Origin of the sequence: Streptomyces sp. NPDC020996 (genome assembly GCF_040641355.1) — a bacterium.
In the GTDB taxonomy this organism is placed as follows: Bacteria; Actinomycetota; Actinomycetes; order Streptomycetales; family Streptomycetaceae; genus Streptomyces.
The window spans coordinates 55234-109583 of sequence record NZ_JBFADM010000019.1 but is presented as its reverse complement, the minus strand read 5'-3'; the positions used below and the strand labels follow the sequence as shown (position 1 = coordinate 109583).

General features: G+C 72.9%; 57 protein-coding genes (1 of these 57 running past the window's edge). 30 read left to right on the top strand and 27 right to left on the bottom strand.

The features are described from left to right. Positions 1-71 precede the first annotated feature (71 nt). On the top strand, positions 72-245 hold the full coding sequence (locus AB0G63_RS16495; protein ID WP_249834998.1) for a hypothetical protein: 174 nt from the start codon (positions 72-74) through the stop codon (positions 243-245). 93 nt (positions 246-338) lie between these two features. On the opposite strand, the gene AB0G63_RS16490 is transcribed toward AB0G63_RS16495, so the two are convergent. From AB0G63_RS16490 to AB0G63_RS16475, 4 genes are all read right to left on the bottom strand, one after another. Further along, positions 339-986: a LysE family translocator gene (locus AB0G63_RS16490; RefSeq protein ID WP_360750396.1), complete on the bottom strand. Its 648-nt coding sequence runs from the start codon at positions 984-986 to the stop codon at positions 339-341. A gap of 78 nt (positions 987-1064) precedes the next feature. After that, positions 1065-2438, bottom strand: coding sequence for an amidase family protein (locus AB0G63_RS16485; protein ID WP_360750394.1), 1374 nt, complete (start codon positions 2436-2438; stop codon positions 1065-1067). Between the two features lie 101 nt (positions 2439-2539). Beyond that, entirely contained in the window at positions 2540-3445 is a 906-nt protein-coding gene (locus AB0G63_RS16480; protein WP_360750392.1) for a helix-turn-helix transcriptional regulator, read from the bottom strand. Positions 3446-3625: 180 nt separating this feature from the next. Further along, positions 3626-3868 (bottom strand): DUF397 domain-containing protein, encoded by a 243-nt coding sequence (locus tag AB0G63_RS16475; RefSeq protein ID WP_360750390.1) that lies wholly within the window; start codon positions 3866-3868, stop codon positions 3626-3628. Positions 3869-4111: 243 nt separating this feature from the next. Here AB0G63_RS16475 and AB0G63_RS16470 point away from each other — a divergent pair, with 243 nt between their 5' ends. Further along, positions 4112-4660 (top strand): ATP-binding protein, encoded by a 549-nt coding sequence (locus AB0G63_RS16470; RefSeq protein WP_360750388.1) that lies wholly within the window; start codon positions 4112-4114, stop codon positions 4658-4660. Between the two features lie 157 nt (positions 4661-4817). Here AB0G63_RS16470 and AB0G63_RS16465 read toward each other — a convergent pair whose 3' ends face one another. Both AB0G63_RS16465 and AB0G63_RS16460 read right to left on the bottom strand, forming a co-directional pair. After that, entirely contained in the window at positions 4818-5621 is an 804-nt protein-coding gene (locus AB0G63_RS16465) for an SAM-dependent methyltransferase (RefSeq protein WP_360750386.1), read from the bottom strand. Positions 5622-5719: 98 nt separating this feature from the next. Further along, positions 5720-7141, bottom strand: coding sequence for a lipase maturation factor family protein (locus AB0G63_RS16460; protein ID WP_360750384.1), 1422 nt, complete (start codon positions 7139-7141; stop codon positions 5720-5722). A 174-nt stretch (positions 7142-7315) separates the two neighbouring features. Here AB0G63_RS16460 and AB0G63_RS16455 point away from each other — a divergent pair, with 174 nt between their 5' ends. Together AB0G63_RS16455 and AB0G63_RS16450 are read left to right on the top strand one after the other, a co-directional pair. Next, positions 7316-9409: a SpoIIE family protein phosphatase gene (locus AB0G63_RS16455; RefSeq protein WP_360750382.1), complete on the top strand. Its 2094-nt coding sequence runs from the start codon at positions 7316-7318 to the stop codon at positions 9407-9409. 333 nt (positions 9410-9742) lie between these two features. Then, positions 9743-10606 carry a DNA-formamidopyrimidine glycosylase family protein gene (locus tag AB0G63_RS16450; RefSeq protein WP_360750380.1) on the top strand — a complete coding sequence of 288 codons (864 nt, stop codon included), beginning with the start codon at positions 9743-9745 and terminating at the stop codon, positions 10604-10606. Positions 10607-10719: 113 nt separating this feature from the next. On the opposite strand, the gene AB0G63_RS16445 is transcribed toward AB0G63_RS16450, so the two are convergent. From AB0G63_RS16445 to AB0G63_RS16435, 3 genes are all read right to left on the bottom strand, one after another. Then, a complete protein-coding gene (locus AB0G63_RS16445; RefSeq protein ID WP_360750378.1) occupies positions 10720-11373 on the bottom strand; it encodes a zf-HC2 domain-containing protein in 654 nt (217 codons plus the stop codon). Between the two features lie 153 nt (positions 11374-11526). Continuing rightward, positions 11527-12042, bottom strand: coding sequence for a hypothetical protein (locus AB0G63_RS16440; RefSeq protein ID WP_360750376.1), 516 nt, complete (start codon positions 12040-12042; stop codon positions 11527-11529). A 157-nt stretch (positions 12043-12199) separates the two neighbouring features. Beyond that, positions 12200-12745, bottom strand: coding sequence for a sigma-70 family RNA polymerase sigma factor (locus tag AB0G63_RS16435; RefSeq protein ID WP_360750418.1), 546 nt, complete (start codon positions 12743-12745; stop codon positions 12200-12202). Positions 12746-13001: 256 nt separating this feature from the next. On the opposite strand from AB0G63_RS16435, the gene AB0G63_RS16430 reads away from it, so the two are divergent. Beyond that, positions 13002-14156, top strand: a complete 1155-nt coding sequence (locus AB0G63_RS16430; RefSeq protein WP_360750374.1) for a CapA family protein — start codon at positions 13002-13004, stop codon at positions 14154-14156. A gap of 126 nt (positions 14157-14282) precedes the next feature. Here the strand turns inward: AB0G63_RS16430 and AB0G63_RS16425 are convergent, their stop codons facing one another. Next, positions 14283-14744 carry a universal stress protein gene (locus AB0G63_RS16425; RefSeq protein WP_360750372.1) on the bottom strand — a complete coding sequence of 154 codons (462 nt, stop codon included), beginning with the start codon at positions 14742-14744 and terminating at the stop codon, positions 14283-14285. A 557-nt stretch (positions 14745-15301) separates the two neighbouring features. Between AB0G63_RS16425 and AB0G63_RS16420 the strand changes: the two genes are divergently transcribed. Then, positions 15302-16159, top strand: a complete 858-nt coding sequence (locus tag AB0G63_RS16420) for a polysaccharide deacetylase family protein (protein WP_360750370.1) — start codon at positions 15302-15304, stop codon at positions 16157-16159. 31 nt (positions 16160-16190) lie between these two features. Here AB0G63_RS16420 and AB0G63_RS16415 read toward each other — a convergent pair whose 3' ends face one another. After that, on the bottom strand, positions 16191-16856 hold the full coding sequence (locus AB0G63_RS16415; RefSeq protein ID WP_360750368.1) for a class F sortase: 666 nt from the start codon (positions 16854-16856) through the stop codon (positions 16191-16193). A 333-nt stretch (positions 16857-17189) separates the two neighbouring features. Between AB0G63_RS16415 and AB0G63_RS16410 the strand changes: the two genes are divergently transcribed. Next, on the top strand, positions 17190-17723 hold the full coding sequence (locus AB0G63_RS16410; RefSeq protein WP_360750416.1) for a hypothetical protein: 534 nt from the start codon (positions 17190-17192) through the stop codon (positions 17721-17723). Between the two features lie 175 nt (positions 17724-17898). Here AB0G63_RS16410 and AB0G63_RS16405 read toward each other — a convergent pair whose 3' ends face one another. Further along, positions 17899-18663: a hypothetical protein gene (locus AB0G63_RS16405; RefSeq protein ID WP_360750366.1), complete on the bottom strand. Its 765-nt coding sequence runs from the start codon at positions 18661-18663 to the stop codon at positions 17899-17901. Between the two features lie 891 nt (positions 18664-19554). Here AB0G63_RS16405 and AB0G63_RS16400 point away from each other — a divergent pair. The 5 genes from AB0G63_RS16400 (at position 19555) to AB0G63_RS16380 (ending at position 24910) form a co-directional block, all read left to right on the top strand. Next, entirely contained in the window at positions 19555-20505 is a 951-nt protein-coding gene (locus AB0G63_RS16400) for an SCO0930 family lipoprotein (protein ID WP_360750364.1), read from the top strand. A gap of 304 nt (positions 20506-20809) precedes the next feature. After that, entirely contained in the window at positions 20810-21622 is an 813-nt protein-coding gene (locus tag AB0G63_RS16395; protein WP_360750362.1) for an SAM-dependent methyltransferase, read from the top strand. Next, the gene (locus AB0G63_RS16390) at positions 21619-23763 is read left to right on the top strand and encodes an EAL domain-containing protein (RefSeq protein ID WP_360750360.1); all 2145 of its coding nucleotides are present in this window, start codon (positions 21619-21621) and stop codon (positions 23761-23763) included. Before AB0G63_RS16395 ends, AB0G63_RS16390 begins: the two co-directional genes overlap by 4 nt. Positions 23764-23814: 51 nt before the next feature. Continuing rightward, positions 23815-24201: a DUF4440 domain-containing protein gene (locus tag AB0G63_RS16385; RefSeq protein WP_360750358.1), complete on the top strand. Its 387-nt coding sequence runs from the start codon at positions 23815-23817 to the stop codon at positions 24199-24201. 310 nt (positions 24202-24511) lie between these two features. Next, on the top strand, positions 24512-24910 hold the full coding sequence (locus AB0G63_RS16380; protein ID WP_360750356.1) for a peptidase inhibitor family I36 protein: 399 nt from the start codon (positions 24512-24514) through the stop codon (positions 24908-24910). Between the two features lie 57 nt (positions 24911-24967). Here AB0G63_RS16380 and AB0G63_RS16375 read toward each other — a convergent pair whose 3' ends face one another. After that, a complete protein-coding gene (locus AB0G63_RS16375; RefSeq protein WP_360750354.1) occupies positions 24968-25855 on the bottom strand; it encodes a LysR substrate-binding domain-containing protein in 888 nt (295 codons plus the stop codon). 120 nt (positions 25856-25975) lie between these two features. On the opposite strand from AB0G63_RS16375, the gene AB0G63_RS16370 reads away from it, so the two are divergent. The 6 genes from AB0G63_RS16370 to AB0G63_RS16345 all read left to right on the top strand — a co-directional run bounded on the left by AB0G63_RS16370 (position 25976) and on the right by AB0G63_RS16345 (position 31801). Next, a complete protein-coding gene (locus AB0G63_RS16370; protein WP_360750352.1) occupies positions 25976-26647 on the top strand; it encodes a succinate dehydrogenase in 672 nt (223 codons plus the stop codon). Between the two features lies 1 nt (position 26648). After that, complete coding sequence (locus AB0G63_RS16365) at positions 26649-28595, top strand: fumarate reductase/succinate dehydrogenase flavoprotein subunit (protein ID WP_360750350.1); 1947 nt, start codon at positions 26649-26651, stop codon at positions 28593-28595. Beyond that, the gene (locus AB0G63_RS16360; RefSeq protein WP_360750348.1) at positions 28592-29341 is read left to right on the top strand and encodes a succinate dehydrogenase/fumarate reductase iron-sulfur subunit; all 750 of its coding nucleotides are present in this window, start codon (positions 28592-28594) and stop codon (positions 29339-29341) included. The genes AB0G63_RS16365 and AB0G63_RS16360 overlap by 4 nt, the downstream gene beginning before the upstream one ends. A gap of 413 nt (positions 29342-29754) precedes the next feature. Further along, entirely contained in the window at positions 29755-30525 is a 771-nt protein-coding gene (locus AB0G63_RS16355) for a GNAT family N-acyltransferase (RefSeq protein WP_360750346.1), read from the top strand. Further along, complete coding sequence (locus tag AB0G63_RS16350) at positions 30525-31445, top strand: lysophospholipid acyltransferase family protein (protein ID WP_360750344.1); 921 nt, start codon at positions 30525-30527, stop codon at positions 31443-31445. The genes AB0G63_RS16355 and AB0G63_RS16350 overlap by 1 nt, the downstream gene beginning before the upstream one ends. A 152-nt stretch (positions 31446-31597) precedes the next feature. Further along, complete coding sequence (locus tag AB0G63_RS16345; RefSeq protein WP_042152846.1) at positions 31598-31801, top strand: cold-shock protein; 204 nt, start codon at positions 31598-31600, stop codon at positions 31799-31801. A gap of 184 nt (positions 31802-31985) precedes the next feature. Here the strand turns inward: AB0G63_RS16345 and AB0G63_RS16340 are convergent, their stop codons facing one another. Then, positions 31986-32471: an inorganic diphosphatase gene (locus tag AB0G63_RS16340; RefSeq protein WP_360750341.1), complete on the bottom strand. Its 486-nt coding sequence runs from the start codon at positions 32469-32471 to the stop codon at positions 31986-31988. Between the two features lie 328 nt (positions 32472-32799). On the opposite strand from AB0G63_RS16340, the gene AB0G63_RS16335 reads away from it, so the two are divergent. Genes AB0G63_RS16335 through AB0G63_RS16320 form a run of 4 tightly spaced genes read left to right on the top strand, consistent with a single transcriptional unit; the run spans position 32800 to position 35756 of the window. After that, on the top strand, positions 32800-33141 hold the full coding sequence (locus tag AB0G63_RS16335; protein WP_351898806.1) for a metalloregulator ArsR/SmtB family transcription factor: 342 nt from the start codon (positions 32800-32802) through the stop codon (positions 33139-33141). Continuing rightward, a complete protein-coding gene (locus AB0G63_RS16330; RefSeq protein ID WP_360750339.1) occupies positions 33138-34868 on the top strand; it encodes a SulP family inorganic anion transporter in 1731 nt (576 codons plus the stop codon). Before AB0G63_RS16335 ends, AB0G63_RS16330 begins: the two co-directional genes overlap by 4 nt. Continuing rightward, a complete protein-coding gene (locus AB0G63_RS16325) occupies positions 34865-35290 on the top strand; it encodes an ATP-binding protein (protein ID WP_360750337.1) in 426 nt (141 codons plus the stop codon). Before AB0G63_RS16330 ends, AB0G63_RS16325 begins: the two co-directional genes overlap by 4 nt. 52 nt (positions 35291-35342) lie before the next feature. Next, entirely contained in the window at positions 35343-35756 is a 414-nt protein-coding gene (locus AB0G63_RS16320) for an STAS domain-containing protein (RefSeq protein WP_360750335.1), read from the top strand. Between the two features lie 293 nt (positions 35757-36049). Here AB0G63_RS16320 and AB0G63_RS16315 read toward each other — a convergent pair whose 3' ends face one another. From AB0G63_RS16315 to AB0G63_RS16300, 4 genes are all read right to left on the bottom strand, one after another. Next, entirely contained in the window at positions 36050-36448 is a 399-nt protein-coding gene (locus AB0G63_RS16315) for a pyridoxamine 5'-phosphate oxidase family protein (RefSeq protein WP_360750333.1), read from the bottom strand. Between the two features lie 35 nt (positions 36449-36483). After that, the gene (locus AB0G63_RS16310) at positions 36484-36981 is read right to left on the bottom strand and encodes a hypothetical protein (RefSeq protein ID WP_360750331.1); all 498 of its coding nucleotides are present in this window, start codon (positions 36979-36981) and stop codon (positions 36484-36486) included. Between the two features lie 118 nt (positions 36982-37099). Beyond that, positions 37100-37456, bottom strand: a complete 357-nt coding sequence (locus tag AB0G63_RS16305) for an ATP-binding protein (RefSeq protein WP_360750329.1) — start codon at positions 37454-37456, stop codon at positions 37100-37102. Between the two features lie 137 nt (positions 37457-37593). Further along, entirely contained in the window at positions 37594-37932 is a 339-nt protein-coding gene (locus AB0G63_RS16300; protein ID WP_360750327.1) for a metalloregulator ArsR/SmtB family transcription factor, read from the bottom strand. Between the two features lie 158 nt (positions 37933-38090). Here AB0G63_RS16300 and AB0G63_RS16295 point away from each other — a divergent pair, with 158 nt between their 5' ends. Beyond that, a complete protein-coding gene (locus AB0G63_RS16295) occupies positions 38091-38564 on the top strand; it encodes a carboxymuconolactone decarboxylase family protein (protein WP_360750325.1) in 474 nt (157 codons plus the stop codon). A gap of 19 nt (positions 38565-38583) precedes the next feature. Here AB0G63_RS16295 and AB0G63_RS16290 read toward each other — a convergent pair whose 3' ends face one another. The 8 genes from AB0G63_RS16290 to AB0G63_RS16255 all read right to left on the bottom strand — a co-directional run bounded on the left by AB0G63_RS16290 (position 38584) and on the right by AB0G63_RS16255 (position 46616). Then, positions 38584-39549, bottom strand: coding sequence for a sugar phosphate isomerase/epimerase (locus tag AB0G63_RS16290; RefSeq protein WP_360750323.1), 966 nt, complete (start codon positions 39547-39549; stop codon positions 38584-38586). Further along, a complete protein-coding gene (locus AB0G63_RS16285) occupies positions 39546-40820 on the bottom strand; it encodes a tetratricopeptide repeat protein (RefSeq protein ID WP_360750321.1) in 1275 nt (424 codons plus the stop codon). Before AB0G63_RS16285 ends, AB0G63_RS16290 begins: the two co-directional genes overlap by 4 nt. Then, positions 40817-41158: a helix-turn-helix transcriptional regulator gene (locus AB0G63_RS16280; protein ID WP_360750319.1), complete on the bottom strand. Its 342-nt coding sequence runs from the start codon at positions 41156-41158 to the stop codon at positions 40817-40819. The genes AB0G63_RS16285 and AB0G63_RS16280 overlap by 4 nt, the downstream gene beginning before the upstream one ends. Before the next feature lie 19 nt (positions 41159-41177). Further along, a complete protein-coding gene (locus tag AB0G63_RS16275) occupies positions 41178-42221 on the bottom strand; it encodes an MsnO8 family LLM class oxidoreductase (RefSeq protein ID WP_360750317.1) in 1044 nt (347 codons plus the stop codon). Between the two features lie 88 nt (positions 42222-42309). Beyond that, positions 42310-43293, bottom strand: coding sequence for a polysaccharide deacetylase family protein (locus tag AB0G63_RS16270; RefSeq protein ID WP_360750315.1), 984 nt, complete (start codon positions 43291-43293; stop codon positions 42310-42312). Positions 43294-43326: 33 nt separating this feature from the next. Beyond that, positions 43327-44304, bottom strand: a complete 978-nt coding sequence (locus AB0G63_RS16265) for a glycoside hydrolase family 11 protein (RefSeq protein ID WP_360750313.1) — start codon at positions 44302-44304, stop codon at positions 43327-43329. 279 nt (positions 44305-44583) lie between these two features. Continuing rightward, positions 44584-46176, bottom strand: coding sequence for a cation acetate symporter (locus AB0G63_RS16260; RefSeq protein WP_360750311.1), 1593 nt, complete (start codon positions 46174-46176; stop codon positions 44584-44586). Next, on the bottom strand, positions 46170-46616 hold the full coding sequence (locus tag AB0G63_RS16255) for a DUF485 domain-containing protein (RefSeq protein ID WP_360750309.1): 447 nt from the start codon (positions 46614-46616) through the stop codon (positions 46170-46172). The genes AB0G63_RS16260 and AB0G63_RS16255 overlap by 7 nt, the downstream gene beginning before the upstream one ends. A 675-nt stretch (positions 46617-47291) precedes the next feature. Here AB0G63_RS16255 and AB0G63_RS16250 point away from each other — a divergent pair. The 3 genes from AB0G63_RS16250 to AB0G63_RS16240 all read left to right on the top strand — a co-directional run bounded on the left by AB0G63_RS16250 (position 47292) and on the right by AB0G63_RS16240 (position 49538). Further along, positions 47292-48215 carry a universal stress protein gene (locus AB0G63_RS16250; protein ID WP_360750307.1) on the top strand — a complete coding sequence of 308 codons (924 nt, stop codon included), beginning with the start codon at positions 47292-47294 and terminating at the stop codon, positions 48213-48215. A 119-nt stretch (positions 48216-48334) separates the two neighbouring features. After that, positions 48335-49036, top strand: coding sequence for a CBS domain-containing protein (locus AB0G63_RS16245; protein WP_360750305.1), 702 nt, complete (start codon positions 48335-48337; stop codon positions 49034-49036). Positions 49037-49247: 211 nt separating this feature from the next. Next, positions 49248-49538: a DUF1876 domain-containing protein gene (locus tag AB0G63_RS16240; RefSeq protein WP_360750303.1), complete on the top strand. Its 291-nt coding sequence runs from the start codon at positions 49248-49250 to the stop codon at positions 49536-49538. A 122-nt stretch (positions 49539-49660) separates the two neighbouring features. Here AB0G63_RS16240 and AB0G63_RS16235 read toward each other — a convergent pair whose 3' ends face one another. After that, complete coding sequence (locus AB0G63_RS16235; RefSeq protein WP_360750301.1) at positions 49661-50524, bottom strand: universal stress protein; 864 nt, start codon at positions 50522-50524, stop codon at positions 49661-49663. Between the two features lie 707 nt (positions 50525-51231). Between AB0G63_RS16235 and AB0G63_RS16230 the strand changes: the two genes are divergently transcribed. The 4 genes from AB0G63_RS16230 to AB0G63_RS16215 form a co-directional block, all read left to right on the top strand. Next, on the top strand, positions 51232-52224 hold the full coding sequence (locus AB0G63_RS16230) for a CapA family protein (RefSeq protein WP_360750299.1): 993 nt from the start codon (positions 51232-51234) through the stop codon (positions 52222-52224). Between the two features lie 179 nt (positions 52225-52403). Further along, positions 52404-52643, top strand: coding sequence for a hypothetical protein (locus tag AB0G63_RS16225; RefSeq protein ID WP_360750297.1), 240 nt, complete (start codon positions 52404-52406; stop codon positions 52641-52643). Beyond that, positions 52640-53944, top strand: coding sequence for a globin domain-containing protein (locus AB0G63_RS16220; protein ID WP_360750295.1), 1305 nt, complete (start codon positions 52640-52642; stop codon positions 53942-53944). The genes AB0G63_RS16225 and AB0G63_RS16220 overlap by 4 nt, the downstream gene beginning before the upstream one ends. A 28-nt stretch (positions 53945-53972) precedes the next feature. Next, positions 53973-54350, top strand: the 5' portion of a protein-coding gene (locus tag AB0G63_RS16215; RefSeq protein WP_360750293.1) for a hypothetical protein. Its footprint extends 114 nt past the window's final position; 378 of the gene's 492 nt are visible here — the first part of the coding sequence; its start codon is at positions 53973-53975; the stop codon falls past the right edge of the window.

Genomic DNA, 54350 nt, shown 5'->3' with positions numbered 1-54350 from the left:
GTGGCGTCCAGCGCCGGACCGCAGACCGGCCGGCCCGCCCCGAGGGTGACCCGACACATAAGGAGTGCGCGGTGACACCGGAGAAGACGAATCGCGATCAACGTCCCAAGGAACGCTCGGAGCGTGCGGGCCGCCGGCCCGGAGAACTCGGCAGCCTCGACGTGTGGGCCCGGTCCGCCCCGATCCGCCTGGCGGGCTACGAGGACGACCTCGCCGAGCCCCACATCCTGCCCAGCGTCGACTGACTCCGGCGGGACCCTCGCGATCGCCGACCGCACGGGCGTGCTGGACCACGCCCCTGCGGCTCGGAGAAGCCACCGCGGACGTCCGGGCAGCAGTCAGTCCTTGCGGCCCGTCACGGCCACGGTCACGCCCAGGCCGATCATGGTGAGGCCGCCCACTCCGCCGACCAGGGACAGGCGGTGCGGGGAACGGGCGAACCAGTCGCGGGCGGTGGCCGCGGCCAGGCCCCAGACGCTGTCCGAGGCGAGCGCGATGGCGTTGAACACCAGCCCGAGCAGCAGCATCTGCAGGGCGACGTGACCCCTGTCACGGTCGACGAACTGCGGGAGCACGGCCGCGAAGAACACGATGGTCTTCGGGTTGGTCACGCCGACCGCGAACCCCTCCCAGAACGTGCGCAGTCCGCCGTGGGCCACCGCCCCGTCCCCGTCACCGGCGAACGCGGCCCGCAGGGACCCGCGGTGCCGCCACGCCTTGACGCCGAGATACACCAGGTAGGCGGCGCCGGCCAGCTTCAGCACCGTGAAGACCAGTACCGAGCGCTCCACGACGGACCCGATGCCGACGGCCACGGCCACCACGAGCAGACAGGCGCCGAGCGTGTTGCCCACGACCGTGGTCAGCGCGGCGCGGCGCCCCTGCGCCAGCGCCCGGCCGATCACGAACAGCACGCTCGGCCCGGGGACCACGATCAACAGCAGCGACAGCGCCGCGAAGGCGAACAGGCGGTCGGTGGACATCATGCGGCCATGCAAGCACGGCGTACTCGCGGCCTGCCACCCCTTTCCGACCGCCTGCCCCGGCCCGCGGGACCGGCCGCCTCAGCCGGCCGCGGCGGGCTCGTCCGCCTCCCGCGCCAGGGGCGCCGTGCGCTGCCACGGGTGCAGCTTCTCCAACTGCTCCGCCAGCGCCAGCAGGTCCGCCTCCGTGCCCGGCAGGCCCACCAGCTGCACGGCGCAGGGGGCGCCCGAGGGGAGCGTGCCGAAGGGGACCGCCATCGCCGGCCAGCCGGTGAGGTTCCACGGAGGGGTCAGCGGCGAGTAGTTGGTGTTGGCCAGCAGGTTGGGCAGCCAGCCCCGTTCGTGCCAGGCGACCGACCTGGGGGAGCGCCGGGCGAGCGCGGGCGTGAGCAGCACGTCGTGCTCGGCGAAGAACGGCTCCAGACGGCGGCGCAGCCGGTCCCGGCCGTCGCCGGTGCGGACGCCCTTCAGGAAGCGGCGGCCGACCGCCGCATGCACCCGGGTGCGCCTGGCCAGCAGCCGCGGATCGAGACCCTGGGCGTCCACCGCCGTGCCGGCCGTCCAGTGGGCGAGCGAGGTCGTGCTCAGCGACAGCGGGTAGGGCGGGTCGGCGCGCCGCACCTGGTGCCCGGCCTTCATCAGAACGCCGGCCGCCTCCCGGGCCGCGTCCGCGTACGGCTTGGTGATCACGACGCCGGTCAGCGGGGAGCGCAGCGAGACGGCGATCCTGCGCGTGCCCGGCGTGGCCGACGGCGTCTCCTCGGCGCCGGCGAGGACCGCGAGCATCAGGCGGAGGTCCTCGACCGTGGTCGCCAGCGGGCCGTTCTCGGACATGCCGAACCAGTCGCCGTCGCTGACGCCCGCCGGTACGACTCCGTGTCCGGGCTTGATGGTGACCAGGCCGCAGTTGGCGGCCGGTATGCGCAGCGAGCCCATGCCGTCGTTGCCGAGGGCCAGCGGCACCATCCCGGCGGCGACCGCGGCGGCGCTGCCGCCGGAGGAGCCGCCGGCCGTGCGGGACAGGTCCCAGGGGTTGCGGGCGGTCCCGTGGACGCCCTCCGTGGTGCCGAAGACGCACAGTTCGGGCACGTTCGTCAGCCCCACCACGATCGCGCCGGCCGCCCGCAGCCGGGCCACCGTGACGTGGTCCTCGGCGGCGGGCGTGTCCGGGGTCGCGGCGGAGCCGACGCGGTTGGACTCGCCGCGCACGGCGAGGTTGTCCTTGACCGCCACCGGCACGCCCGCCAGGGGCAGTCCGGCGAGATCAGCGCGCGCGGCGACCTCGTCCGCCTCGGCGAGCGCGGCATCGGCCCGCACCACGCGGAACGCCCCGACGCGGCCGTCGAGCCGCTCGATCCGGGCCAGGTGCTCGGCCACCACTTCCCTGGGTGTGGCCCGCTTCTCGCGTACGGCGGCGGCGATCTCGGCGGCGGTCCGCCCGGCCCAGCTGGTCACGGGAACTCCTCGGGGTGCGGTGCTTGCGTTACTCGTGAGTACGCACAGCACTCTGCACCGCCGCAGCCTCCGCGTCGAGAGTCATGCCGCAGGTCGAGGGCTCACATCTCCTTCAGGACCCGTTCCAGGAAGGCCACCGACTCGGCGGCCGGGGACGCCACCATGCTCAGCCGGTCCATCACCGCGAGGTAGTGGTCGACCTCCTCCGGCTTGTCCAGGTACAGGGCGCTGGAGAGCTGCTCGAGGTAGACGATGTCGGGCAGGTCGGGCACCGGGAAACGCAGCACGGTGACCGGCCCGCCGGCCGCCGCGTGGCCGCCGACGTGGAAGGGGAGCACCTGCAGGGTGACGTTCGGCAGCGCGGCGGCCTCGATCAGGCGCTCCAGCTGGGCGCGCATCACCTCGGTCCCGCCGAGGGGCCGGCGCAGTGCCGCCTCGTCCACCACGACCCACAGCCGTGGCGCGTCGGGACGGGTGAGCAGCTCCTGCCGGCTCATGCGCAGCGCGACGCGGCGTTCGACGGCGTCCGGGTCGGCGACGCGGGGGCCGAGCCGGACGACGGCCTCGGCGTACTCGGGGGTCTGCAACAGGCCCGGCACGAACTGGACTTCGTAGGTCCGGATGAGGGACGCGGCCTCCTCCAGGCCCAGGTGCTGCTCGAACCAGCTCGGATAGGCGTCGCCGTACGCGCGCCACCAGCCGGGTTCGTTGGCGCGGCGTGCCGAGTCGAGGAACTCCTGCCGCTCGTCCGGGTCGTGGACGCCGTACAGGGTCAACAGGTCCGCGACGTCACGCGTCTTGAAGCCGACTCGCCCCAGCTCCATACGGCACAGCTTGGCGTCCGAGGCGCGTATCGCCGAAGCGGCCGCGTCCCGGCTGATGTCGAGGGATTCGCGCAGGCGGCGCAGGCGGGTGCCCAGCACGACGCGCTGCACGGTCGGGCCGCCCCGCCGAAGGCTCAGGACCTCCTGGCCGGAGGGAACGGGTTCCGGCTGAGCTGCAGTCATGTCCATCCCCTCGGCCGCCGTACCGGCTGGCATATGCATGGTCCGGGACTCGACCAAAAAGGGTAGCACCCTGAGGCCGTACGGCTGCGGGGAGTGAAGGGCCGAAAGCGGGCCGGGAGTTCGGGCCGGGCTTCCACCGGCCGCCTCCGCGGAGGCGGCCGTCCGCGGAGGCGGCCGTCCTCAGTGGCCGGGGAGCAGTCCGTCGAAGTCGCCGTCCTTCACACCGCGGACGAAGGCGGAGATCTCGGCGCCGGTGTAGACGAGCGCGGGACCCTCGGGGTGGCGGGAGTTGCGCATGGCGACGCTGCCGTCCGGGAGTGCGGCGAGCTCGACGCAGTTGCCCTCCGGGTTGCTGTGATGGCTCTTGCGCCAGACCACTTCTCTCAGCAGGGTCGCCGGCATGCCGTTGCTCACGTGGTGCATCCAAAGCCTCTTCGAGATGAAGTCGCAGGCGGTGGACCCAAGATCCGATGCAATTGCATCGTCAATTGCATCCAGGGGTGTCGTGCGGGACGATAGCGCCACGGCGATGGCGCTCGCAAGATCATCTGCAATTGCAGCGGTAATTGCCGATGCACTTGCATTCGAACTGCCGGACGGAGCACGATACTTCGCACGGGAGTAGACGCGTTCCGTAGTTCTCTTGGCACGGTTTCAGGGGTTGCGATGTCCGCTGAGCAAGTCGTACGACCGGCAGACTCGCTGCGGATCGAGGCGACCTGGCAATGGTTGTGCCACGCCGTCGACGACATGGGGCGCCCGGCGCCGGGGAAGCCGCATCCCCTCTCCGTCGCGTCCGGCAACGCCGTCGTGCCCACCCGGTGTTCGGTACTCCTCGTGCCGCCCGTGCCCCGGTCCGTTCACGTGGCACGGGACTTCACGCGGTCCGCGCTCGAACACGACGCGTCGGCGGAACGCCTCGACGACGTCACGGTCACGGTGTCGGAACTGGTCAGCAACGCCCTCCGCTACGGCCGGCCGCCCGGCCATGACACCGCCCCGCAACCGCTGCTGTGGGTCGCCGTGTGGGACCGCCTGTCCTGCGCCGTGTGCGGCGTCACTGACGACAGCGACCGGGTTCCCGTGCTGACCGAGCCGGACGAGTTCGCCGAGTCGGGGCGCGGCCTGCAGGTCATCTCGGCGCTGAGCGACACCTGGGGGTGGAGCCCGCGGACCGGCGGCGGCAAGGTGGTGTGGGCGCTGTTCCGCCTGTGACCCGACGGCGCCTCGGCGCCGCTGCCTCCGGCCGGGGCACCGGCGCCGTACGGCCCCGGTGACAGGTCGTCGCCGGACGGCGCCCGGGCGGGGCAGGGCCGGTGGAGGGGCGGCGCCGTCTCGCGGGCGCCCCTCCGCGCGCGGCTCTGCGCGACTCTCAGATCTTGCGGCCGATGCCGCAGATCGCGTCGACGTCCGAGGGGGCGCGGCCCACGTCGACCGGGTCGGGGTGCCACTGCGAGGTGGGGACCACGCCGGGCTCGACGAGTTCTAGGCCGTCGAAGAAGCCCGCGATGCGCTCCGGGCTGCGCAGGTGGTACGAGCTCGCGGAGTTGGCGTTGTAGACGGCGATCGCCTGGTTGAGCGCCTCACTGGTGTCGGTGCCGTCGGCGAGGGCGAGGTAGCTGCCCGGCGGGAGGGCGTCCAGGAAGCGGGAGACGACCGAACCGGGGTCGTCGGAGTCCGGGATCTGCCCGAGGATGCCGAGCATCGTCAGCGCGACGGGCCGGCTGAAGTCCAGGGTCCGGGACGCCGCCTCGAGGATGCCCTCGGGGTCGCGCACGTCGGCCTCGAGGTAGGCGCAGGCGCCCTCCGGCGTGCTGGTGAGCAGCGCCTGCGCGTGCACCAGGACCAGGGGGTCGTTGTCGACGTAGACGATCCGGCTCTCGGGGGCGATGCGCTGCGCGACCTCGTGGGTGTTGTCGACCGTGGGCAGGCCGGTGCCCACGTCCAGGAACTGGCGTATCCCGGCCTCGCCGGCGAGATGGCGTACGGCCCTTGCCAGGAAGCGCCGTTGGAGCCGGGCGAGCAGGGCGATGTCCGGGAACATCTGGAGGATCATTTCACCGGCCTGCCGGTCGGCGGCGTAGTTGTCCTTGCCGCCCAGCAGGTAGTTCCACACACGGGCCGAGTGCGGCCGGTCGAGCTGCAGCCGGTCGGCCAGCGGGTCTTCGGAGTTCATGGGCAAAGCCTCACACGAACTGCCCGGTCATGTCCGGCGATTCACGCTCACAGCCGACACATGCGCACAGGCCGCACCCGGTCACCGTCCCGCCGGGTTCAGGATCTCCGCGCCGCCCCCGCCAGCCGCGTCGGCGGCAGGTACTCCCGCACGTACGTCCGCCGCCAGCACGCGCCCGTCTCGCGCAACTCGCGCCAGTCCGTGTACTCGTAGCGGAAGAGGCGGGCCCGTACGAACCGGGGCGGCCGGTCCGGGGGGAACGGGGAGCGGCGCAGCAGCCGCAGGGTGTCGCGGTCGTTCTCCAGCAGCCGTTCCACCAGGGCGCCGAACCAGGAGCCGGCGTACGCCGGGGAGAGCGCGGCGAACCACATCAGCCAGTCCAGACGCAGGTGGTACGGGGCGAACTGGCGCGGCCAGCGCCCGGGGTCGCCCGGCTTGCCCCGGAAGTCGTACTCCCGCCAGTCCGAGTCCTCGCGCGGCACGTCGTCGGCGGTGCCCTCGATCACCACCTCGTGGCGGACCCGGCTCACGCTGCCGAACGCTCCGTAGGTGTTGACCAGGTGGAGCGGGTCGAAGGACCGGTTCATGACCTGGCGGCGGGAGAGCATGTTGCGGGCCGGGCGGTGACTCAGGCCCAGCAGGAGCGCGGCGACCGCGAGCACCACGACCTCGTACCACAGCGGGGTCCCGGGCACGGACGGCGCGTGCGCCGGGAACCGCACCGCGGGCAGGGCGACCACGATGGTGATCCAGTTCAGCCAGGAGAAGTTGCCCGACAGCACCAGCCACAACTGGGTGACGATCATCAGCGCGGCCGCGACCGTGGCGACCGGCTGCGGGGTGAACAGGAGGAAGGGCACGACGAGTTGCGTGACGTGGTTCGCGGCCACCTCCACCCGGTGCAGGGGCCTCGGCAGGTGGTGGAAGAACCAGCTCAGCGGGCCGGGCATCGGCTGTGTCTCGTGGTGGTGGTCCAGGCAGGTCAGCCTCCGCCAGCACTCGTCGCCGCGCATCTTGATCAGACCCGCGCCGAACTCGACGCGGAACAGGATCCACCGCAGCAGGAACAGCACCACGACCGGCGGGGCCACCTCGTCGTTGCCGAGGAGGACGGCGACGAAACCGACCTCCAGCAGCAGCGACTCCCAGCCGAACGCGTACCAGGTCTGGCCGACGTTCACGATCGACAGGTACAGCGCCCAGGGCACCAGCCACAGCAGCATCCCCGCCCACAGGGGCAGCAGCGAGTCCAGTCCGGCTGCCAGCGCGGCGGAGACCGCGCACCCCGCCCAGGCGACGGAGGCGTAGAACCGGTCGGAGTAGTGCAGGTGGAAGAGGCTCGGGGCCCGCTTGAAGGGCACCCGCGCGACGAAGTGGGGCACCGGCAGCATGCCGCGCTCGCCGAGCAGCGCCCGGAACTGCAGCGCCGCCGTCAGGAACGCCACCAGGTACACGCCGGCCAGAGCCCGCTGGAAGACCAGCCGGCTCAGCCAGTAGTCGGGTGCGGTGAACCAGTCCACGGCCGTGCGCTCCTCACTCCATTGTCCGGCCGGACCCGCTGTCACCGTCCGTGTGACCGGGGCGTGCCCGCGTAACCCGGCGAGCTGGGCGAACGGGGCGGGCGCAGGGGAAGGATGACGGCGAAGCCCTCCACCCCGGTCGAAGAAAAGGGCGAATCCTGGCAAAGTGGCCTCATGGCTGATCGGGGAGCGAGCGCCCTTTCCCTCCCGGACGACTGGCCCGCTCATCCGGATCCAGTCCTGGCGCTCAACCGCATGGGCAGCTTCGACTGGGACCTGGAGAGCGGCCTGCTCCACATGGACGCCCAGGCCCACGAGGTCTTCGACCTGCGCCCCGACGAGTACGACGGCCACCCCGAGAGCCTCTCCGTCCGGGTCCCGCCGGTCGAGGCCTACCGGCTCGACGAGCTGGTCGCCCGGTCCATGAAGGACGGCAGCGAGAACTACGGCGCCTACTTCCGCATCCGCCGCCGCGACGGCAGCCTGCGCTGGGCGCACACCCAGGGCTACATCCGGCGCGACGGGACGGGCCGCCCGCGCCGGATCGTCGGCATCGTCCGCGACGCCACCGAGGAACTCGCCGACAGCGAGGCGCGCCGCGAGCAGGCCGCCCGGGACGCGGCCCGGCGCGAGCAGACCAACGTCGTGCAGCTCACCACGGCCGCCCTCGCCCACGCGCGCACGGTCCAGGACGTCATCGACGTCGTCAAGGACACCCACGGCCTCACCCACCTCGGCGCCACCAGCCTGATGATGGGACTGGTGGAGGCGGACCACGTCCGGGTGATCGCCGAGGGTCCCGCGGAGAGCGCCGTGCCCGAGGCCCGCGTCATCCGTCTCGACGAGCCCTGTCCGACGAGTGAGGCCGTGCGCACCCTCACCCCCCGGTTCATCGAGTCGCCGGAGGAGTTCGCCGAGCGCTACCCGGTCCTGTGGCACCACATCACCGGCCTGGGCGTCACCGCCGCCGCGTACCTCCCGCTGATCGTCCAGGCCCGCCCGATCGGTGTCATGGGCGTGCTCTACAGCGGCCGGAGCGGCTTCTCGCCCGAGGACCGCAACGTCCTGCTCGCTCTCGGCAGCAGCATCGCGCAGAGCCTGCAGCGGGCCATGTTCTACGAGCGGGAGAAGGACCTCGCGACCGGACTGCAGCAGGCGATGCTGCCGCGCACCATCCCCAGCGTGCGCGGCGCCGACGTGGCCGTGCGCTACCGGTCGGCCGCGCTGGGCCGGGACATCGGCGGCGACTGGTACGACCTGATCCCGCTGCCCGGGGGCACCCCCTCCGGGGCAGGCCGGGTCGGCGCCGTCATCGGCGACGTCCAGGGCCACGACACGCACGCGGCCGCCGTGATGGGCCAGCTGCGGATCGTGCTGCGCGCGTACGCCGCCGAGGGCCACACCCCGGCCACCGTCATGGCCCGCGCCTCCGTCTTCCTCCACGAACTGGACACCGACCGCTTCGCGACCTGCCTGTACGCGGAGGCCGATCTGTCGACCGGGGTCGTGCAGGTGGTGCGGGCCGGCCACATCGACCCGCTGATCCGCGACGCCGACGGCGGCTGCCGCCGGGTCTTCGTCGACGGGGGCCTGCCGCTCGGCCTGTCCGCCGAGTTCCACAGCCTCGCGTACCCCGTCGGCATGCTCGAACTGGACCCCGGAACCACGCTCGTGCTGTGCACCGACGGCCTGGTCGAACAGCCGGGCGCGGACCTCGACGACGGCATGCGGACGCTCGTCTCCCTCGTCGGCAGCGGCCCCGAGGACGTACGGGACCTCGCGGACCGCCTGATCGACGTGGCCGAGGAACGCGGCGGCGACGACGACGTGGCCCTGCTCCTGCTGCGCCGCCGCGGCCTGGAGACCCCGCAGTCGGGCGGCCGGCTCCAGCAGCAGGTGGCGCCCGGCGACCCCGGCGCCCTCACCGAGGCGCGGCGCATGATCCGGGCGGCGGTCCGCGCCTGGGGCGGCCGGAACCGCGCCGACGAGATCGAACTGGCCGGCGACGAGCTGATCACGAACGTCCTCATGCACACCGAGGGCTCCGCGGTCGTCACCCTGCGGGTCTTCATCGGCAGCGGGCGCCGGCTGCGCGTCGAGGTCGAGGACTCCTCCAGCGCCCTGCCGCGCCGCCGGGACGCGGGCGAGTCCGGCGTCTCCGGGCGCGGCCTGCTCCTGGTCGACCTGCTCGCCGACGCGTGGGGGGTGGAGGCACGGGGCGGCGGCAAGTGCGTGTGGTGCGAGTTCGCGGTCCGGGACAACGACTGAACCCGCCCGCCGACGAGGCCGAACCTGCCTGGCGGTGTGGCCGGACCCGGGTGGCGGTACGGCCGGATCTGCCTGGCGGTGTGGCTGGGCCCGGGTGGCGGTACGGCCGGATCTGCCTGGCGGTGAGGCCGGATCCGTCCGGTGTCGCGGCCGGACCCGCCTGCCGCCTGGCGGTGCGGCTGGGCCTTCCTGGCGCCGAGGCCGGACTCGCCCGGTGTCGCGGTCGGATCTGCCTGGCGGTGAGGTTGGATCCGTCCGGTGTCGCGGCCGGTCTGCCCGGCGTCCCGACCGGGCTCGCCTGGCGGCCTCGGGCCCGGGTGGCACTCTGGACGTATGCCGGAACTCCCCGAGGTCGAAGCGCTCAAGGACTTCCTGACCCAGCACCTGTCCGGTCGCCGGATCGTCCGGGTGCTGCCGGTCGCCGTCAGCGTCCTGAAGACGTACGACCCGCCGCTCGCCGCCGTCGAGGGCCGCGAGGTGACGGCCGTGCACCGGTACGGCAAGTTCCTCGGCCTGGAGACCGACGGCGGAACGCACTTCGTCACCCACCTGGCCCGCGCGGGCTGGCTGCAGTGGCGGGACCGGCTCCCCGACGGGCCGCCGCGCCCCGGCAAGGGCCCGCTCGCGATGCGGGTGGCGCTGGAGACCGGCGAGGGCTTCGACCTCACCGAGGCGGGCACCCAGAAGCGCCTGGCGGTCTACGTCGTCCGCGACCCGCGGGAGGTCCCGGGCATCGCGCGCCTGGGCCCGGACCCGCTGGCGGCCGACTTCGACGAGAAGGCGTTCGCCGCCCTGCTGACGTCCGAACGGCGCCGGCTCAAGGGCGCCCTGCGCGACCAGAGCCTCGTCGCCGGCGTCGGCAACGCCTACAGCGACGAGATCCTGCACGCCGCGAAGATGTCGCCGTACAAGGTGGCCGCCTCGCTCACCCCCGAGGAGACCGCGCGGCTGTACCGGGCGCTGCGCAGCACCCTCACCGAGGCGGTCGAACGCTCCCGCGGCGTGGCGGCCGGCCGCCTGAAGGCGGAGAAGAAGGGCGGCCTGCGCGTCCACGGCCGCACCGGCGAGCCCTGCCCGGTCTGCGGCGACACCGTCCGCGAGGTCTCCTTCAGCGACTCCTCCCTCCAGTACTGCCCCACCTGCCAGACGGGCGGCAGACCACTGGCGGACCGGAGGATGTCCCGGCTGCTGAAGTAGCTGAAGTAGCTTAAGGGGCGCGGGGAACTGTGCGGCCGGCCACGACGGTGCGGCCGTGCCGCCCCGCCGTACGCCCCGCTCGACGGCACGGCGCGGCACCTCCAGCGGAGCGCCTACCGCGGCTCGAGCGTCACCAGGTGCTCGCCCTGGGCCGTGCGCACCTCGTAGCGGGCGATGTCGTCGCTGCGCAGGGGCGAACTGCCCTGCACGGTGTTCGGGCGGGCGTCGTGGCCGGGGACCGTCCAGCTGGTCACCGTCTGCTCGGAGCCGTCCCGGGCGATGACGACGAGGCGGCAGGAGTGCGGGCCCGCGCCGTCCTTCACCTGGAGTTCCAGCTCGGTGCCGTACTCCTCGTCCGCGACCGTCACCTGCGCCCAGACCCCCGACCGCTGGTCGGTCGCCGCGATCCGCACCTGGTCGTCGTTGCCGCCGCCCGCGGCCATCACGATGCCGGGACCGGCCACGGCGGCGACCACCGAGGCGGCGAGGGCGTACAGCAGGCGCCGGCGGGTGGCCCGGCGACGGGCGGCCACCGCGCCGAGCAGCCGGTTCAGCAGCTGGGGACCGGGCTGGGTCATGGGGTGCACGAAACGCGGGGTGGCCCGCCGGTACAGCATCAACTGCCGTGCGGCGGGGCCGAACTCGGTCACGTGAGTCGCGCAGCGCGCGCACTCCATGAGGTGGTCCTCGAAGCGGAAGGCATCCGCCTCGTCCAGCACGCCGAGCGCGTACGCGGCGACGTCGCGATGCCTCTCCAGGGACCTCATGCCGAATCCTCGTGCCGTTGGGTGCGGGTGGGGTTACTCGTTGCTCCCATCGGTACGGACCAGACCGCCGAATCACTCAAGGCACACGAGGAATCGCAGAACCCCGGTATTCGGAGCGGTCCGGCCCGCGGATTGGTCCCGGGCGGAAGAAATCTAGAAAAGATGGATGGCGAGGTGGCCGAGGGGCAGCCCGAGCTGCCACGCCTTCGTCCACACCTTCGGGCCCTCGTCCTCGCCCGCCCCCGCGGCGCCGCCCGGGACCGCGTTCAGGTCGGGCGCGAGCAGTTCGGTCTCCTCCAGCCAGCGCCAGGCCGCCTCCGCGAGCTCCAGGTCGGCTGCCGGGCCGCCGGGCTCGGCCGCCTCGGCGGCGAGCCGTGCCATGCCCTCGCGCACCCAGTCCTGCCACGGCTGGTCGTAAGCGGTCAGCGACATCCAGGTCTCCAGCTGGGAGACCACCCGGATGCCGCAGAGTTCGCGGTCGGTGTCCGAGAGGAAGATGGTCAGCGCGAGCGCGTCGCGTCCGGCGCGGAACTCGAAGGACGTGGGCGGCATCAGATCGCCGGTCCGCAACAACTCGTCGGCGATGTACTCGGCGTACAGCCAGGCCATGGGGACGGCCAGTTCGCCGTCGCCGGTGCCGTCCGTGCCCTCTTGACCTCTGTGCAGCATCCCTTCCTGCCTTCCTCCGGTGCGTGCGCGTCGCCCGGCCGCGGGCCCCCCTCGGGAACCCGTGGCCCCCCAGTCCGGAACACGGATGAAGACAGCCGATTACTCAACCGGGGTCCTCAGCAAGGCGCTTTACCGAGGTTTGACCCAGGCGTCGGTTTCAGCGCAGGTCGGCCGCGTAACCCGGAAGCACCCGGCGCAGGGCGCGCAGCGCGTAGTACGCGCGGGACTTCACGGTACCGGGCGGGATCCCGAGGGTTTCGGCGGCTTCCGCCACACTCGCCCCCTGGAAGTACACGAGCACCAGGACTTCACGGTGTTCGGGAGTGAGTGTCTTCACAGCCTCCCGCACATCGAGGGCCGCGGCCGCCCGTTCGGCGTGATCCGCGCACACCCGGGCGTTCTCCAGGATGGCGTCGCCGACCTCCGCAGGCCGCGCCTGCCGGGCCCGCCGCGCGTCGATGGCCAGCCGGCGTGCCACCGTGAGCAGCCAGGGCCGTACGGACTCGAAGGCGTCGGCGCGCAGCGCCTCGGGATGCTGCCAGGCGCGGACGAGCGTCTCCTGCACCAGGTCCTCGGCGCGCTGCCGGTCGCCGTCGCAGAGCCTCGTCAGCAGGGCGAAGAGGGGCCGGCCGTGCTCGCGCTGCAGAGCGGCGATCTCGTGCTCGGCGGTCGTCCCGTTCGTCATTGTGGTTACGGCCGTCATGCGCGTATGGCACCCCAGGGCGCGGTCGCGGGACAGGGTCCGTACCGGGATCTGCGACGGACGGTCGATCGCGTCGACGAACGGTTCGATGAACGGTCCCCTCCGCTCCGGCCGTTCGGTTCCGGTCACCCCCGAAGCGTCCCCGGAGCACCCCGTCCGCGCGCCGGACGGGCTAATCGGGGGGCGCGGGCCGTTTGGGAAGGCCGCCAGCTTCGTACCTATTCGTGGGTAAATATGACCACAGTGGGGTGAGCTGATGATTGCACGCAGACGACAGGTTGCCCTGGCCCTCACGGCCTTGCTCGCCGCGGGCGCCGCCTGTCAGTCCCAGCACCACACGCCGGCCGTGAAGGCCGGACGCCCGGCCCCGTCCGCCGTCACCAAGGGGTTCACGCTCGTCGCCTCCGGCGACGTCCTCCCGCACAGCTCGATCATCGAGCGCGCCCGCTTCGACGGCGGCGGCAGCGCCTACGACTTCCGTCCGATGCTGGCCGGCATCAAGCCCGTCGTGTCCCGCGCCGACCTGGCGCTGTGTCACATGGAGACCGTGTACGGCGCGAACGGCGACTACACCGGGTACCCCACCTTCAAGTCCCCGCCCGAAGTCGCCCAGGCCCTCGCCGACACCGGCTACGACGGCTGCTCCACCGCCTCCAACCACACCCTCGACGACGGCGCCGACGGCATCCGCCGTACCCTCGACGCCCTCGACCAGGCGGGTGTCCGGCACGCCGGCTCGGCCCGCACCGAGGAGGAGGCGCACGCCGTCACGGTCCTGCGCGCGGGCACGGCGAAGGTGGCCCACCTCTCGTACACCTACGACACCAATGGCATTCCGCTGCCGCAGGGCGAGCCGTGGGCGGTCAACCTGATCGACGGCGACCGGATCGTCGCGGACGCCCGGGCCGCCCGCCGGGCGGGCGCCGACGTGGTCGTGGTGTCGGTGCACTGGGGCACGGAGTGGCAGGACGAGCCCGACCTGCAGCAGCTCACCGTGGCCCGGCAGCTCACCGCCGCCCGTACCGGCGGCCGCCCCGACATCGACCTGGTCCTCGGCACACACGCCCACGTCCCGCAGGCGTACGAGAAGGTCAACGGCACCTGGGTGGTCTACGGCATGGGCGACCAGATCGCCGGTGAGATGGTCAACCACCAGGGCGCCCAGGACCCGCGCGGCAACCAGTCGAGCGTCGCCCGCTTCACCTTCGCTCCGCCGGCCCGGCCGGGCGGGCGCTGGGAGGTGACCAAGGCGGAATTCGTCCCGCAGTGGTTCGACGTGGACGCCGGGCGGGTGGTCGACCTGAACCGGGCGATCGCCCAGGGCGCCGGGCTGCAGGGCGTACGGGACCGGATCCGGGACGTGGTGCTCAGCCGGGGCGCCGCGAAGGACGGGCTCGTGATGGCGCGTTAGCGGGGCCGCTGGGCGGGGTGACCGCGAGGCGGGGCGGCGGCGGGGCCGTGCGGCGGGGACATGGAGCGACCGGAGGAGTCCAGCCGGGTCGTGCCGGACTTCCCGCCCACGCTCCGCGGCGCCCGGTCACGGCACGACCGTCACCGGCCAGCGCCCGGCCTTCACCAGCCGTACCGCCACCGAGCCGATGATCCGGTGGCCGGCCTGTTCCGAGGCGCCCACCACCACCGCGTCCGCCTTCAGGTCGTCCGCCGCCTTCACCAGGCCGGTGTAGGGGTCGCCGCGGAAGGTGTGGAACTCCCAGCGCACCTCGTACAGTCCCTTGAGCCGCTGGGAGGCCTCCCGGATCTGCTTGACCAGGTCCTCCGCGATCTCGTCGGTCGTGTCGGCGACCGGCGCCCCCATCGCCGCGCCCGCCGCCATGACCGGCTGGACGTACACGGCGGCGAGCAGCGCGTGCTGCCGCCTGGCCAGGCCGGCCGCGTACGCCGCGGCACGGAGCGAGGAGTCGGAGCCGTCGACGCCGACCACGATGACCTTCGGTCCGTCCGTGCCCCGCTCGAACTGGTGCGAGTGCTGTTCCGTCACGGCTTCGAGGCTAGCGGAAGCCGCAGGTCCGGCCGCCACGCGGGATCCTCCCCGGCGGCGGGGCACACATGGCGCGCAACCGGGACGCCAGGGCGCCGGGGGCCGTCCGCCGGACCGTACGCCCCTGCGCCGCCGGGATCCGCCGGCGGGGCCCGTCGCCCCGTCCGTGCGCAGACTCCGGTGAAACGGGCACCCGTAGACCGCGCCACGGCCCGCGATCACCGTGGGCCTGCCGTCGCCGGCGGCGCGCGGCCTCGCCGGAGGGGGCGAGACGGATCTGGCGACGGCGTCGAGCAGCTCCGACAGCGCGCGGCCTCGCCGGAGGAGACGAGACCGGGCGACGCCCCCTTCTCCGGCCCGCGTGAACTGCCCGTCTCCGGCCTCCTCGTCACCGTCCCCGCGCGGCCTCCGCCTCCCGGGTGTGGCCAACCCGCCTCACCCGACTGGAAGACGGCGTTCGTCGTATGACCCGAATACTTGAGCCGGGTGAGTGCTTTCCTACCGCCGCATCGGTGTAGGTGGGGTGCGCCCGGCTACGGCCGGTCGACTGATGAGTCATGAAGAAGGATCAATTGCTCACCCGACGAAGGCTGTTGCTCGCAGGCGGAGCCGCCGCGCTGGGCGCGGCCGGCACGGTCGGCGTGCTCACGCTCGGCGGAGGCGACTCGCCGGCCGGGTCCACCGCTCCCGTCGCCGGCCCGGCGGGCCCCGAGGCCCGCCGGGCCCGCGAGGCGCTCAAGCCGTCCGCCTACCGCCTCCAACCTCTGACCGGATACGGCCCGCCGCGCGTCGCGCCCGGCCCGACCGTGGTGCGGCACGAGCCGTTCCTGCGGCTGCCCGGACCCGGCCGCACCATGGTCCTGACCTTCGACGACGGGCCGGACCCCCGTTACACGCCGCGTGTCCTGGACACGCTGGCCGAGCACGACGTGCACGCGATGTTCTTCGTGTGCGGGGAGATGGCCTCCTACAACAAGGATCTGCTGGCCAGGATGGCGGACGCCGGTCACGTGATCGGCAACCACACCTGGTCGCACGCCCAGCTGACCCAGCTGAGCCGCGCCGGGATCCGCTCGGAGATGGAACGCACCAGCGCCGTCATCGAGGACGCCTGCGGCGAACGGCCTGCCTGGTTCCGCGCGCCCTACGGCGCCTGGAACCGCGCGGTCTTCCAGATCGGCGCCGAACTGGGCATGGAGCCGCTCGCCTGGAGCATCGACACCCTCGACTGGACCACCCCCGGCACGCGCGCCATCGTCGACCGGGTCGAGCACGGCGCCGCCCCCGGCGTCGTGGTGCTCTCGCACGACGCCGGGGGCGACCGCTCGCAGAGTGTCCGCGCACTGCGCGACTATCTGCCGTACCTGCTGGATTCCGGCTATCACATCACCGTGCCGCGACGGCACGCCGTGTGATCCCGATTCCGCCCGCCCGGCCGGGGAACGCTCAGCGGACCTCGGTCAGGCGGGCGAAGACGACGACATTGCCGTCGTATCCGTTCTGCTTGGTGAAACCGCCCCCGCAGGTGATGACCCGCAGTTCCGGGGTGCCCTTGGAGGCGTAGACGCGGTCGCCGGGGAAGTTGCTCTTCGCGAAGACCTCGATGCCGTAGATCTCGAACACGGCCGTCTTCCCGTCCTGGCGGGCGACCTCGATGTGATTTCCCTTCTTCAGGGCCCCGAGGCCGTAGAAAACGGCGGGGCCCTGCATGTTGTCGACGTGGCCGACCACGACCGCGGTGCCCTTTTCGCCGGGAGTGACCGCGCCGGTGAACCAGCCCGCCAGATTGGGGTCCTCCGGCGGCGGTGCCGCCACCCAGCCGTCCACGTCGAGGCCGACCGGCATGACGGGCGCGTCTACCTGGATGGCCGGGATCCGCACCCGGTCGGGGGCGGAGTACGGCAACGGCTGGACCGAGGCTGGGGCGGCGGAGGGGACGCGACCGTCCGCGGCGGCCGCCGAGGCGGGCTGCGGCGGACCCATGTCGAATTCCCCCGAACCATTCCGAATGAGCGCCAGGCCGGTCAGCAGAACCAGCGCTATCACGCCCCAAGGAGCACGCCTCTTCGGGCGCAGCTCCTCCTCGTCGTCGGCCAGCTCGAACGCAGACATTCGACTTCCCCTCTCGACGCGACCGTCGCCGCGTCATTCGCGCATACGAGAAAGCTATGTCCGCCGCACGGAACCGGCGACGGGGGAGAGGCGAACGGGTGGCCCCGCACTTCCCCGGTGAGCCATCCGAGTTGCCGGGCACAGAAAATTTCTGATGGTCCGTGACCTGCATGGATATCAGATTGCATGGTCATCGCCCGGCGTGTTGTCTCACCAGGACGGACCATCCCCGAAATGCGGGCGCGCACGCGGCAACTGAGGGTCATTTCCGGGAGGCGCTTTCTCGCCGATCCACCGGGGACGGGCCCCGGGGCGTCTTCCGCGGAGGATCACATGCGTACTACTCGTGCCCTGGCTGCCTCTGCCGCCGCGGTCGCCGCCCTCGGGCTCGCCGCACCGGCGGCGGTCGCGCGGGACGGCATGAACATCAATCCGAGCAACATCGTCGCCCTGCCCAGCGTCATCGCCCGCGGCGGGCAGCTCACCATCACCGTCGACGGCTGCCCCACCGGCGGCACCGCCACCTCGGACGCCTTCGTCCAGCCGGTCACGCTGACACCCATTCGCGATGACGGCTCGATGCACAGTGACGGCATTCGCCGTGACGGCACGACCGCGAAGGGTACGGCGACGATCAGCAACAACGCGCGGACCGGATCGCACAGCATCACCGTCAACTGCGGCGGCAAGACCCTGACCAACCCGGCCGCCTTCACCGTCATCGGCGGTGTCCGCGGCGGCCTCGGCGGCAGCAGCTCCAGCGGGGCGACGCCGACCGACCTGGCGATCGGCGGTGGGCTGGTGGCGGCCGCTGTCATCGGCGGCGGGCTGTTCTGGATGCGCCGCCGTTCGGAGCGGCAGATCTGAACCCTCCGGCGCACCGGACCCCCGGACCCCCGCTCCCCTTCGCGGGACCGGGGGTCCGGTGCGTCCGGCCGAAGTATCCGGCCGCGTGCCCGGCCGGGGCGGGCGCCGGTGTGCGCCCGCCCGGGGTGCGCGCCGGTGCGCGGGTGGGTGCCCGTGGTGCGCCGGGGCGGGCCCGTCAGCCCGTGATGTGGGGGAAGAGGTGCAGGAACGGGGAGGCCGACGCGGGCAGGCCCCGGCTGTAGGGCGCGTCGAAGTCCCAGATGAGGAACAGCAGGAAGGCGATCAGCGCGGAGAACAGCCCGGCCAGCGCCAGTTCGCGGGCGGTGCTCCGGATCTGCAGCGCGAACACCATCCCCACGGTGACCACGGCCCCGCCGATGAGCCCGAACCACACCACCCCCGGCATCGTCGCACCCTGCGAGTCGGCGCGGGCGCTGCGCGCCTCGTCCGCCGCCGCGACCTGGTCGACCAGGGGCTGGTAGGCCTGGGCCTCGAAGTCCGTCCTCGGCCGGTAGTCGGTGACGTCCCGGCGGACGCGGCCGAGCAGTTCGGCGCCGTGCTCGGTGACCCGGTGGTGGTCCGCCATCGCCTTCCACTCGGTGCCGACGACGTACCCCACGTAGGCGTCGACGTCGCCGCGGATGCGGTCGCGGACGCCGGCCGGGTAGACCCGTACGCGCTCGGAGATCTCGTGCAGGGCGACGGCCTCGCTGCGGACATGGTCCTGGGCGGCGCTGCGCGACTCCCACACCCCGGCGATGGCCAGGCCCAGCACGATGGCGTACACCACACCGATCCACATCGTCATGTACTCGATGACGTCCGGGGTCTCGCTGGGATCCTCGTCGACGGCGGCGGTGCGGTGGCGCAGGAGGGTGACGGCGACCACCGCGACGCAGGCGGCCGGCATCGCGAGGGTGAGAACGAGCCAATCCGGCAAGACGGGCCTCCTGAGGGTCAGCGCGGCCGCAGCGCGGCGACGGCGATCACGGCGGGTGCGGTGATGAGCAGGACGTAGGTGACGGGCGACCGGCGGTGGCGGGGAGGCCGCCGGGGCGGCTGCGCCCGGTACCGGGGGTAGCGCACCGGAGCCGCGGACGGGCGCGGGGCCGGTGTGGCCGAGGGCCGCGGGGCGGGTCTCGGAGCGGGCGCCGACGGGTGCGGCGTGGGTGCGGGTGACGTGGGCGTGGGTGGCGGGGGAGCAGGAGGAGCGGGCGGTGGCTGGGGCCGCGGCTGCGCCGGCCGGGCCGGCGGAGTCGGCGGGGGCTTCGGGGGCGGGGCCGGACTCCTGGTCGGCGTGGGTGTCGGCGTCGGGCTCGGGGTGGTCGGCGCGGGCGTCGGCGGGGGTTTCGGGCAGGCCGGGAGCGTCGGCCAGGCCGTCGGCCAGGCGCCGCTTCCGGCGACCGCCACCGCTGTGGTGCCGCCCGGCCCGGTCGACGCGTACGCGCAGGCGTCGGCGGACGCGACGCCGGCCGGGGCGCCCAGCAGCAGGCAGGTCAGCGTCGCCGACGCCAACGTCCGTGCGGCGCGGCCGGATCGGGACGGTTCGGGTCGATGCACGACGGAGAGCATGAGCCGCCGCAGGGTGTCGCATGCGGCCGCGCCGGGAGGGTTGACCCGAAGGGAGGATGCGTGGGCTGTACCGGTTTGGCGGCGGTCATGGCCAGATGTCGTCGTCCTGGACACTTGCGCGGGATGTCGCACCGGATCGCGGGTCCCGGAAAGAAATTCGTGCCGCGGTTGAACACAACCACGTGCTCCGTGCGTACCCAGTGTCGTGCGGCGGCGCAGCAGGGCGCTGCAACACCCATGTGATTTCGGGGAGTTGACGATGAAGACCTCCTGGCGGAGCGCCTCACTCGTGGCAAGCGCTGCGGCCGTGCTGGCGCTGACGACGGCGTGCGGTCAGGAAAACGCCACGTCGGCGGGCACCCAGAACGTCGGCGCGACGGCGGCGGCCGGGGACTACGGAAGTGTGGGCGCCGCCGCGAGCGCGAGCCCCAGCAACGGCTACGGCGCGGACGGCCAGGGCTCCGCGACCCAGACCTCCGCCGCGGGCAAGCTGTCCGTCGCCCAGAACCCGGAACTGGGCAAGGTGCTGACCGACAGCGCCGGCCTGACCCTCTACCGATTCGACGCGGACACCGCCGAGCCGCCCAAGTCCAACTGCGACGGAGCCTGTGCCACGACCTGGCCGCCCGTGCCCGCGGACGACGCCACGGCGGGCGCCGGAGTCGACAAGTCCCTGCTCGGCGAGGTCACCCGGGCCGACGGCACCAAGCAGCTGACCATCGGCGGCTGGCCCGCGTACCGCTACGCGAAGGACACCAAGGCCGGGGACATCGCCGGACAGGGCGTCGGCGGCAAGTGGTACGCGCTGGCCCCGGACGGCAAGAAGGCCACGCTGGCCTCCCTGCCCGGACTGTCCACCCGCAACGACCCCAAGCTCGGTGAGATCGTCGTCGACAAGAACGGCCACACGGTCTACCGCTTCATGAAGGACGAGGCCTGGCCCAAGCCCGTGTCCGCGTGCACCGGCTCCTGCCTGGAGAAGTGGCCGGCGGTCGGCCCGGTGGCCGCGAACGACACCAAGGGCGTGCAGAAGAAGGGCCTGATGAGCTTCACCCGGCCCGACGGCGTCAAGCAGCAGACCATCAACTGCTGGCCCGTCTACACCTTCTCCGGTGACAAGAACCCCGGGGACACCAACGGTCAGGGCATCGGCGGTACGTGGTACGCCGTCGCGCCCGACGGAAAGCCGGTCGGCGCGCCGAAGCAGTAGCGGTCGCCTCCCCACGGCTGATCGCCGGGCAGCGCGCCCGACCCACCGTCCGCCCCCTCCGCGCCGCACGGAGGGGGCGGACCGTTGTGCGTCATGACCGGACATGGTGGTATCGCTTCTTCCTGGACCGGAATATTGCGGAAGGCTCCGATGTCTTTCGTCGCGAGTGTGTGGTATGCCAATTCGGCACATGCCGCAGGCAGTGACCGGGAACGGATGGTCAATTTCCGTTTTCTCTCGCTCTGTTGGCAGGCGATCAGTAGCCTCACTTCGAACACCGGATCGCCTACGCCTGGAGAGATAGATGGAGCGTCCCGCCTGGGCCCCACGGAGCATCGACATCTCGGTGCCGAGCGTTTCGCGAATCTACGACTACTACCTGGGCGGTTCGCACAACTTCGAGGTCGACCGGGAAGCGGCCCGCAAGGCCATGGAGTTCATGCCGGGACTCCCCAAGATCATGCAGGCCAACCGGGCGTTCATGCGCCGCGCGGTGCGCTTCGCGGCCGACGAGGGCATCACCCAGTTCCTCGACATCGGTTCCGGCATCCCGACGTTCGGCAACGTCCACGAGGTGGCCCAGGCGGCCGCTCCCGGCACCCATGTCGTCTACGTCGACCACGACCCGGTCGCCGTCGCCCACAGCCAGGCGGTGTTGCAGGGCAACGAGGACTGCGGCGTCGTCGCCGCCGACCTGCGCAAGCCCGACGAGATACTCGAAAGCCCCGAAGTCCGGCGGCTGATCGACCTGAACCGCCCGGTGGCGCTGCTTCTGGTTGCCATACTGCACTTCGTGGAAGACGAGGACGACCCGTACGAGGCGGTGGCCCACCTGCGCGACGCGCTCGCGCCGGGCAGTCTGCTGATCCTCACTCACGCCTCGTACGAGGGAATACCGCTCCCGGAGGAGCGGGCCGCGGGCACCGTGGATGTGTACAAGGACATCCGCAACCCGCTGATCATGCGCTCGCGCGACGAGATCGCGCGGTTCTTCGAGGGGTACGACATGGTGGAACCGGGACTGGTGCCGATGCCGCTCTGGCGGCCGGAGACGGCGCCGGAGGACGAGGACCCATTCGCCTTCTCCGGTTTCGCGGGCGTGGGGCGTACGGCGTGATCGAGGAACCGGACGGCCCGGAGGGCAGAGTGCGCCGGTTCGCGACGATATGGAGCCGGGCGGTGTTCCCGGTGACCTCCACGTCGCTGACCCGGCCCGAGTTCGAGGAGCAGCTCCTGCCGCTGGCGCGGCGGTTGAGCCAGGCCCTGCACGCCCGGGCCTTCGACGCGGACCAGGGCAAGACGGTCGGCGCCGCCCTCGTCACCGCGCACTGCACCGACCCGGAGGCCCTCAGCCGCACCCTGGACTGCGTCGACGCCTACCTGGTGCTGTACTGCGGCGAGGACGGCGACCAGGAGGAACTGCGGGCCCGCTCGGCGCGGTTGCAGCACGCCATGGCCGCCGGGTTCGCGCAGGCGCTGCGGGAGCGGACGCTGGCCGAGCAGGAGGCCATCTCGGCGGCCGCCCTGACGGCGCAGGGCGTGGTGGCGCAGGCGCTGCACGCCAGCGAGGCCCGGTTCCGCGCGGTCTTCGAAGGCGCGGCAATAGGGATCGGCATCGCCGACCTCGAGGGCAACATCCTGCAGGTCAACGGCGCGCTGTTGCGCATGTTCGGCCTGCCCCCGCAGGGCTTCCGCGGCCGTAACGTCATGGAGTGGACGCACCCCGAGGACGCGCCGCAGACCTGGCGGCTCTACGAGGAACTCGTGCGCGGCGAGCGCGAGCACTACCACGTGGAGAAGGCGTTCAACCGGTCTGACGGAACGGTTCTGTGGACGAACCTGACGGTCTCCCTGCTGCGCGACCCCGACGGCAACCCGCAGTACCAGCTCGCCCTCATGGAGGACACCACCGAGCGGCGGCTGCTCAACCTGCGCCTGCGCTACGAGGCCACGCACGACGCGCTCACCGGCCTGCCCAACCGCACCTTCTTCTTCGAACGCCTGGAGAAGGCGCTCGGCGCCGGCGAGGGCCAGCGGTTCGGGCTGTGCTACCTCGACCTGGACGGCTTCAAGACCGTCAACGACAGCCTCGGCCACGCGGCTGGCGACCGGCTGCTGGTCGAGGTCGCCGACCGGCTGCAGGCGTGCGCGACCGCGCCCGGCGAGATGGTCGCGCGGCTGGGCGGCGACGAGTTCGTCGCGCTCACCACCGGCCCCGACACCGAGCGCGGGGTCGACGAGCTCGCCACCCGCATCATGAACGCCCTCATCGCCCCGATCAGCGTCGACGGCCGGGAGCTGACCGTGCGCGGCAGCATCGGCATCGTCGAGGGCCCGGCGGGGGAGCGCAGCCCGGCGGAGGTGCTGCGCAGCGCCGACATCACCATGTACCGGGCCAAGTCGGCGGGCGGCAACCGCTTCGAGCTCGCCGACCCCGAGGCCGACGCCCGCGTCATCACCCGGCACGGGCTGACCACCGCGCTGCCGACGGCGCTGGACCGGGGCGAGTTCTTCATCGAGTACCAGCCGCTGGTGCACCTCGGCGACGGCAGCGTGCGCGGTGCCGAGGCGCTGGTGCGGTGGCTGCATCCGCAGCACGGCGTCCTCGGCCCGGACCGCTTCATCCCGCTCGCCGAACACACGGGCCTGATCGTGCCGCTCGGCCGCTGGGTGCTGGAGCAGTCCATCCGGCAGGCCCGCGCGTGGCGCGAACGGCACGGGGCGGGGGCGGATGCGGGGCCGTTGCGCATCAACGTCAACCTCTCGCCGTGCCAGCTCACGCATCCCGGCCTGGTCCAGGACACCGTGGACATCCTCGAACGGGCCGGCGTCGAACCGAACGCGCTGTGCCTGGAGGTCACCGAGTCCGCGCTCATCGGCGCCGACGACGACCTGCTCAAACCGCTGCGCCGGCTGGCCGAGATGGGCGTCGACATCGCCCTGGACGACTTCGGCACCGGCTACTCCAACCTCGCCAACCTGCGCCGGCTGCCGGTGAGCGTCCTCAAGCTGGACCGCTCCTTCACCCAGAGCATGCAGCAGTTCCCCGCCGACCCCGTCGACCTGAAGATCGTCGAGGGGATCGTCTCGCTCGCTCACAGCCTGGACCTCGCGGTGACCGTGGAGGGCGTGGAGACCGGCGCCCAGGCCGAGCAGCTGCGGATCCTGGGCTGCGACACGGCCCAGGGCTGGTACTACGCGCGTCCGGGCCCCCCGGACCGCCTCCACGAGCTGGCCCTGGTCGACGCGACGGGCTGACGCCACGCCCCGCGCCGCGGCCCGCCCGGGGCCGCACGCGATCATGTGAGGGTGACGCAGGAACCGGACGACGACGTGGGCGAGGCGATCGCGGGCGAACTGAGCCTCCTGGACCCCGCGGTCCGCTCCCGCGCCGGGGCCGCCGGCCTGCGCGACCCCGAGTTCGTGGAGGTGGGCGCCTCGGGCCGTCGCAACACGTACCCGGAGACGCTCGCCGAGCTGCCCGACATGCCGGGCAGTTCGGCGGACGGCCCCCGCTACGAGCCGTCGGCGATCACGGGCGTCGTACTGGCTCCCGGCCTGGTGCACCTGACGTACGAGACCGTCTTCGACGGCCGCCGTGCCCGCCGCAGCGCCCTGTGGCGCAAGCAGGACGAGGAGACCGGCTGGCGCCTGTACTACCACCAGGGCACACCGGTGGCGCCGGACCGCGCCTGAGACACCGGAGCAGGCGGGGGCGCGTGGGGTGGGGGTGCGCGAGCCGGGCGCCTCGGGGGAGCGGGCGGTCCGCCGCCGATGCCACCGGAGGCCCCGGCTCATATGGCGGAGGGGAGGTGGCGGCGGCCTCCTCGGGTGCCTCTCGCGCCCCTGCGCACGCCCTGACGGCCGCCGTTTCCGGCGCACGAGACTGGCGACCGTCGCCCGGGTGCCGCCCGGGGACACCGACGGAATCGACGGAACCCGTGGATCCCGTGGATCCCGTGGATCCCATGGATCCCATGGAACCCATGGAAAGGGGACGATCTCCATGCACCGTGTCACCGCGCTCGCCATCACCTCGCTCGCCATCGCCGCATCCCTCGGCACAGCTCCCGCCGCGTCCGCCGCCGTCACGGCTCCGGCCGCTCCGGCGACCGTTGACAGCGCCGCAGCCTTCCGCTGCGATCCGGGGCACTTCTGCATCTACAGCGGCTGGAGCGGCGGCGGCAGCCGCTGCCAGTGGACGGCGCAGAGGGTCGCGAACACCGCCGACCAGTGTTCCTTCATCCGCAACGGCAAGAAGGTGCTGTCCGTGTGGAACGGGACCGGCCACCGGGTTCAGTACTACAAGCAGACCAACTACCACGCGCGCGTCGGATCGACGCCCGCCGGACACGGGGGCAACCTCCAGGGCAGTTACCAGATCCGCTCCTTCAAGAAGCAGTAGTCCGGCGAGCAGCGGGATGCCGGCAAGCGCGCCGGGTTCGCGCGGGCCGGTGTCGCCTCACCGCTCCAGCAGCATCCGCTGCAGCTCGCGTGCCGCCCGGGGCGGGGCCACGTCGCTGCGGTGGGCCAGGGCGATGGTGCGGTGCAGGCCGGGGCGGGCCAGGGGGGTGACCCGCAGGCCGCGGCCCGAGCGGGCCGCGACCATGCGGGGTACGACGGCCACGCCCAGGCCCGCCCGCACGAAGCCGAGGACCGCGTCCATCTCGCCGCCCTCCACCGCGAAGTCCGGCTCGAACCCCTCCGCGCGGCACGCGGCCACGGTCAGTTCGCGCAGGTCGTAGCCGTGCCGGAACATCACCAGACGCTCGCCCTCCAGGTCGGCGACGCGCACGGTCCGCCGGCCCGCTCCGCCGGGCGCCGGCGCCTCCGGTGAGGAGACCACCACCAGGTCCTCGCGCAGCAGCTCCACCGTCGTCAGCGCGGGCGACGGCGTGGGCAGCGGCAGCACCACCAGGGCGAGGTCGAGGGCGCCGCGGGCGAGCTCCCGCACCAGGTCGTGCGAGCCGCCCTCCTCGATCAGCAGCCGAACGCCGGGGTAGCGGTCGTGGAAGGCGCGCAGCACGTCCGGCAGCAGGCCCGTGCACAGGCTCGGCGTCGCGCCCAGCCGGACCCGGCCGCCGCGCAGCTGCACCAGCTCCTGCACCTCGTAGCGGGCCGTCTCCGCGTCGGCCAGGATCCGCCGGGCCAGCGGCAGCAGGGCCTCGCCGGCGTCGGTGAGGCTGATGTTGCCGCGCGCCCGCAGGAACAGGTCGGCCCCCAGCTCCCGCTCCAGCGCCTTGATCTGCTGCGACAGCGACGGCTGGGCGACGTGCACCAGTTCGGCGGCCCGGGTGAAGTGCCGGGTCTCGGCGACGGCCACGAAATACTGGAGTTGCTGGAACTGCATACTCGTACGATAGCGCCGGCCTATGGAAACAAGGCAGACCATGTCTTGGACCGATGGGGCCCTTCGGTCCTAACGTCAGGACTCATGGCTCTGGCAACGCGGACGGACCGACGGCCGTCTATGGCGCGCACCGTGTGGGACTCCTCCGTCGGCAAGAAGACGGTGATGGCCGTCAGCGGCGTGATCATGCTGCTGTACCTGGTCGCCCACGTGATCGGCAACCTGAAGATCTTCTTCGGGCCGCAGGAGTTCAACCACTACGCGCACTGGCTGCGCACCGTGGGCGAACCGTTCATGCACTACGAGTGGACGCTGTGGCTGATCCGCGTCGTCCTGGTCGTCGCGGTCGTGGCGCACGCCGTCTCCGCGTACCAGCTCAGCCGCCGCGACATCAAGGCGCGTCCCAGCAAGTACGTGCACTCCAGGCCGCGGGCGAGCTACGCGACGCGGACGATGCGCTGGGGCGGGATCATCCTCGGCCTGTTCATCGTCTGGCACATCCTCGACCTGACCACCGGCACCGCCCACCCGGGCGGCTTCCAGGAGGGCCACCCGTACCAGAACGTGGTGGACACCTTCTCCACCTGGTACGGCAACGCCGTCTACATCGTCGCGATGCTGGCGCTCGGCCTGCACATCCGGCACGGCTTCTGGAGCGCCGCCCAGACCCTCGGCGTCGGCAGCCGCGCCCGTGACCGCGCCCTGAAGACCGTCGCGAACGTCCTCGCGCTGCTGCTCACGGCCGGCTTCATCGCCGTCCCCGTGGGCGTCATGACCGGAGTGGTGAGCTGACATGACCTACACCGCCTACACGACCGGTGAGCCGGTCGCCGACACCAAGGCCCCGTCCGGCCCGATCAACGAGCGCTGGGACAAGCGCCGCTTCGAGGCCAAGCTGGTCAACCCCGCCAACCGGCGCAAGCACACCGTCATCGTCGTCGGCACCGGCCTCGCGGGCGGCTCCGCGGGCGCCACGCTCGCCGAACAGGGCTACCACGTGGTCCAGTTCTGCTACCAGGACTCCCCGCGCCGCGCCCACTCCATCGCCGCGCAGGGCGGTATCAACGCGGCGAAGAACTACCGCAACGACGGCGACTCCGTCCACCGCCTCTTCTACGACACCGTCAAGGGCGGCGACTTCCGGGCCCGCGAGTCCAACGTCCACCGCCTGGCGCAGATCTCCGTCGAGATCATCGACCAGTGCGTGGCGCAGGGCGTGCCGTTCGCCCGCGAGTACGGCGGCCTGCTCGACACCCGCTCCTTCGGCGGCGTCCAGGTCTCCCGCACCTTCTACGCCCGCGGCCAGACGGGCCAGCAGCTCCTGCTCGGCGCCTACCAGGCGCTCAGCCGGCAGATCGCGGCCGGGAACGTCGAGATGCACCCGCGCACCGAGATGCTCGACCTGATCGTCGTCGACGGCCGGGCGCGCGGCATCGTCGCCCGGGACCTGATCACCGGCAAGATCTCCACCTACTTCGCCGACGCCGTGGTCCTGGCGTCCGGGGGTTACGGCAACGTCTTCTACCTGTCGACGAACGCCATGAACTCCAACGCCACCGCCATCTGGCGGGCGCACCGGCGTGGCGCGTACTTCGCCAACCCCTGCTTCACGCAGATCCACCCCACCTGCATCCCGCGCACCGGCGACCACCAGTCCAAGCTCACCCTGATGAGCGAGTCGCTGCGCAACGACGGCCGGATCTGGGTGCCCAAGGCCAAGGGCGACACCCGGCCGCCGAACCGGATCCCCGAGGACGAGCGCGACTACTACCTGGAGCGCATCTACCCGTCCTTCGGCAACCTCGTCCCGCGCGACATCGCCTCCCGCGCCGCGAAGAACGTCTGCGACGAGGGCCGGGGCGTCGGCCCCGGCGGACAGGGCGTCTACCTCGACTTCGCCGACGCCATCGAGCGCATGGGCCGGAAGGCCGTCGAGGCGAAGTACGGCAACCTCTTCGACATGTACCAGCGGATCACCGACGAGGATCCGTACCAGGTGCCCATGCGGATCTACCCGGCCGTGCACTACACGATGGGCGGCCTGTGGGTCGACTACGACCTGCAGACCACCATCCCCGGCCTGTTCGCGATCGGCGAGGCCAACTTCTCCGACCACGGCGCCAACCGGCTGGGCGCCTCCGCCCTGATGCAGGGCCTGGCCGACGGCTACTTCGTGCTGCCGGCGACCATCAACGACTACCTCGCCCGCAACCCGCACCAGGGCGAGGTCACCGACGAACACCCGGTCGTACGGGAGGTGCTGGCCGAGACCGAGGACCGGCTGACGCGGCTGCTCTCGGTCGACGGCGACCGCACTCCCGACTCCTTCCACCGCGAGGTCGGCGAGCTGATGTGGGAGTTCTGCGGCATGGCGCGCACCGACGCCGGGCTGCGCAAGGCCCTGGAGCGCATCCCGCAGATCCGCGAGGAGTTCTGGCGGCGTATCAAGGTGCCGGGCACCGGCGAGGAGTTCAACCAGTCGCTGGAGAAGGCCAACCGCATCGTCGACTACCTCGAGCTCGCCGAGCTGATGTGCCTCGACGCGCTGCACCGCGCCGAGTCCTGCGGCGGCCACTTCCGCGAGGAGTCCCAGACCCCCGACGGCGAAGCCGCCCGCCGGGACGACGAGTTCGCCTACGCCGCCGCCTGGGAGTTCACCGGCACCGGCGACGCTCCCGTCCTGCACAAGGAAGACCTGGTCTTCGAGTACGTCCACCCCACTCAGCGGAGCTACGCATGAAGCTCACCCTGCGCGTCTGGCGGCAGAAGAACGCCGACGCGGAAGGCACCATGTCCACGTACGAGGTGGACGGCATCTCCTCCGACATGTCCTTCCTGGAGATGCTCGACACGCTCAACGAGGAGCTCATCCTCAAGGGCGAGGACCCGGTCGCCTTCGACCACGACTGCCGCGAGGGCATCTGCGGCGCGTGCTCGCTCGTCATCAACGGCGAGGCGCACGGGCCGGAGCGCACCACGACCTGCCAGCTGCACATGCGGTCCTTCAAGGACGGCGACACCATCGACATCGAGCCCTGGCGCGCGTCCGCGTTCCCGGTGATCAAGGACCTGGTGGTGGACCGGTCGGCGTTCGACCGCATCATCCAGGCCGGCGGCTACATCACCGCGCCCACCGGCTCCGCCCCGGAGGCGCACTCGACGCCGGTGCCGAAGCCGGACGCCGACTTCGCCTTCGAGCACGCCGAGTGCATCGGGTGCGGGGCGTGCGTCGCCGCGTGCCCGAACGGCGCGGCGATGCTGTTCACCTCCGCCAAGATCAACCACCTGAACGTGCTGCCGCAGGGCGCGCCCGAGCGGGAGACGCGGGTGCTGGACATGGTCGCGCAGATGGACGAGGAGGGCTTCGGCGGCTGCACGCTGACCGGCGAGTGCGCCACCGCCTGCCCCAAGGGCATCCCGCTGATGTCCATCACCAGCATGAACAAGGAGTGGCTGCGCGCCACCCGCAAGGCGGCGAGGCGCTAGCAGCCACGCACTGAACGTTCGCCGAGGGCGCGGACGGGCGGGGCCGGGAGTGGTGCTCCCCGGCCCCGTCTCGCACGTCCGGTGGTTGCCGGGGGTTCCGCGCGGGCGGTTGGGTGCTCTGCGGTGGTTGCTGGTGGTTCCGCGCGGGCGGTTGGGTGCTCTGCGGTGGTTGCTGGTGGTTCCGCGCGGGCGGTTGGGTGCTCTGCGGTGGTTGCCGGGGGTTCCGCGCGGGCGGTTCGGTGCTCTCCGGGGGTCGCCGAAGGCGCCGCGCGAGCCGTTCAACAACCTCACACCGGCACTCCTGGCGCCGGTCACGCGAAGGTCAGCCGGCCCCGGAAGAACAGGGGCGGCAGATCGCACGCCCCGGGTCTGCTCCCCGCCTCGCCGCCCCGGCCCGCGACCAGGAGACAGCCATGACCGGCGCCACCGCGCTCGACCTTCCCCCGCAGTCCACGGCCCACGCCCGCTACACCGTCACCCTCGCCCGCGACGAGTCCGACGTCCGCGCCGCGCAGCGGCTGCGGCACGAGGTGTTCGCCGGGGAGCTGGGCGCCCTGCTGACCGGCCCGGAGCCCGGCCTCGACATCGACCCCTTCGACGCCTACTGCGACCACCTGCTGGTGCGCGAGGAGACGACCGGGCAGGTCGTCGGCACCTACCGGCTGCTGCCCCCGGAGCGCGCCGCGGTCGCCGGACGCCTCTACGCCGAGGGCGAGTTCGACCTCGGCCCGCTCGACGCCATCCGGCCGGGCCTGGTCGAGGTGGGCCGCTCCTGCGTGCACCCCGACCACCGGGACGGCGCCGTCATCGGGCTCATCTGGGCCGGTATCGCCCGCTACATGGTCGGCCGCGGCCACGACTGGCTGGCCGGCTGCTGCTCCGTCCCGCTCGCCGACGGCGGCGCGCTCGCCTCCGCGACCTGGGACCGGGTGCGGACCAAGCACCTGGCGCCCGAGGAGTACCGGGTACGGCCGCTGCTGCCCTGGATCCCGGACGAGGCGACGCCCGCCGCCCCGGCCGAACTGCCGGCGCTGCTGCGCGGCTACCTCCGCCTCGGCGCCTGGGTGTGCGGCCGGCCCGCGCACGACCCGGACTTCGGGGTCGCCGACCTGTACGTGCTGCTGCCGATGCGCCGGGTCAACCAGCGCTATCTGCGGCACTTCCTCTCTCTCGTCCCGGCCTGATGAGCGTCTGGCTGCCCAGCGCGCCCTGCACCCCCGGGTCGTGCCTGGAGCCGGCCCGGCCGGTGGCCGCGGCACGGGCCGTGCTGCGGCTCGCGGCGGTCCTCGCCCTGGTCCTCGCCGGCGTCGCGCTGTCGCCGCTCGGCGGGCGCCTGCCGGCCGGGCCGGTGCGGTGGTGGTGCCGGTGCGTCGTGCGGGCCGCCGGGGTCCGCGTCCGGGTCACCGGCGCCGCCCCGCCCACCGGCGGACTGCTGCTGGTCGCCAACCACATCTCGTGGCTGGACATCCCGCTGCTGGCCGCCGTCCGCCCGGCCCGGACGCTGGCCAAGGCGGAGATCCGGCGGTGGCCCGTCGTGGGCCGGCTGGCCGCACGGGGCGCCCTGTTCATCGAACGCGACCGGCTGCGCGCGCTGCCCGGCACGGTCGCCCGCATCGCGGACGCCCTGCGCGACGGCCGGGCGGTCGCGGTGTTCCCCGAGGGCAGCACCTGGTGCGGCCGCGCCCAGGGCCCCTTCCGCCGCGCCGCCTTCCAGGCCGCGCTCGACGCCCGGGTCCCCGTGCAGCCGGTGCGGCTGCGCTACCGGAGCGCCGCCGGAACGGCCAGCACGGCGCCCGCCTTCGTCGGCGACGACGCGCTGGCGGCCTCGGTGTGGCGGGTGGTGTCGACGCGCGGACTGGTGGCCGACGTCGAGATACGCGCCGTCATCGCCCCGGGCAGCCACCCCGACCGGCGCAGCCTGGCCCGTGCCGCGCAGCCGGACCCGCCGGCCGCACCGGACCCGGCCCACTGCGGGCGGACGACGGCCGCCGCCGGGCCGCCGGACGGAGCAACCGCGGCGGAAAATCCTGACGGCGCGGGAGTGGAGAAAATCCGGTGGGGGAAAAGGGGGCCCGGCTTCGTGGCCGGTTTTTCCGGCCGGTGATTTTCCGCGGCGCCGATTCGTTCCGTGCTAGGCTCGGCGTCAGTTGCAGTCGTGGTTGCCATTCTTGCCATTTTTCGGGCAGGTGATCATCACAGCGATGAGGAGGCCCGCGAGGTGCGGGCACCCTAGCACTTGCCTTAGGAGAATTTGACATGGCCACCGGTACCGTGAAGTGGTTCAACTCGGAAAAGGGCTTCGGCTTCATCGAGCAGGACGGCGGCGGCGCTGACGTCTTCGCCCACTACTCGAACATCGCCACCCAGGGCTTCCGTGAGCTGCAGGAAGGCCAGAAGGTGACCTTCGACGTCACGCAGGGCCAGAAGGGCCCGCAGGCGGAGAACATCCTTCCCGCCTGACACCAGGGACGGTCGTGACGCGCGCCTGAGTTCTCGGCGCGCGGTCGCGAGCCAGGGGCCCGCACCTAGGTGCGGGCCCCTGGGCTGTTTCCGGACGATTTTTCCGCCGTCCGATCGAGCGACATTTTCCGGCGCGAAGACGCGATTTTCCGTGGCCCGGTTTTTTCGTCGCGTCCGGACAGCGTCAGTGGGCGCCGGCCGCGCGCTCCCGGGACGCCTCGATCTCCGCGTACGCCGCGTCCCGGCCCTCCCAGTGCGATCCCTCGACGGACTTGCCGGGCTCGAGGTCCTTGTAGACCTCGAAGAAGTGGGTGATCTCCAGCCGGTCGAACTCGGCGATGTCGCCGATGTCCTGCACCTCGGCGTAGCGCGGGTCGTGGGCCGGGACGCACAGCACCTTCTCGTCGGGCCCGTGCTCGTCCTTCATACAGAACATGCCGACGGCCCGGCACTCGACGGCACACCCGGGGAAGGTGGGGTCCGCGGTCAGGACCAGGGCGTCGAGCGGGTCGCCGTCACGGCCCAGCGTGCCGTCGATGTAGCCGTAGTCGGCCGGGTACTGGGTCGAGGTGAACAGCATGCGGTCCAGGCGGATGCGGCCCAGCCGGTGGTCCATCTCGTACTTGTTGCGCGAACCCTGCGGAATCTCCACGATCACGTCGAACTGCACGAAGGCCTCCTGGTGTCGTCGGTGTTCTCGTCCTGCCGTTCCGGTGCTGTGCTCATTCCAGGCCCCGCCGCCCCGCCCGTCCTGGGCCGGACGGGGCAGCCGCGGGGGCCCGTCGGCGTACGGCCGTCGGTGAGCGCGGTCACATAGGCCTGTTCCCAGGAACCGTGCCCCGGCACGCCGGGGGTCCTCCGGGAAGCGCAACGCCGGGATGCAGAGTTGCAAAATTTCGCAATTCGTTAGATGCTGTATTCGCTGTGCTCGTAGTAGCCGCGGGCACAGCCTTACGCACCGGCCCCGAGACGGGGCGACGCAGAAGAGCCGAGGGTTCGTGTCCGTTCCGCTGTATCAGGCCAAGGCCGAGTTCTTCCGGATGCTCGGACATCCGGTCCGTATCCGAGTGCTGGAGCTGCTGCAGAGCGGGCCCAAACCGGTACGGGACCTCCTCGCCGCCATCGAGGTCGAGGCGTCCGGCCTCTCCCAGCAACTGGCGGTGCTGCGCCGGTCGGGCATCGTCACCGCCACCCGGGAGGGCTCGACGGTCGTCTACGAACTGGCCGGCGGCGACGTCGCCGACCTGCTCAAGGCCGCCCGCCGCATCCTCACCGAGATGCTGTCCGGGCAGCACGAACTGCTGGCCGAGCTGCGGGAAGCCGAGGTCGCCGCGCGATGACGACCCCCACGCGAACCGGCCGGACCTGGGCCCGGATCGCCGCGCTGCTGCCCGGCCGTGACGATCTGACACAGATGCGGCGCAACCCGCGCCGGGACCTCCTCGCGGGCCTGACCGTCGCCATCGTCGCCCTGCCCCTCGCCCTGGGCTTCGGCGTCTCCTCCGGACTCGGCGCGGAGGCCGGACTGGCCACCGCGGTGGTGGCCGGCGCGCTCGCCGCGGTCTTCGGCGGGTCCAACCTTCAGGTGTCCGGGCCGACCGGCGCGATGACCGTGGTCCTCGTGCCGATCGTCGCCCGGTACGGGCCGGGCGGCGTGCTCACCGTCGGCCTCATGGCGGGCCTGATGCTCGTCGGCCTGGCCCTGCTGCGGGCCGGGAAGTACATGCGGTACGTGCCCGCCCCCGTCGTCGAGGGCTTCACCCTCGGCATCGCCTGCGTGATCGGCCTGCAGCAGGTCCCCAACGCGCTCGGCGTGCCGAAGCCGGAGGGCGACCGGGTGCTGGTGGTGACCTGGCGGGCGGTCGAGGCGTTCGTCGGCTCCCCGAACTGGACGGCGGCCGGCTTCGCCGTCGCGGTGGCCGCGGTCATGCTGGTCGGCGCCCGGCTGCGGCCGACCGTACCGTTCTCCATCCTCGCCGTGATCGCGGCGACCGTCGTGGCGCAGCTGGCCCACCTGGACGCGGCGAAGCCGATCGGCGACCTGCCGGCCGGGCTGCCCGCCCCGTCGCTGTCCTTCCTGGAACTCGGCTCGCTCGGGACCCTGCTCGCCCCCGCCGTCGCGGTCGCGGCGCTGGCCGCGCTGGAGTCGCTGCTGTCGGCCTCGGTCGCCGACGGCATGACGGTGGGTCAGCAGCACGATCCCGACCGCGAGCTCTTCGGCCAGGGGCTGGCCAACATCGTCGCCCCGCTGTTCGGCGGTGTGCCCGCGACCGGCGCCATCGCCCGTACGGCCGTCAACGTCCGCACCGGCGCGGGCTCCCGGCTGGCGGCGCTGACCCACGCCGCGGTCCTCGCCGTGATCGTCTTCGCGGCGGCGCCGCTCGTCTCGAAGATCCCGCTGGCCGCGCTGGCCGGCGTCCTGCTGGCCACCGCGATCCGGATGGTCGAGGTCGGCTCCCTGCGGGCGATGGCCCGGGCCACCCGGTCCGACGCGCTGATCCTCGTCCTGACCGCCGTCGCCACCCTGGCCCTCGACCTCGTGTACGCGGTGATCATCGGCCTGGTCGTGGCCGGCGCCCTCGCCCTGCGCGCGGTGGCCGCGCAGGCCCGGCTCGACCAGGTGCCCCTCGACCGCGGCGACCACAGCGCCGAGGAACACGCCCTGCTCGCCGAGCACATCGTCGCGTACCGCATCGACGGGCCCCTGTTCTTCGCCGCCGCCCACCGCTTCCTGCTGGAGCTGACCGAGGTCGCCGACGTGCGCGTCGTCATCCTGCGCATGTCGCGGGTGTCCACCATCGACGCCACCGGCGCGCTGGTCCTGAAGGACGCGGTGGAGAAGCTGAAGCGGCGCGGCATCCTCGTCATCGCCTCCGGCATACGCGCCGAGCAGCGCCAAGTCCTCCACTCCGTCGGCGCGTTGGACCTGCTGTGCCCCGGCGGCCGCGAGTACGCCACCACCCCGGAGGCGATCCGGGGTGCCCGGCACCTGCTGGAGTTCTCCGGAGTGCTGCCCGGCGTCCCCGCCGGGCGGACCGGGGCCTCCCACGAGGAAGCCGTGCGATGACCGCACAGTTGGCGGCCCTGCCCCTGCGGCACGTCCTCACCGTGCCCGCGGAACCCTCCGCCGTCCGGCTCGCCCGGGAGACGGCCGAAATGGCGCTGGCCGAGTGGGGGATCAACCCCAGCCATCCCACCGTGGACCCCGCCCTGCTGATCCTCAGCGAGCTGGTCACCAACAGCGTCCGGCACGCCGCCGACCGCTCCCCGCAGGTCACGGTGATCTACGCGGCCGGCGCCGACTGCCTGGCCCTGGCCGTCCACGACCGGCACCCCCACCGGCCCACGCTGCCCGGACCGGCCACCGGCGACGGCGCGGGCGGGCTCGCCACCGTCATGGAACTCACGCTCGGCCTGGGCGGTACCGCCGTGATCCGCGCCGACGCGGACGGCGGCGGCAAGAGCATCTGGATCACCCTGCCGCTCTGACTGACCGGACAGCACACCCCGACCGGCAACCCCCGCAAGGAAGTTCATCACCATGACCATCGACTGGCGCTACACCGTCGAGGAGAACATCGGCATCCTGTCCGTCACCGGCTACCTCGGCCCGGAGGCCGTCCGCCGCTTCAGCGGCGCGGTCGGCTGGGCGCTGGCCCGGGGCACCGGCCCGGTCGTCGTCGACCTGACGGAGCTCCGCAGCTGGTCGCCCGAGGGGCAGTTGGCGATCACCGAGGCCGCCGTCCGGCTCGCCCGGGCGGGCCGGCGCCTGGAGCTGGCCGCCATCCCGGCCGACGGCTCCCTCGTCCCGGCCGGCGACTGCCCGCCGATCCCCGTCCACGCCGACCTGGCCGCCGCCCGCGCCGCGCACAGCGCGGACCGCGGCGAACAGGTGGAGGGCCGCCACGAGTGGTACACCATGGGCTGGCCGACCGGAGACCGCACGGGCGCCTGACCGACCCGGCCACCGGGCCGCCGTCGGCCGAGCGAGCGTCACCCTGCGGTCGCCGGTCCGCTTCCCCGGCCCGGACGCGGAAACGCCGGCCGTCGGTCTGCTCCATGGCGTCAGTGCCGCGCCCGTTCACCGCATGGCCAGGCCGCCGGGCGCGGGCGAATCCGCGGTCGCCCGCGTGCCGCTCGGCAGCCCGCGGCACGCCGCTCGTCTCGCAGCTTCCGCCTGCCGCGCCGCTGTTCTCGCCACCCCCCTTCGCCGTGCCGGCCGCGGACACTCACCGCACCGGCCGCGGGTCAGTCGCGTCCCGCTCCCACCACCCGGTACCCGGCGACGATCACCGGGCGGATGCGGATGACCTGGCCGGTCTCCCTCTCGAGCCAGGGCATGAGCAGCCGCTGGTAGCGGGCGAGCGCGCCGGGGTCCTCCACCCGGGTCGCCGTCCCGGTCACCACGACGCTCCAACCGGTCCGCGTCGTCGCGTCGATCTCGTCGGCCTCGTACGCCACCACCTCGGACAGCAGCGCCCGGCCCAGCAGGGCGGCCCCGCCGTGCGTGCGCACGATCAGGTCGCCGCCCTCCACGAGGTGGTTCACCGGACGGATCGCGGGCAGCGCCTGCTCGCTGAACGCCACCCGCCCCAACGGGACGGTCCCCAGCAGCCTCAGTGCCTCCTCGTGGCTCAGCTCGACCATGCGCCGGGACGAACCGGACGCGGGGAGCCGCGGGATCACCACGCCCTCGCGCCCGGCGCCACCCGGCCGGCTCCCTCGGGCCAGAGGATCTCCACGTCCACGCCGCTGCTGCGGGCGAAGGCCACCAGATGGGCCGTCGCGTCACGGCCGCAGGAGGGGGAGCCGTCCCACACCGCCAGCAGTCGCACGCAGGAGCTCAGCAGGCTCTCGTCCGCGACCACGCACGCGTTGCGGTCGGACGGGTCGTACTCCAGCAGCCGAACCTGCTCCGAGAGCAGCAGCAACTCGCCGGCCGCCTTGCGATCGCCCGGGCGCAGCACCTCCGGCACGCCGTTCCTGGACGGCAGGACGGTCACCAGGGCCAGTCCCGCGGCGCGGGCGGCCCTGCCGAAGACGACCGGCAGTCCCTGCCCGGCGCGCACCAGCCCGGCCCTGCCCGCCCTCGCGAAACCGGCCAGCCGCTTGCGCAGCTCCTCCTCCAGCATCGCCAGCGTGGGCGCGGTGAGGTCGGGGTGTCCCACCACAGCGATCACTTCGGGCAGTCCTTCCGGGCTTGCGGGTAGCGGCAATTGTCCAAAATGGAGAGAGTTTCCCTTGGAACGCGGCACAGCGTGCCAGACCGTACATGACCGGCACCAGGGCCGGTCGGCCCTACCCCCGGGGGTTTGTGCCCGCCCCCACGGGCAGGCCGAACCGGACGAGGACGATCTTCCCGTCGTGGTCGGCGGCGGGCTCCGCGCCGACGCCGCCGCCGTGGTCGGCGGCCAGCTCGGTCACCAGACGCAGCCCGGCGCCCATGCCCTCCTCGCCGAGGTCCGGCAGCCGGGGCTCGGCGTCGGCCACGCCGACGACCAGGTGCCCCGCCGCCACCGTGATCCCCACGTCGATCACCGGGGTGCGCGGGGCGTGCCGCAGCGCGTTCGCGACCAGCTCACTGGTCACCAGCAGCACCGCGTCCGCGAACGCCGACCGCGGTGCGACACCGACCGCCGGCAGGTGCTCGGCCATAGCCTCCCGGGCGCGCCGTACGGTCTCGGGTCCCGGCGTGAGGGAGGCGACGTGCCGGCGCACCGCGCGCGGCGCCGGTTCGACGGCCGCCCGCTGCCTGCCCCGCCGCCACGGCAGCCGGAACCGGCCCCCGACGGTCAACGGGCCGGTCCCGTCGAACGCAGCTCGTCCAGCAGGTCCTGCCTCCCGGTCAGCAAGGTGGCCAGGATCCGCCGGGCGGCGGCGAGCAGCTCGGCCACGTCGCCCCCGGCCAGCTCGTACACCACCGTCGAGCCGGTGCGGGTGGCGGTGACGATGCCGGCGCGGCGCAGCACGGCGAGTTGCTGGGACAGGTTCGACGGCTCGACCTCGATCGCGGCGAGCAGCTCGCGCACCGGTTTCGGCCCGTCCTGCAGCAGCTCCAGCACGCGTATGCGGACGGGGTGCCCCAGCATCCGGAAGAACTCGGCCTTCGCCTCGTACAGCGGCACCGGCATCCCGGTCACTCTCCTGCCACCTAGTGAATTGAACAACTCTTCAAGTCTAAGGCCGCGTCGTGCGAGGCGGAGACGCACGTCACATCCGACCGTGTCACACCGGGCCCGGCCGTTCCGTCAGAGAGGTACAAGCGCCCACCACTACACAGGAGTTCACGATGGATGCTCGCCTGAACCTCTTCTCCAACGCTGTCGCGGGCCGCTTCTTCAAGCACCTCAACGCGGCGGGCGGCGCCGTCACGAACTCGCCGTTGCCCCGCGCGACGCAGGAACTGGTGAAGCTGCGCGCCAGCCAGATCAACGGCTGCGGCTTCTGCACCGACATGCACGGCAAGGAGGCCGCGCACGCCGGGGAGAGCCAGACGCGCCTGAACCTGGTGGCGGCATGGCGGGAGGCCACGGTGTTCACCGAGGCCGAGCGCGCCGCCCTGGAACTGACGGAGCAGGGCACCCGCATCGCGGACGCGGCCGGCGGGGTCACGGACGAGGCGTGGGCCGCCGCGGCCAAGCACTACGACGAGGACCAGCTCGCCGCGCTGGTGTCCCTCATCGCCGTCATCAACGCCTACAACCGCCTGAACGTCATCGTCCGCCAGCCCGCCGGCGACTACACGGTCGGCCAGTTCGGCTGACACCTGCCGGACCGTCCCCTCAGCTGTCCGGCGGCCACGGCCGTGCCGGGGCGACGAAGGGCCGCAGGTGGTCGGCGGCGATCCGCAGCCCGGTCAACGTCCGCTCGAGCGTGCCGCCCCACACGGGGTCCTCGTGCTCCACCGCGACGGCGCCGTCGTAGCCGGCCTGATGGAGCCTGTCGACGAGGCGGTTGAAGTCGAGCGATCCCCGCCCCGGGACCCGGTAGCGCCACCACCCCACGTCCGTCGGCGAGCCGCGTCCCACCGTCTTGCCGAACACGCCGTAGCGGGTGCGGGCGGCCTCGTCGATCTCGACATCCTTCGCCTGCACGTGCGCGACCATGCCCCGCTCCAGGGCGTGGTCCAGGGCGGCGACCGGGTCGATGCCCAGCCACACCAGGTGGGAGGGGTCGTAGGTGAGGAGGAAGCCGCGGCCGTCGCCGCCCAGGCCGGCCATCCAGTCCCACAGTTCCGGGGAGTAGGCCAGGTTGCCGGGGTATCCGTCCGGGTGCCAGCCCTCCATGGGGCAGTTCTCGGCGAGCAGCCGGACGCCGCGTTCGGCCGCGTAGTCCAGCAGCGGCGGCAGGATCCGTTCGGCCAGTTCGACGCTGTCGGCGACGGGCCGGGTGACGTCGCGGCCGACGAAGGTGTTGACGTGGAGGACGCCCAGGGCCTGTGCGGCGTCGACGCAGGCCCGCAGGTGGCGGTGGACGCGGTCGCGTTCGCCGGGGTCGGGGTGCAGGTTGTTGTCGCAGTAGGTGACCGCCGAGACCGTGAGGCCGTGCCGGTCCAGCAGCTCGCGGACGCGCGCCGCGTCGTCGCGGGAGAAGCCGGCGATGTCGAGGTGGGCGGCGTGGTGCGGGTGCGTGCCGCCGGACGGCCAGGCCGCCAGCTCCAGGTCCTGGTAGCCGGTGCGGGAGGCGAAGGTCGCGACCTCGTCGAGGGAGAGTCCGGGCAGGCACGCGGTGAGGAGTCCCAGTCTCATCGGCCCGCCGCCGATCTCATGAGCAGGGTCAGCCACTGCCGGGTGTCCCGGGTGTTGAGGTGGTCGGGGCCGTGCCGCCGGGTCTGCGCCCGTGCCACCCGCCGCAGTTCGCGGACCGTCCGGCGGCGCGCGAGGCCGCCGCGGCCGGGCCGAGCCAGGGCGCGGGCGACGGCCAGGTACTTGCGGGTCTCCAGCGTGTCCGGGTGGCGGCGCCCCAGGACCCGCGCCCGGTCGGCCAGCAACGGCCGGAGAACCGCCAGCGCCCCCGCCGCATCTCCGGACCGCACCAGCATCTTCCCCTGGGAGTGTCGGGCGTCGAGGGTGTCGGGGTGGCCGGGGCCCAGCTCGCGCGACCTGAAGGCGATCACCGAGTCGTAGGCGTCCTCCGCCTCGTCGCGCCGACCCTGGCAGGCCATCGTCCAGGACAGCATGCACGCGATGTGCAGCTTCAACGGCGTCTCGTCGGCGGGCACGCGATCCGCCAACGACCGCAACTCCGCCTCCGCCTCGGCGAAGCGGCCCTCGCCCACCAGGGCCCAGGCGAGCAGGCGGCGCGTGCGGAACGTCTCCGGCGCGCTCCGGCCGAAGATCCGGACCTCGTCCGCGCCGAGCTCGCGCAACAGCGCCTCCGCCCGCCGGAAGCGGCCCAGTTGGAGCAGCGCGTGGGCGTGGGCGCGGCGGATGCCGAGCACGGCAGGATGCCCGGGATCCAGGCTCTGCGCCAACGGGCTTGCAGCGACGGCGAGTTCCTTCGCCGTGTGCTCGTCCCGGTCGTCGATGAACGCCTCGCACGCGGTTACCGCGGTCGCGAGCAGGCCCGCCGCGGTGTCCCGGTCCGCCGGACGCTCGAGCTGGTCGCGCAACCGGGCGGTCAGCGCCGCGAACTCCCGGCGGCGACCCGGGGGCAGCGCCCGGACGTCCTCGAAGCCGTCCAGGCGGACGGGCGTGACCGCGGCGAGCGCCTCGGCCATCCGCGCACCGCCGCGCCGGAGCCACAGGGACAGGGCGTGGCCGGTGGCTCTGGCCAGCCTGGTGAGCGGCCCCGCCTCCTCGTCATGGAGGATGAAGTGGAGGTCCGGCAGCCACGTCTCCTCGTAGATGTCGGCGCGCTGGTCCGGCGGCAGCCTCCGGGCGGCCAGCCGCAGGACCAGGAACGGCAACCGGAAGAGACGGGCGCGGATCTCCTGGCTGAGCAGGTCGCACACGACGAGGTAGGCGAGCGCTCCCGCCAGGGCCAGCACGAAACCGGCCGCGACGGGGGGCGCGCTCACGAGGGTTCTCCCTGCGGGCGCAGGAGCCCGCCGCCCGCGTCCACGGGCGGACGCAGCCGTTCGCTGAGCGCGGCGAGCTCCAGCCGGGCCGACTCGATCCCCTCGGGACTGAGCCGGTACATACGGCGCGCGGGGCGGCCGGCCACGGAGGGATCGATGTCCTCCTGCTCCTTGACCAGCCAGCCGGCCGCCTGCAGCCGGGCCACGATCGGGTACAGCTTGCCGCTGGGGAAGCCGGTCACTCGCATGAGTTCGTAGCCGTAACGGGACCGGCCGACGTCTTCGAGGAAGACCCGCAACACGGTCGCCACGGCGACGGTCATTCGCACAGAGGGCACAGAAGGCACGGTAAGACTTTTACATAGGGGGTCCGGGCCGTCCAGGCGTCCGCTCTGCCCGCCGTACGATTCCGGCCAGCCGCCGGTAGGAGTCGAGCAGCGCCTCGCGGTCGTAGGTGCTGGTGGTGACGAGGAGTTCCTGCGCCCCGGTCTCCTTCAGGACCGTCTCCAGTTCGTGGGCGACCTGCTCCTCGGTGCCGGCGATGTGGCCGGTGAGCCCGGACTCGAAGAAGCCGCGTTCCTTCCCGGTCATGGCGAGGGCCTCGACACGCTCGGCGGGCGGCAGCGGCGGGAAGGTGCCGCGGGTGCGGGAGTACGCCATCGACCAGGCCTCCGGCACCAGCAGCCGCCGTGCCTCCTCGGCGGTGGCGGCCACCGCGACCGTGCCGGAGACGACGACGTACGGCTCGGCGGCGAACGCGGAGGGACGGAACTCGGCGCGGTAGCGGTCGATGCCGCGCCGCATCCGGTCGCGGTCGCGCAGGTCGCCGATCACCATCGGCAGGCCCGCCCGGGCGGCGATCGCGGCGCCCTCGCCCATCGCCAGGACGAACGGCGGCACGGCCAGGCCCTCGGCGGGGCGGGCGTGCACCCCGGTCGGCGACGTGCCGCGGAACCAGTCGAGCAGTTCGGCCAGTTGGTCCGCGAAGTCCTCGGCGTCGCCCTTGTCGCGGCCCAGGGCCCGGCGTACGCCGTCGGTGAAGCCCACGGACCGGCCGAGGCCCATGTCGATCCGTCCAGGGAACAGCGACTCCAGCACCCCGAACTGCTCGGCGACCACCAGCGGCCGGTGGTTGGGCAGCATCACCCCGCCCGTGCCGACGCGGATCGTGCGGGTCGCGGCCGCGACGGCGGCCGCCAGCACGGTCGGCGCGGAACCGGCGACGCCGGGGACGCCGTGGTGTTCCGACACCCAGAACCGGTGGAAGCCCAGCGCCTCCGCCTCCCGCGCCAGCGCCACGGTGTCCCGCAGTGCCTCGGCGGGCGGGTGACCCTCGCGGACGCGGGAGCGGTCGAGGACGGAGAACCGTACGGCGGTGGTGTCGGGGCTGGAGGTGGTCACGTGGGGTGGACGCCGCCAGGGGTGCGGTTATTCCGTGTCCGTGTTGCCTGTCCCGCCGGGCCGGTCCGGCGGGACAGGGCGGCGGGGGTCAGCCGGTGGTGCAGGTGACCGTCGGCCAGGTCCAGTTGCCGTTGTGCTGGATGGTCACGCCCCAGTTGTTGCCGTTGCCGTTGGGTTTGGCGGTGAGTACCTGGGCGCTGGGGTAGCCGGCGGTGATGTTCCAGGTGGAGAGGATCCTGGCGGGGGAGGGGACGTTCATGGTGACGGTCCAGTTGTCGGAGCCGGTGACCGAGACGTTGAGGTTGTAGCGGTCGCTCCACTGCTGGCCGGCGGAGAGCGTCGCGGTGCAGCCGTTGTTCCCGCCCCCGCCCCCGGTGCCGCCGCCGTCCGGGGCGACGGCGCGGCCGGTCTGCGGGGAGATCATCCCGGCGCACATTCCGCGGGCGGCCAGTTGCTGGGCGATCCGCGGGATCGCGGCGAGCGTGTTGGCGGGCCAGTCGTGCATGAGGATGACCTGGCCGTCGGTGAGCCGGCCGGCGGCCTGCACGATGGCGTCGGTGCTCGCGCCGTTCCAGTCCTGCGAGTCGACGTCCCACAGGACCTCGGTCAGGCCGTACTTCGCCTCGACCGACTTCACCGTCGCGTTGGTCTCGCCGTACGGAGGGCGGAACAGCTTCGGCGTCCCGCCGCCCGCGCCCGAGACCGCCTGCTGGGTCCGCGAGATCTCCGAGTCGATCTGCGACTGGCCGAGCTGGGTGAGGTGCGGGTGGGTGTAGCTGTGGTTCCCGACCCACATTCCGGCGTCCACCTGGGCCCGCACCAGGGAGGGGTTGGCGGCGGCGTTCTGGCCCACGTTGAACATCGTGGCCCGCAGCCCGTTCTGCCGGAGCGCGGTGAGCAGGGCCTGGGTGCTGCCTGACGGGCCGTCGTCGAAGGTGAGTCCGACGTAGCCGGTGCAGCCGGCGGCTTGCGCCGGGGCCGGGCCGGCGGCCAGGGTGCCCGCGGCGGCCAGGGCGACGGCGGCCAGCCCGGTGACCAGGGAGCGCGCCGACAGACGTGGTCTGACTCTCATGGGGGTGGTCCTCCAGCCTCGGGGATACGGGGGTCAGCCGGTGGTGCAGGAGACGGTCGGCCAGGTCCAGTTGCCGTTGTGCTGGATGGTGACGCCCCAGTTGTTGCCGTTGCCGTTGGGTTTGGCGGTGAGTACCTGGGCGCTGGGGTAGCCGGCGGTGATGTTCCAGGTGGAGAGGATCCTGGCGGGGGAGGGGACGTTCATGGTGACGGTCCAGTTGTCGGAGCCGGTGACCGAGACGTTGAGGTTGTAGCGGTCGCTCCACTGCTGGCCGGCGGAGAGCGTCGCGGTGCAGCCGTTGTTCCCGCCCCCGCCGCCTCCGCCCGAACCGGTGTCGCCCACCGTGATGCTGGAGTTGCCGCTGCTCTGGTATCCCTCGGTGGCCAGGATCATGTAGTTGAAGCTGCCGAGGTTCATCCCGTGGCCGGCCCACGCGTCGAAGTGGTTGCCGGTGGTGATGGTGCCGCCGGTCCGCCTGGTCTGACGCACGCTCCAGTACTGGTTGAAGGTCTTGTTGCCCTCGATGGAGGGGGCGTTGTAGCGAGTCGTCTCGTAGATGTCGTAGGTGCCGCCGTCGCTGGTCACCGTGCCCTTGTACGTTCCCGTGGGCCGGTAGGTGCCCCAGTTGTCGACGATGTAGTACTCCACGAGCGGGTTCTGCGACCAGCCGTACAGCGCGAGGTAGGCGTTGCCGGACGGGTTGAAGCTGCCCGAGTAGTTCACGGTCCGGCGTCCGCCGGTGCTCCAGCCCTTGCCGGCGACGAAGTTGCCGGTGTTGCTCCAGGAGGTGCCGTAGCCGCCGCCGGAGCCCAGGTTCATCGAGACCGACCCGGGTGAGTCGGTCCAGAAGGAGTAGAAGTAGCCGTTGTTCGTACCGGTCTGGTTGCTGGTGACGACCGTGTCCGCCTGCGCGGTGCCGGGCAGGACCAGCGCGGCGACGGCGACCAGCAGCAGGGTGCAGGCGCTGCTGAGGAGCAGCCGGAAGCGGCTGCGTAAGCGTACGTCTCTCATGGGCGTGCTTCCTCCTCGTCCTCGTGAGGCCGGCGGTGAGGCCGTTGGTGCCGGGGCCCTCTGCCAGTGGCGAACAGTGTTGGTCTGCCCCTGTCAACTGTCAACAGTTTCGGAAGTCGTTGCGAAAGATGCGGGGGGCGGGCCTGTTCTGCTCTGAGGTTTTTGTCGCAGGTCAGGGGGATGGTTGTGGTGATCCGGCCATTGAAAGCGAGGAGGGGTGCATCGACGTGAGATCGTTTGGCGAATTCGATCTTTCGAATGTTTCGAATGGCTTCCTGGTCACTCGCTGCCGACGAGCATCTTCACCTCGAACTCCTCCTCCATGACGGCCTCCTGACGTGCCGTCAGCACCGTGCCGAGCCAGCCCAGCAGGAAACCGGCCGGGATGGAGACGATGCCGGGGTTCTGCAGCGGGAAGAAGGCGAAGTCGGCGTCCGGGTAGATCGAGGACGGCGTCGAGGAGACGACCGGGGAGAACACGACGAGCAGGACGGAGCACGCCAGTCCGCCCCACAGGCTGAGCAGCGCGCCCTGCCCGGTGAAGCGCCGCCAGAACAGGCTGTAGACGATCGTCGGCAGGATCGCGGACGCCGCGATGGCGAACGCGAGGAAGGCGAGGTTCGCGGTGTTGGCCTGCCAGGAGAACAGCGACAGCAGGATGCCGAGGACGCCGATGACGACCGCGGACAGGCGGGCGACGGTGAGTTCCTCGGCCTCGGTCGCCCGGCCCTTCCGGATCACCTCGCCGTACACGTCGTGGGCGAGGGAGGAGGCGGCGGCGAGGGTGAGTCCGGCCGCGACGGCGAGCAGGGTGACGAAGGCCAGGCAGGACAGCAGTGCGGTGAGGACGCCGCCGCCCAGGGCGTGCGCGAGCAGCAGTATGGCCGCGTCGCCCTTGCGGTCGGTGGCGGCGATGGTGTCCCGGCCGACGACGGCGGTGGCGCCGAGGCCGAGGATGCCGGCCGCCAGGCAGACCAGGCCGACCAGGGTCACGGCCCACACCACGGAGGTGCGCAGTACGGCGCCGGTGCGCGGGGCGAGCAGCCGCATCAGCACGTGGGGCAGGGCGGCGAGCCCCAGCACGATGGCCAGTTCGAGGCTGAAGAAGTCCAGCTTGCTGGAGGTGCTGGCGCCGTAGCGCAGTCCGGGCTGCAGGAAGCGCTCGCCGTGGCCGCTGCCGTCGGCGGCCGCGGAGAGCAGGGCGCCGGGGCTCCAGTGGTAGTGGTGGAGCACCATCACCGTGGTGATCGCCACCCCCGCCAGCAGCATCACGGCCTTGATGATCTGGATGACGGTCGCTCCCGGCATGCCGCCGATGGAGGCGTAGGCGATGACGATGGTGCCGATGACGACGATGCACAACGTGCGTGTGGTGGCGCCGGGTTCGCCGGTGAACTGGGTCAGCAGGGCCACGCTGCCGAGCAGTTGGGCCACCAGGTAGAGGGTGGTGAGGGTCAGCGTGCACACCGCCAGGGCGATCCGCACCGGCCGCTGCATCCTGGGCAGACGCAGGGCGATCATGTCTCCGGGCGTGAACCTGCCCGCGTGGTGCAGGGGTTCGGCGATCAGCAGCACCACCATCATCCAGGCCACGGTGGTCCCGCCCAGGTACAGCAGTCCGTCGTACCCGGTCAGGGCGACCAGTCCGGTGGTGCCCAGCAGCGTCGCCGCGGACAGGTAGTCGCCGCACATGGCCAGGCCGTTGCGCAGCGCGGACATGCCCCGGTTGCCGAGGTAGAACTCGCTGATCTCGTCGCGGTGCGGGGCGGTCAGCAGGGCCATGAACAGCGTGACGACGACCACCGACAGGAACAGCAGGAACGTCAGCTGCACGCTGAACCGGTCGACCACGCCCGCGGAAGTGGTCACCACGTGCGGTACCCCCTCGGACCCTGGTCCGGCTGCTGCCCGGCGGCCTCGTGCGCCGCGGCCGTGGCGGCGCGGCGGGCCGTGTGCTGGTGCAGGTGCGCGCGGACGCCGCGGGCGAGCGGGTCGACACGGGTGCGCATGTGCCGCGTGTACGCCCACACGGTCACCGCCATCACCGCGAACTGGCCCAGTCCCAGGGCGAGTCCGAGGGTGAGGTGACCCGCCAGGGGCTGGTTCATGAGGCCCGGCGTGAAACTCGACAGCAGTACGTACAGCAGGAAACCGCCGACCGACCACACCGTCGCCCGGACGCCGAACCGCCGGTGCGCATGGCGCAGCGAGCGGAATTCGGGATGGGCGGAAATAGGGGGCGGGTCCACCCGGCCGCCGTGTGCGCGGTGGTAGGCGGGCGAGTCGTCGGGCCATGCGGACTGCTCGGGCACAAAAGCACCTTCTTCGCTGCTTCGTGCCCGCACCGGCTCCGGGGGAGCCGTCGGGCGTCCTGCTTCCCTGAGCGATGGGAAGGGACGGACGCGCTGGTGAGGTGCGGGCCAAGTCGGGGGACCGTGAATCCGAATTACTCGGTCTCTGAATTCACGGGGGTGTTCTCGGGGATTTGGTGTGAAGATCCCGGGGCCTTGTCGGAGGGTGATGACGAGGCCGGAAGCGGAGTATGACAGTGACGTCTTTGCGTAATCAACAGCGGGGGTCAATTTGTCGGGCATCCGGCGTGACCGGGTGCGGGACGGGGATTCCTGGATGACGTGCCGCCTTGCCCGCGAGGCGACTCCCGGCGAAAAGTCCGGACCAATTTCCCGGTCAAAATATCTCGAATACGACGTCCTACTGGAAGGGCGGCGCGAAGACCCGGGACGGCCGCGCGTAGACCCGCTGGGACGGCAGCGTGACGACCCGCCGAGACGGGGTACGACGGGCCGCTGGGACGGGAGTGCGACGCGGCACGGGGGCGGGTGGGCCGATCGGCGTGGCTTGTGCCCGTTGGACCCATGAAACCCGGATCGCGCCGCACAAGGCTGGATGTGACGGGAGGGGTGGACCAGCACACCGGGAGCCGCGACGACACGGGCGGCGGCGACGGCCCGGGGCGAGGAGTGGACATGACGTACGAGCACAAGACCCTCTGGGACTACGGCAAGTACGCCCCCCGGACACCCTTGAGCGGACACGTCCTGGTCGGCGTCGACGGATCGGCCGAGGCGGCACGCGCGCTGGACCGCGCGGTCGCCGAGGCCCAGGCCCGCCGGACGCCGCTGGAGATCCTGCACGGCTGGCCGTGGGCCAGGCACGGGACCTCCGAGCCGCCGCGCGGCGCGGACGAGGGCACGCACTCCCTCCTCGACCGGGCCCACGGTGTGCTGCAGACCGCCGTGGCGCAGGCCCGTGAGCGCGCTCCGGGGCTGCGCTTGACGGCGACCCTGAGCCCGCAGCCCGTCGCGGCGGAACTGGTGCGCCGGGGCCGCAACGCCGCGCTGACCGTCATCGGCAGCCGCGGCCTGGGCGAGATCACCGGACTGACGGCCGGGTCCGTCGGCTGGCGGGTCGCCGCCCACTGCGCGAGCCCGCTGCTGGTGGTGCGCGGCGAGACGGCGTACGGATGGCTGGAACACGGCACCGTGCTGGTGGGCGTGGCCACCGACCTGGACACCGAAGCCACACGATTCGCCTTCGGGGAGGCGCGGCTGCGGGGCGCCCGGGTGCGGGTCCTGCACGCGTGCGCCGTACCGGTGCCCGCGGGAACCGCTCCCCCGGCCGACGCGGGCGCCGTCGTACGGAGGCGGGCGGCCGTGCCGGGGCGGGCCGTCGCCGCGCTGCACGGGAAGTACCCCGAGGTCGAGGTGGAGACCGACACGGTGTGGGGCGGCGCGACCCAGGCGCTGGTCGAGGCCACCCGCGCCGCCGACGCGGTCGTGATCACGGCGCACCGGCGGCCCGGTCAGCGGCCCGGTTCGCGGCTCGGTCCGGTCACGCACGCCCTGCTGCACCACGCGCACTGCCCGGTCTTCCTGGTGCCCGCCCCCTGAGCGCGGCGGCGTCCGCCACCACGCCGACCCGGAGCGGCTGCGACTCCGGCCCGGACCCCGACTCGACCCGACCCCGACTCCGACCCGGACCCGGACCCGAAAGGAACACGAACACGACGATGAGGCAGCGCAGGATCACCGACGTCATGACCCGCGAGGTCGTGCGCACCACCGGCGACACACCGTTCAAGACGGTCGCCCGCCTGCTGGCGGACCATCGCATCAGCGGGCTGCCCGTGGTGGACGACGAGGAGAGGGTCCTCGGGGTGATCTCCGAGACCGACCTGCTCCAGCACCAGGCGGCGCAGGACGAGGAACGCCGTGGCCGGCGCTTCCGGCTGCCGCCGCTGACCCGGTCCGCGCGCGCCGCGGCGGTCAAGGGCCGCGCGCGGACCGCGGAAGACCTCATGACCCGGCCCGCCGTCACCGCGTCCCTCGGCCAGACGGTGCGGGAGGCCGCGCACACCATGCAGTGGCACGGCGTGGAACGCCTGCCCGTGGTCGACGAGCAGGACCGCCTGGTCGGCATCGTCACCCGCGGTGACCTGCTCCGGGTCTTCCTGCGCCCGGACGAGGAGCTCCGGCGCGACGTGCGCGACCAGGTGGCCGGCGCGCTCTCCCGGCCCCCCGCCACCGTCGAGGTCGGTGTCCGCGGGGGAGTGGTCACCCTCACCGGACAGCTGGAGCGGCGCAGCGACGCCGCGCTCGCGGTACGCGTCGCCGGTGGCGTCGACGGCGTCGTGGCGGTCGTCGACGGCCTCGCGTACAGCCTGGACGACACCCAGCCGCTGCCGACCGGGTTCTCCCCCGGCCACATGTGAGGGGCGTCCTGCCCGGGCCTGAGGGCCTTCGCGCCCGGGTCCGAGGGCCTTCGCGTCCCGGTCGTCGGCCGTGTGGGACCAACGGCCCCGTGACGCGGGCCCGCCGCCGTCCGATCATGAATACGGGAGCGAGAGCCGAAGCTCCCGGGCCGGATCAGGGTTCGGCCCCGACCGTGTCGGCATCAGACCGTGTCGGCATCAGGAGGAGACCATGCCGCACACCAAGGAATGGAAGGTCCGTCTCCACCTCTTCGAGGACGCGGGGACGACGAAGGCGCACGCGGTGCTGGAGACCGGCACCACGTCACTCACCGGCCGCGGGACCGCGCACTGCAACCCCGCGGACACGGACGTGCCGGAGATCGGCGACGAACTGGCGGTCGGCAGGGCGCTGGGCGACCTGAGCCGGCAGTTGGTGGCCATCGCCGAGCGGGACGTCGAGGGCATGGGCGCGTCCGGGAACGAGCGGGACAGCCGCCCGGCGTCCGGCTGGTCCATCTGAACACCGATCACGTCCTGGCGGGCCGGCCTGCCCCCGGCCACCGGCGCCACCAGGCGTGACGGCGACGTCGCCGGGCCGGGAGCCGGACCGGGAAGGAGCCGGGCCCCCGGGCCGAGGTGCCGTCAGGCGCACGGGACGAGGAACACCGGGCAGGCCGCGTGGCGTACGGCGGAGTGGACGACCGCGCCGAGCCGTGATCCGGCGCCGGACCCCACCCGGTGGCCGAGCACCGCGAGGCCGGCGCGACGCGTCTCGGCGCTGACGGCACCCGCGGGCACGTCCTCCCGGCAGACCTCTTCCACCCGGACGTCCGGATACTTCTGCCGCCACGGCAGCAGGGCCTCGGCGAGCCGCTGCGCGGCCTGCCCGGCCGCGTTCGAACGGGCCCCGTGCCCGGGCGTGACCGGATAGGTGCGCGCGGGACCGGGCGTCGTCCACGCGTACAGCGCCCGCAGCGGCACCCGCCGCATCGCGGCCTCCTCGAAGGCCACGGCGATGACGTCCTCCTGCTCGGCGCGCCCGGCGTCGAGCGCCAGCAGCACCGGTCCGGCCGGCCGGTCACCGGGGTGGGGCACCGGCCGGACCAGGACGACGGGGAAGTCGGCGCGCGCGGCGGTGTGCGCGCCGGTGGAGCCCAGCAGGAGGGCGGACATGCCGCCCAGACCCCGGGAACCGAGCACCAGCAGGTCCCCGCCGACCCCGGAGAGCAGCAGCGCCTCGTGCGGCGGCAGGCCCAGCAGCGTGGCGTGGATGGGAAGTCCGGGGTGGCGGCAGCGGAGGCGGTCCCTCGCGAGTTCCAGGGACCGGGTGGCCCAGCTGCGCCGTTCGGCCGCCTCCGGCGGCTCGGGGGCGGTGCCGCCCGGTGGCGGCCAGGCGGACACCAGGCGCAGGGAGGTGCCCCGGAGCTCGGCTTCGCGGGCGGCCCAGGCGGCGGCGGCGAAACTGGCGGCGCTGCCGTCGATGCCGGCAGTGACGGGGCGGTTCATGTCGTACTCCTCCGGGCGGACGGACGGGGTCCCGTTACGGGGCAGAGGGGGGCGTCCTCACCTTGACGCGGACACGGGCACCGGCGGGAGGGCTCCTCGGGTCCCGTCATGGGGCCGAACGGCTACTTGGCGTGCCCCGGGCGCGTGGTGCGGGATACGGGGTGCCGGGCCGCCGGCCGCGCGCCCTCCTGCCGGGCCCGCACGCGCGACGACCTGCCGCGCGGCCATGCCGCCGGGCACGGCGCGGCGGCCCGTGCCGCCCGCAGCGCCCGTGCCCCCGTGCTGCCCGCAGCGCCCGCTGCGCGCTCGGCCAACGGCCGGGTACGGCTGGGCGCCGGGGCGGCCGACGGGTTCCACGTCCCGTGCCGGGCGCAGTGTCCGCGCGGGCCTCCTCCGCGGAACGGGACCGTGTCGAGTCGCGGTTCGCGGCGGGGCCGCGAGTGCGGCGCGGGAGCTCTTTCGTGGAGTGGGGCCGCGTAACCCTGCCGCCGGGGGTGCCGGCCGCCGGCCGCAAGAGCAGGCGCAGGGCGCTGGCGCTGGCGCTGGCGCTGGCGCCGGGTGCGGGAGCCCCTTCGGTCCGGCCGCGTTCCCGTCCGTCTGGAGTGACACTGGGTGCGGAGGGCCGCGCGCACGCCGTTCGGCACGCCGGTCTCGCGTTCCGGCGTCGCGGCGGGCCGCGGAGAAGAGCGGACGCGGGAGGCGGAGCCATGGCCGTCACCATCGCCCTGGCGGGCGACACCATGCTGGGCCGCGGGGTCGCCGAGACACTCGCCCACAAGAAGCCGCACCACCTGTTCAGCCCGGCGATCGAGCGGATCGCCGGAGGCGCGGACCTGTTCCTGCTCAACCTCGAATGCTGCGTGTCGGACCGGGGGTCCCGCATCGACGTGCCCGGCAAGCCGTTCTTCTTCCGCGCCCCGCCCCGGGCCGCGGCCGTGCTGGCCGACCTGGGCGTGGACGTGGCGTCCCTGGCCAACAACCACGCGCTCGACTACGGTCCCGAGGCGCTCCTCGACACCCGGGACCACCTCGGCCGGGCCGGCATCCGGACGCTCGGCGCGGGCGCCGACGTCGGGGAGGCGCGCGCCCCGCTCGTTCTGGAGGCCGGCGGGCTGCGCATCGGGATCCTCGCGGTCACCGACCATCCCCCCGAGTACGCCGCGGGCCCCGGCCGGCCCGGTGTGGCGTACGCGAACCTCTGGGACGAGGACGTGCCCGCCTGGCTCACCGACGCCGTCCGGGCCCTGGCCGCCCGGACCGACCTGGTGCTGGTCAGCGTGCACTGGGGCCCCAACATGACCAGCCGGCCCGTCGCACACGTCAGCGGCGCCGCACCCGCCCTCACCGCGGCCGGCGCCGATCTCGTCGTCGGGCACTCCGCCCACGTCTTCCACGGCTTCACCCGGCACGTCCTGTACGACCTGGGCGACTTCATCGACGACTACGCCGTTCACCCGGCCCTGCGCAACGACCTCGGCCTGCTCTGGCTGGTCACCCTGGACGAGCACGGCCCCGTGCGCACGGAGGCCGTTCCCGTCGCCCTGGACTACTGCCACACCCGCCTCGCCAACGATGCGGAGTACGCCTGGATCGCCGACCGGCTCGGCGAAGCCTGCGCCGAGCTGGGCACCCAGGGCGTCACCGACGAGGGCGACCGGCTGTCCGTCGACTGGTCCCGTTCCCTGGCCCGCGCGAGCTGACAGCACGGAATTCCATTCTCTAACAGGGCCGAACGGCACCCTTTCGAAGGTGCTTTGCTCCCTTTCGCAGGGTCTGTCGGCAGTGCCCCGACCATCCTTTCGGGTGATGTGATGCGATCACGCCCTCCGACCTCGTCCCGATGGCGTATGCACCCCCGGAGCCGATAGGAAAAGTGCCGATGTTCCGCCCAGTTGTCATCACCCCGATCGTCTGTGCCCTGGCCGCGGGCGCCGCGGCGGTGTCCTTCGCACGGGGATCGTGGCTGGGGGTGGTCTGGCTGCTGCTGGCCGGGCTGACGTCCAACATGGCCCTCTCCTACGCCCGCCGGGCCAGGTCCGCTACGCGGGCCGCCGGCGCGACCGGCGCCTGCGCGGGCGGCGGGGCATGCGGCACCTGCGTGAAGAAGGTCTGCGCATGAGCGCCGACTACCACGCCCTGCTCGCGCGCCGGGAGGCCATGCGCCTGCGTGACCGGCTGCTCGCTCCCGCGCCCGGCGCGGCACGTGCCGCCATGGGGTCGTGTTCGCCCGCACCGCGCCCCGGCGCCCGCCGGTCCGGCGCCTACGACGGAGCCGCCGACCAGGAGCTGATCACCCGGAACCTGGTGCACGTCACCCCGTTCGACCGCCTCATCGCCCACCTCTACGAGGTCATGTTCGAGCGGCACCCGTATCTGCGGAAGCTGTTCCCCGACTCGATGGAGTTCCAGCGGGTCCATCTGGAACGGGCGTTGTGGTACCTGATCGAGAACCTGCACCGCCCCGAGGAGGTGGCCGACTTCTGCACCCGGCTCGGCCGTGGCCACCGCAAACTCGGCGTGCTGCCGGTGCACCACCGGGTGTTCGAGGAGGCACTCGCCGACGCGCTGCACCGGTCCGCGGGCGGACGGCTGGGCGTGGACGTGGAGCAGGCGTGGCTGCGCATGGTCCGCTTCGCCACCACGGCGATGGCGGAGGGCGCCGACGAGGCGCTGGCGGAGCCGGCGTACTGGAGCGGCACGGTCGTCGACCACCAGCGCCGCCGCCCGGACCTCGCCGTGCTGCGCGTGCGGCCCGCCGAGCCGTACCCGTACCGCCCCGGCCAGTACGCGACCCTGGAGACGCCCCTGCTGCCGCACACCTGGCGCCCGTACTCGCCGGCCGGCCTGCCGGGCGCGGGCGGCGAACTGGAGTTCCACGTCCGGCGTACCGGCCCCGGCGGGGTGAGCGACGCGCTGGTGACGGGGACCGGCGTCGGCGACACCGTGCGCCTGGGACCTGCCCAGGGGACGACCACCCTGGACGACGGCGTCCCGCGCGACGTGCTCATCGTGGCCGGCGGCACCGGCTGGGCCACCGCCAGGGCCCTGGTGGAGGACATGGCCGAACGGCGCAGGCCGGGCCGCACCGTCCACCTGTTCCTCGGCGCCCGCACGGTCGACGACCTGTACGACGCGCCGGCGCTGACCCGGCTGGAGGGCCGCTGCCCGTGGCTGCGGGTGATCCCGGTGATCGACGACGGCCCCGGCCTGTCCGGGCACTCGCCGGTCACCGAGGCGCTGGCCGCGCACGGCGACTTCAGCGGCCACATGGCGTACGTCAGCGGGCCGCCGGGCCTGGTCACGGCCGCCGTGCGGCGGCTGGCCGAGCTGGGACTGCCGGCGGACCGCATCCGCCACGATCCGGTGGCGGCCGGGGCGCCCGCGCCGCCCGCGCTGCCGTCGACGGGCATGTCGGCGTGACGCACCGGGCGCTTCTACAGTGGGCGTTGTGACCGACAGCAGCCCACGCCCACTGGCCGTGTTCGACCTGGACAACACCCTCGCGGACACGGCACACCGGCAGTGCTACCTGGAGCGGAGACCTCGCGACTGGGACGGCTTCTTCGCCGCCGCGCCCAAGGATCCGCCGATCCCGGAGGGCGTCGCGCTGGCGCGGGAGAGCGCGGAAGAGTGCGAGGTCGTCTATCTGACCGGCCGGCCCGAGCGCTTCCGGCGCGACACGCTCGACTGGCTCGCCGCGCACGGACTGCCGGAGGGGCGGGTCCACATGCGGCGCGACGGCGACCGGAGGCCCGCCCGCCGGACCAAGCTGGAGGTCCTGCGCCGCCTCGCCGGCACCCGGGAGATCCGGATGCTGGTGGACGAC

Coding starts and splice junctions, on each gene's coding strand:
- AB0G63_RS16270 (WP_360750315.1), bottom strand. CDS start 43,293: ATGAGAGTCAGACCACGTCTGTCGGCGCGCTCCCTGGTCACCGGGCTG.
- AB0G63_RS16230 (WP_360750299.1), top strand. CDS start 51,232: ATGGCCGTCACCATCGCCCTGGCGGGCGACACCATGCTGGGCCGCGGG.
- AB0G63_RS16465 (WP_360750386.1), bottom strand. CDS start 5,621: ATGAACTCCGAAGACCCGCTGGCCGACCGGCTGCAGCTCGACCGGCCG.
- AB0G63_RS16240 (WP_360750303.1), top strand. CDS start 49,248: ATGCCGCACACCAAGGAATGGAAGGTCCGTCTCCACCTCTTCGAGGAC.
- AB0G63_RS16490 (WP_360750396.1), bottom strand. CDS start 986: ATGATGTCCACCGACCGCCTGTTCGCCTTCGCGGCGCTGTCGCTGCTG.
- AB0G63_RS16360 (WP_360750348.1), top strand. CDS start 28,592: ATGAAGCTCACCCTGCGCGTCTGGCGGCAGAAGAACGCCGACGCGGAA.
- AB0G63_RS16305 (WP_360750329.1), bottom strand. CDS start 37,456: ATGGCCGAGCACCTGCCGGCGGTCGGTGTCGCACCGCGGTCGGCGTTC.
- AB0G63_RS16350 (WP_360750344.1), top strand. CDS start 30,525: ATGAGCGTCTGGCTGCCCAGCGCGCCCTGCACCCCCGGGTCGTGCCTG.
- AB0G63_RS16225 (WP_360750297.1), top strand. CDS start 52,404: ATGTTCCGCCCAGTTGTCATCACCCCGATCGTCTGTGCCCTGGCCGCG.
- AB0G63_RS16300 (WP_360750327.1), bottom strand. CDS start 37,932: ATGCCGGTGCCGCTGTACGAGGCGAAGGCCGAGTTCTTCCGGATGCTG.
- AB0G63_RS16265 (WP_360750313.1), bottom strand. CDS start 44,304: ATGAGAGACGTACGCTTACGCAGCCGCTTCCGGCTGCTCCTCAGCAGC.
- AB0G63_RS16325 (WP_360750337.1), top strand. CDS start 34,865: ATGACCGCACAGTTGGCGGCCCTGCCCCTGCGGCACGTCCTCACCGTG.
- AB0G63_RS16355 (WP_360750346.1), top strand. CDS start 29,755: ATGACCGGCGCCACCGCGCTCGACCTTCCCCCGCAGTCCACGGCCCAC.
- AB0G63_RS16290 (WP_360750323.1), bottom strand. CDS start 39,549: ATGAGACTGGGACTCCTCACCGCGTGCCTGCCCGGACTCTCCCTCGAC.
- AB0G63_RS16480 (WP_360750392.1), bottom strand. CDS start 3,445: ATGACTGCAGCTCAGCCGGAACCCGTTCCCTCCGGCCAGGAGGTCCTG.
- AB0G63_RS16410 (WP_360750416.1), top strand. CDS start 17,190: ATGCGTACTACTCGTGCCCTGGCTGCCTCTGCCGCCGCGGTCGCCGCC.
- AB0G63_RS16415 (WP_360750368.1), bottom strand. CDS start 16,856: ATGTCTGCGTTCGAGCTGGCCGACGACGAGGAGGAGCTGCGCCCGAAG.
- AB0G63_RS16375 (WP_360750354.1), bottom strand. CDS start 25,855: ATGCAGTTCCAGCAACTCCAGTATTTCGTGGCCGTCGCCGAGACCCGG.
- AB0G63_RS16315 (WP_360750333.1), bottom strand. CDS start 36,448: ATGGTCGAGCTGAGCCACGAGGAGGCACTGAGGCTGCTGGGGACCGTC.
- AB0G63_RS16455 (WP_360750382.1), top strand. CDS start 7,316: ATGGCTGATCGGGGAGCGAGCGCCCTTTCCCTCCCGGACGACTGGCCC.
- AB0G63_RS16470 (WP_360750388.1), top strand. CDS start 4,112: ATGTCCGCTGAGCAAGTCGTACGACCGGCAGACTCGCTGCGGATCGAG.
- AB0G63_RS16245 (WP_360750305.1), top strand. CDS start 48,335: ATGAGGCAGCGCAGGATCACCGACGTCATGACCCGCGAGGTCGTGCGC.
- AB0G63_RS16320 (WP_360750335.1), top strand. CDS start 35,343: ATGACCATCGACTGGCGCTACACCGTCGAGGAGAACATCGGCATCCTG.
- AB0G63_RS16435 (WP_360750418.1), bottom strand. CDS start 12,745: ATGACGGCCGTAACCACAATGACGAACGGGACGACCGCCGAGCACGAG.
- AB0G63_RS16475 (WP_360750390.1), bottom strand. CDS start 3,868: ATGCACCACGTGAGCAACGGCATGCCGGCGACCCTGCTGAGAGAAGTG.
- AB0G63_RS16440 (WP_360750376.1), bottom strand. CDS start 12,042: ATGCTGCACAGAGGTCAAGAGGGCACGGACGGCACCGGCGACGGCGAA.
- AB0G63_RS16330 (WP_360750339.1), top strand. CDS start 33,138: ATGACGACCCCCACGCGAACCGGCCGGACCTGGGCCCGGATCGCCGCG.
- AB0G63_RS16370 (WP_360750352.1), top strand. CDS start 25,976: ATGGCGCGCACCGTGTGGGACTCCTCCGTCGGCAAGAAGACGGTGATG.
- AB0G63_RS16235 (WP_360750301.1), bottom strand. CDS start 50,524: ATGAACCGCCCCGTCACTGCCGGCATCGACGGCAGCGCCGCCAGTTTC.
- AB0G63_RS16430 (WP_360750374.1), top strand. CDS start 13,002: ATGATTGCACGCAGACGACAGGTTGCCCTGGCCCTCACGGCCTTGCTC.
- AB0G63_RS16365 (WP_360750350.1), top strand. CDS start 26,649: ATGACCTACACCGCCTACACGACCGGTGAGCCGGTCGCCGACACCAAG.
- AB0G63_RS16420 (WP_360750370.1), top strand. CDS start 15,302: ATGAAGAAGGATCAATTGCTCACCCGACGAAGGCTGTTGCTCGCAGGC.
- AB0G63_RS16345 (WP_042152846.1), top strand. CDS start 31,598: ATGGCCACCGGTACCGTGAAGTGGTTCAACTCGGAAAAGGGCTTCGGC.
- AB0G63_RS16220 (WP_360750295.1), top strand. CDS start 52,640: ATGAGCGCCGACTACCACGCCCTGCTCGCGCGCCGGGAGGCCATGCGC.
- AB0G63_RS16450 (WP_360750380.1), top strand. CDS start 9,743: ATGCCGGAACTCCCCGAGGTCGAAGCGCTCAAGGACTTCCTGACCCAG.
- AB0G63_RS16295 (WP_360750325.1), top strand. CDS start 38,091: ATGGATGCTCGCCTGAACCTCTTCTCCAACGCTGTCGCGGGCCGCTTC.
- AB0G63_RS16400 (WP_360750364.1), top strand. CDS start 19,555: ATGAAGACCTCCTGGCGGAGCGCCTCACTCGTGGCAAGCGCTGCGGCC.
- AB0G63_RS16395 (WP_360750362.1), top strand. CDS start 20,810: ATGGAGCGTCCCGCCTGGGCCCCACGGAGCATCGACATCTCGGTGCCG.
- AB0G63_RS16445 (WP_360750378.1), bottom strand. CDS start 11,373: ATGAGGTCCCTGGAGAGGCATCGCGACGTCGCCGCGTACGCGCTCGGC.
- AB0G63_RS16250 (WP_360750307.1), top strand. CDS start 47,292: ATGACGTACGAGCACAAGACCCTCTGGGACTACGGCAAGTACGCCCCC.
- AB0G63_RS16380 (WP_360750356.1), top strand. CDS start 24,512: ATGCACCGTGTCACCGCGCTCGCCATCACCTCGCTCGCCATCGCCGCA.